Source organism: Collinsella sp. LCP19S3_F2, assembly GCF_052121015.1.
Lineage (GTDB): Bacteria > Actinomycetota > Coriobacteriia > Coriobacteriales > Coriobacteriaceae > Collinsella.
Genome location: NZ_JBQKFA010000001.1, coordinates 113,773 through 171,251 on the forward strand (window position 1 = coordinate 113,773; position 57,479 = coordinate 171,251).

Annotated in this window: 49 protein-coding genes and 1 tRNA gene (2 of these 50 only partly in view); 37 read left to right on the forward strand and 13 right to left on the reverse strand. The window is 59.6% G+C overall.

Annotated features, from left to right (window positions below; all coding sequences use genetic code 11):
- From tmk to nagA, 20 genes are all read left to right on the forward strand, one after another.
- Nucleotides 1-439, forward strand: the 3' portion of a protein-coding gene (gene tmk / locus ACTQX9_RS00535) for a dTMP kinase (RefSeq protein WP_427747986.1). The gene continues 245 nt to the left of window position 1, outside the view; 439 of the gene's 684 nt are visible here — the last part of the coding sequence; the start codon falls outside the window, past its left edge; it ends in the stop codon at nt 437-439.
- A gap of 1 nt (nt 440) precedes the next feature.
- Nucleotides 441-1,568, forward strand: a complete 1,128-nt coding sequence (locus ACTQX9_RS00540; protein ID WP_427718943.1) for an ATP-binding protein — start codon at nt 441-443, stop codon at nt 1,566-1,568.
- On the forward strand, nt 1,559-3,253 hold the full coding sequence (locus ACTQX9_RS00545; protein WP_441540209.1) for a PSP1 domain-containing protein: 1,695 nt from the start codon (nt 1,559-1,561) through the stop codon (nt 3,251-3,253). The genes ACTQX9_RS00540 and ACTQX9_RS00545 overlap by 10 nt, the downstream gene beginning before the upstream one ends.
- A 150-nt stretch (nt 3,254-3,403) precedes the next feature.
- Nucleotides 3,404-4,162 carry a ComF family protein gene (locus tag ACTQX9_RS00550; RefSeq protein ID WP_441540210.1) on the forward strand — a complete coding sequence of 253 codons (759 nt, stop codon included), beginning with the start codon at nt 3,404-3,406 and terminating at the stop codon, nt 4,160-4,162.
- Nucleotides 4,163-4,766: 604 nt separating this feature from the next.
- Nucleotides 4,767-5,759 (forward strand): substrate-binding periplasmic protein, encoded by a 993-nt coding sequence (locus tag ACTQX9_RS00555; protein ID WP_441540306.1) that lies wholly within the window; start codon nt 4,767-4,769, stop codon nt 5,757-5,759.
- A gap of 317 nt (nt 5,760-6,076) precedes the next feature.
- On the forward strand, nt 6,077-6,661 hold the full coding sequence (gene hpf / locus ACTQX9_RS00560) for a ribosome hibernation-promoting factor, HPF/YfiA family (RefSeq protein WP_055285508.1): 585 nt from the start codon (nt 6,077-6,079) through the stop codon (nt 6,659-6,661).
- A gap of 80 nt (nt 6,662-6,741) precedes the next feature.
- Complete coding sequence (locus ACTQX9_RS00565; RefSeq protein WP_441540211.1) at nt 6,742-7,695, forward strand: DegV family protein; 954 nt, start codon at nt 6,742-6,744, stop codon at nt 7,693-7,695.
- 98 nt (nt 7,696-7,793) lie between these two features.
- Nucleotides 7,794-8,873, forward strand: a complete 1,080-nt coding sequence (locus ACTQX9_RS00570) for an NAD(P)-binding domain-containing protein (protein WP_441540212.1) — start codon at nt 7,794-7,796, stop codon at nt 8,871-8,873.
- 5 nt (nt 8,874-8,878) lie between these two features.
- Nucleotides 8,879-9,307 carry a hypothetical protein gene (locus ACTQX9_RS00575; RefSeq protein WP_441540213.1) on the forward strand — a complete coding sequence of 143 codons (429 nt, stop codon included), beginning with the start codon at nt 8,879-8,881 and terminating at the stop codon, nt 9,305-9,307.
- Between the two features lie 15 nt (nt 9,308-9,322).
- The gene (locus ACTQX9_RS00580; RefSeq protein ID WP_427718960.1) at nt 9,323-10,021 is read left to right on the forward strand and encodes a hypothetical protein; all 699 of its coding nucleotides are present in this window, start codon (nt 9,323-9,325) and stop codon (nt 10,019-10,021) included.
- 6 nt (nt 10,022-10,027) lie between these two features.
- Nucleotides 10,028-11,113: an isocitrate/isopropylmalate dehydrogenase family protein gene (locus tag ACTQX9_RS00585; protein WP_441540214.1), complete on the forward strand. Its 1,086-nt coding sequence runs from the start codon at nt 10,028-10,030 to the stop codon at nt 11,111-11,113.
- 126 nt (nt 11,114-11,239) lie between these two features.
- Nucleotides 11,240-12,325, forward strand: a complete 1,086-nt coding sequence (locus ACTQX9_RS00590; protein WP_441540215.1) for a hypothetical protein — start codon at nt 11,240-11,242, stop codon at nt 12,323-12,325.
- Between the two features lie 645 nt (nt 12,326-12,970).
- Nucleotides 12,971-13,414 (forward strand): PTS fructose transporter subunit IIA, encoded by a 444-nt coding sequence (locus ACTQX9_RS00595; protein WP_117743271.1) that lies wholly within the window; start codon nt 12,971-12,973, stop codon nt 13,412-13,414.
- The gene (gene yajC, locus ACTQX9_RS00600; RefSeq protein ID WP_022094612.1) at nt 13,414-13,695 is read left to right on the forward strand and encodes a preprotein translocase subunit YajC; all 282 of its coding nucleotides are present in this window, start codon (nt 13,414-13,416) and stop codon (nt 13,693-13,695) included. Before ACTQX9_RS00595 ends, yajC begins: the two co-directional genes overlap by 1 nt.
- 36 nt (nt 13,696-13,731) lie before the next feature.
- Nucleotides 13,732-14,214, forward strand: a complete 483-nt coding sequence (agaV, locus tag ACTQX9_RS00605; protein WP_154514998.1) for a PTS N-acetylgalactosamine transporter subunit IIB — start codon at nt 13,732-13,734, stop codon at nt 14,212-14,214.
- Between the two features lie 90 nt (nt 14,215-14,304).
- The gene (locus tag ACTQX9_RS00610; protein ID WP_441540216.1) at nt 14,305-15,105 is read left to right on the forward strand and encodes a PTS mannose/fructose/sorbose/N-acetylgalactosamine transporter subunit IIC; all 801 of its coding nucleotides are present in this window, start codon (nt 14,305-14,307) and stop codon (nt 15,103-15,105) included.
- Entirely contained in the window at nt 15,095-16,177 is a 1,083-nt protein-coding gene (locus ACTQX9_RS00615; protein ID WP_441016782.1) for a PTS system mannose/fructose/sorbose family transporter subunit IID, read from the forward strand. Before ACTQX9_RS00610 ends, ACTQX9_RS00615 begins: the two co-directional genes overlap by 11 nt.
- Nucleotides 16,178-16,361: 184 nt before the next feature.
- Entirely contained in the window at nt 16,362-17,093 is a 732-nt protein-coding gene (locus ACTQX9_RS00620) for a GntR family transcriptional regulator (protein WP_154514994.1), read from the forward strand.
- 114 nt (nt 17,094-17,207) lie between these two features.
- Entirely contained in the window at nt 17,208-18,374 is a 1,167-nt protein-coding gene (gene agaS, locus ACTQX9_RS00625) for an SIS domain-containing protein (RefSeq protein WP_441540217.1), read from the forward strand.
- A gap of 117 nt (nt 18,375-18,491) precedes the next feature.
- Entirely contained in the window at nt 18,492-19,661 is a 1,170-nt protein-coding gene (gene nagA / locus ACTQX9_RS00630; protein WP_441540218.1) for an N-acetylglucosamine-6-phosphate deacetylase, read from the forward strand.
- 75 nt (nt 19,662-19,736) lie between these two features.
- On the opposite strand, the gene ACTQX9_RS00635 is transcribed toward nagA, so the two are convergent.
- Nucleotides 19,737-20,321, reverse strand: coding sequence for a flavodoxin domain-containing protein (locus ACTQX9_RS00635; protein WP_229770598.1), 585 nt, complete (start codon nt 20,319-20,321; stop codon nt 19,737-19,739).
- A gap of 155 nt (nt 20,322-20,476) precedes the next feature.
- Here ACTQX9_RS00635 and ACTQX9_RS00640 point away from each other — a divergent pair, with 155 nt between their 5' ends.
- The 3 genes from ACTQX9_RS00640 to ACTQX9_RS00650 all read left to right on the forward strand — a co-directional run bounded on the left by ACTQX9_RS00640 (nt 20,477) and on the right by ACTQX9_RS00650 (nt 23,030).
- A complete protein-coding gene (locus ACTQX9_RS00640) occupies nt 20,477-21,358 on the forward strand; it encodes an aldose 1-epimerase family protein (protein WP_441540219.1) in 882 nt (293 codons plus the stop codon).
- Nucleotides 21,359-21,416: 58 nt separating this feature from the next.
- Nucleotides 21,417-22,352: a hexose kinase gene (locus ACTQX9_RS00645; protein ID WP_441540220.1), complete on the forward strand. Its 936-nt coding sequence runs from the start codon at nt 21,417-21,419 to the stop codon at nt 22,350-22,352.
- A 204-nt stretch (nt 22,353-22,556) separates the two neighbouring features.
- Nucleotides 22,557-23,030 (forward strand): YhcH/YjgK/YiaL family protein, encoded by a 474-nt coding sequence (locus ACTQX9_RS00650; protein WP_117654927.1) that lies wholly within the window; start codon nt 22,557-22,559, stop codon nt 23,028-23,030.
- 211 nt (nt 23,031-23,241) lie between these two features.
- Here the strand turns inward: ACTQX9_RS00650 and ACTQX9_RS00655 are convergent.
- Together ACTQX9_RS00655 and ACTQX9_RS00660 are read right to left on the reverse strand one after the other, a co-directional pair.
- A tRNA-Thr gene (locus ACTQX9_RS00655) sits at nt 23,242-23,317 on the reverse strand.
- Between the two features lie 206 nt (nt 23,318-23,523).
- Nucleotides 23,524-24,576, reverse strand: a complete 1,053-nt coding sequence (locus tag ACTQX9_RS00660) for an aldose epimerase family protein (protein WP_441540221.1) — start codon at nt 24,574-24,576, stop codon at nt 23,524-23,526.
- A 206-nt stretch (nt 24,577-24,782) separates the two neighbouring features.
- On the opposite strand from ACTQX9_RS00660, the gene ACTQX9_RS00665 reads away from it, so the two are divergent.
- Complete coding sequence (locus ACTQX9_RS00665) at nt 24,783-25,547, forward strand: DeoR/GlpR family DNA-binding transcription regulator (RefSeq protein WP_441540222.1); 765 nt, start codon at nt 24,783-24,785, stop codon at nt 25,545-25,547.
- Nucleotides 25,548-26,060: 513 nt separating this feature from the next.
- Here the strand turns inward: ACTQX9_RS00665 and lacG (ACTQX9_RS00670) are convergent.
- Nucleotides 26,061-27,482, reverse strand: coding sequence for a 6-phospho-beta-galactosidase (gene lacG, locus ACTQX9_RS00670; RefSeq protein WP_441540223.1), 1,422 nt, complete (start codon nt 27,480-27,482; stop codon nt 26,061-26,063).
- A gap of 75 nt (nt 27,483-27,557) precedes the next feature.
- Nucleotides 27,558-29,336, reverse strand: coding sequence for a PTS lactose transporter subunit IIBC (locus ACTQX9_RS00675; RefSeq protein WP_441540224.1), 1,779 nt, complete (start codon nt 29,334-29,336; stop codon nt 27,558-27,560).
- A 283-nt stretch (nt 29,337-29,619) separates the two neighbouring features.
- On the opposite strand from ACTQX9_RS00675, the gene ACTQX9_RS00680 reads away from it, so the two are divergent.
- Nucleotides 29,620-30,621, forward strand: coding sequence for a LacI family DNA-binding transcriptional regulator (locus ACTQX9_RS00680; RefSeq protein WP_427718983.1), 1,002 nt, complete (start codon nt 29,620-29,622; stop codon nt 30,619-30,621).
- Nucleotides 30,622-30,978: 357 nt separating this feature from the next.
- Here the strand turns inward: ACTQX9_RS00680 and lacG (ACTQX9_RS00685) are convergent, their stop codons facing one another.
- Together lacG (ACTQX9_RS00685) and ACTQX9_RS00690 are read right to left on the reverse strand one after the other, a co-directional pair.
- Nucleotides 30,979-32,418: a 6-phospho-beta-galactosidase gene (gene lacG / locus ACTQX9_RS00685; RefSeq protein WP_441540225.1), complete on the reverse strand. Its 1,440-nt coding sequence runs from the start codon at nt 32,416-32,418 to the stop codon at nt 30,979-30,981.
- 66 nt (nt 32,419-32,484) lie between these two features.
- Nucleotides 32,485-34,260, reverse strand: a complete 1,776-nt coding sequence (locus ACTQX9_RS00690) for a lactose/cellobiose PTS transporter subunit IIB (protein ID WP_441540226.1) — start codon at nt 34,258-34,260, stop codon at nt 32,485-32,487.
- Between the two features lie 357 nt (nt 34,261-34,617).
- Here ACTQX9_RS00690 and ACTQX9_RS00695 point away from each other — a divergent pair, with 357 nt between their 5' ends.
- The 7 genes from ACTQX9_RS00695 to ACTQX9_RS00725 all read left to right on the forward strand — a co-directional run bounded on the left by ACTQX9_RS00695 (nt 34,618) and on the right by ACTQX9_RS00725 (nt 41,181).
- The gene (locus tag ACTQX9_RS00695; RefSeq protein ID WP_427718989.1) at nt 34,618-35,622 is read left to right on the forward strand and encodes a LacI family DNA-binding transcriptional regulator; all 1,005 of its coding nucleotides are present in this window, start codon (nt 34,618-34,620) and stop codon (nt 35,620-35,622) included.
- A 214-nt stretch (nt 35,623-35,836) separates the two neighbouring features.
- A complete protein-coding gene (locus ACTQX9_RS00700) occupies nt 35,837-36,175 on the forward strand; it encodes a PTS lactose/cellobiose transporter subunit IIA (RefSeq protein ID WP_055252615.1) in 339 nt (112 codons plus the stop codon).
- Nucleotides 36,176-36,591: 416 nt separating this feature from the next.
- Nucleotides 36,592-37,602 carry a hypothetical protein gene (locus tag ACTQX9_RS00705; protein ID WP_441540227.1) on the forward strand — a complete coding sequence of 337 codons (1,011 nt, stop codon included), beginning with the start codon at nt 36,592-36,594 and terminating at the stop codon, nt 37,600-37,602.
- Nucleotides 37,603-37,912: 310 nt separating this feature from the next.
- Nucleotides 37,913-38,341 (forward strand): galactose-6-phosphate isomerase subunit LacA, encoded by a 429-nt coding sequence (gene lacA / locus ACTQX9_RS00710; protein ID WP_006234830.1) that lies wholly within the window; start codon nt 37,913-37,915, stop codon nt 38,339-38,341.
- 63 nt (nt 38,342-38,404) lie between these two features.
- Nucleotides 38,405-38,929, forward strand: coding sequence for a galactose-6-phosphate isomerase subunit LacB (lacB, locus tag ACTQX9_RS00715; protein ID WP_196032983.1), 525 nt, complete (start codon nt 38,405-38,407; stop codon nt 38,927-38,929).
- 378 nt (nt 38,930-39,307) lie between these two features.
- Nucleotides 39,308-40,189, forward strand: coding sequence for an aldose 1-epimerase family protein (locus tag ACTQX9_RS00720; protein ID WP_427748000.1), 882 nt, complete (start codon nt 39,308-39,310; stop codon nt 40,187-40,189).
- Nucleotides 40,190-40,245: 56 nt separating this feature from the next.
- Nucleotides 40,246-41,181, forward strand: coding sequence for a hexose kinase (locus ACTQX9_RS00725; RefSeq protein ID WP_441054109.1), 936 nt, complete (start codon nt 40,246-40,248; stop codon nt 41,179-41,181).
- A 269-nt stretch (nt 41,182-41,450) separates the two neighbouring features.
- Here the strand turns inward: ACTQX9_RS00725 and ACTQX9_RS00730 are convergent, their stop codons facing one another.
- Both ACTQX9_RS00730 and ACTQX9_RS00735 read right to left on the reverse strand, forming a co-directional pair.
- Nucleotides 41,451-43,079 carry a UDP-glucose--hexose-1-phosphate uridylyltransferase gene (locus ACTQX9_RS00730; protein WP_441054967.1) on the reverse strand — a complete coding sequence of 543 codons (1,629 nt, stop codon included), beginning with the start codon at nt 43,077-43,079 and terminating at the stop codon, nt 41,451-41,453.
- Entirely contained in the window at nt 43,070-44,275 is a 1,206-nt protein-coding gene (locus ACTQX9_RS00735; RefSeq protein WP_441054965.1) for a galactokinase, read from the reverse strand. The genes ACTQX9_RS00730 and ACTQX9_RS00735 overlap by 10 nt, the downstream gene beginning before the upstream one ends.
- A 383-nt stretch (nt 44,276-44,658) precedes the next feature.
- Here ACTQX9_RS00735 and ACTQX9_RS00740 point away from each other — a divergent pair, with 383 nt between their 5' ends.
- The gene (locus tag ACTQX9_RS00740; protein ID WP_441054969.1) at nt 44,659-45,645 is read left to right on the forward strand and encodes a LacI family DNA-binding transcriptional regulator; all 987 of its coding nucleotides are present in this window, start codon (nt 44,659-44,661) and stop codon (nt 45,643-45,645) included.
- A gap of 129 nt (nt 45,646-45,774) precedes the next feature.
- Nucleotides 45,775-46,935 carry an FprA family A-type flavoprotein gene (locus ACTQX9_RS00745; RefSeq protein WP_441540228.1) on the forward strand — a complete coding sequence of 387 codons (1,161 nt, stop codon included), beginning with the start codon at nt 45,775-45,777 and terminating at the stop codon, nt 46,933-46,935.
- A 64-nt stretch (nt 46,936-46,999) separates the two neighbouring features.
- Here ACTQX9_RS00745 and ACTQX9_RS00750 read toward each other — a convergent pair whose 3' ends face one another.
- A complete protein-coding gene (locus ACTQX9_RS00750) occupies nt 47,000-47,803 on the reverse strand; it encodes a DeoR/GlpR family DNA-binding transcription regulator (protein WP_441054961.1) in 804 nt (267 codons plus the stop codon).
- A 334-nt stretch (nt 47,804-48,137) separates the two neighbouring features.
- On the opposite strand from ACTQX9_RS00750, the gene ACTQX9_RS00755 reads away from it, so the two are divergent.
- Entirely contained in the window at nt 48,138-48,995 is an 858-nt protein-coding gene (locus ACTQX9_RS00755; protein WP_022095149.1) for a class II fructose-bisphosphate aldolase, read from the forward strand.
- 700 nt (nt 48,996-49,695) lie between these two features.
- Here the strand turns inward: ACTQX9_RS00755 and vsr are convergent.
- On the reverse strand, nt 49,696-50,685 hold the full coding sequence (vsr, locus tag ACTQX9_RS00760) for a DNA mismatch endonuclease Vsr (RefSeq protein WP_441540229.1): 990 nt from the start codon (nt 50,683-50,685) through the stop codon (nt 49,696-49,698).
- A gap of 262 nt (nt 50,686-50,947) precedes the next feature.
- Between vsr and ACTQX9_RS00765 the strand changes: the two genes are divergently transcribed.
- Entirely contained in the window at nt 50,948-51,733 is a 786-nt protein-coding gene (locus ACTQX9_RS00765) for an ABC transporter ATP-binding protein (RefSeq protein ID WP_441540230.1), read from the forward strand.
- On the forward strand, nt 51,723-53,924 hold the full coding sequence (locus ACTQX9_RS00770) for an ABC transporter permease (RefSeq protein WP_441540231.1): 2,202 nt from the start codon (nt 51,723-51,725) through the stop codon (nt 53,922-53,924). Before ACTQX9_RS00765 ends, ACTQX9_RS00770 begins: the two co-directional genes overlap by 11 nt.
- Before the next feature lie 528 nt (nt 53,925-54,452).
- On the opposite strand, the gene ACTQX9_RS00775 is transcribed toward ACTQX9_RS00770, so the two are convergent.
- Nucleotides 54,453-55,484 (reverse strand): 3-deoxy-7-phosphoheptulonate synthase, encoded by a 1,032-nt coding sequence (locus ACTQX9_RS00775; protein ID WP_427748347.1) that lies wholly within the window; start codon nt 55,482-55,484, stop codon nt 54,453-54,455.
- 304 nt (nt 55,485-55,788) lie between these two features.
- A protein-coding gene (locus tag ACTQX9_RS00780; protein ID WP_441031269.1) for an ABC transporter ATP-binding protein crosses the window boundary here: on the reverse strand, nt 55,789-57,479 show its 3' portion. It continues 166 nt past the right edge of the window; only the last 1,691 of its 1,857 coding nucleotides appear in the window; its start codon lies beyond the right edge, outside the window; the stop codon is at nt 55,789-55,791.

Genomic DNA, 57,479 nt, shown 5'->3' on the forward strand with positions numbered 1-57,479 from the left:
GGTGCACGAGGTCATAGCTCCCGCCCTTGCGGCCGGCAAAGTGGTCCTGTGTGACCGCTTCTATGATTCCACGACCTGCTACCAGGCGTTTGCCGACGGTCTCGATCGCCAGATGGTACGCGACGCCAACAACCTTGCTGTCGCGGGGACGCACCCGGCGCTCACGCTCGTCTATCACATCACGCCCGAGCAGGCGGCGCTGCGCATGTCCGCCCGTGGTGCGGTCGACCGCATGGAGGCCAAGGGCATGGCGTTCCAGGAGCGCGTTTACCAGGGATTTAGTGCCATTGCCGCCGAGGAGCCAGATCGCGTGAAGCTCATCGACGCCACCGCTTCCATCGAGGACGTCTTCGCGCAGACGGTCGAGCAGGTTCGCGCGTACGGTCTCGACATTTCCCAGGACGCCGTCACCGCCACGCTTGCCCAGGAGGCCGAGTAACATGGCCCCCGCTCTGGCAAGCCTGCTGGCCAAGCTCGACACCCAAGAGCGCGTACGCGATTTTTTGACCAACGCCGTCGCCAGCGGCCGGGCATCGCACGCCTACCTGTTTTTGGGCGCTCCCGGTGCCGGCAAGCTCGATGCCGCATGGGCGCTCGCCCAAGCCTTCCTGTGCGAGCAGGACGGCTGTGGCTCATGCGATAGCTGTGTGCGTGTCGCCCGCCATACGCACCCCGACGTGCACTATTACACGCCCGAGAGCGCCACGGGCTACCTCATCGCCCAGACCCGCGAGCTGCTCGACGACGTGCCGCTGGCGCCCATCCGTGCCAAGGCCAAGGTCTACATCATCGACCGTGCCGAGCAGCTGCGCGCCAACACCGCCAACGCACTGCTCAAGACGCTCGAGGAGCCGCCCGAGGGCGTTATGTTTATCTTGCTGGGCACCTCGGCAGACGTGATGTTGCCCACCATCGTGAGCCGCTGCCAGTGCGTGCCGTTTCGGCTGGTGTCGCCCGCCGTGGCCACGAAGGCCGTGAGCCGCGCGACGGGCCAGGATCTCGCACGCTGTCGCATGGCGGTCGCCGTGGCGGGGAGCCCCACGCGCGGCATCGAGTTCCTTAAGAGCGCCGAGCGCCAGGATGCTCGCCGCCAGATGATCCGCGCCATCGATTCGCTCATCGCCGCCGACGAGGCCGATGTACTCAGCCGCGCCAAGTCGCTCATCGTCGCCGTTAAGGCTCCGCTCGCCGAGGTCAAGTCCACGCAGGAAAAGGTGCTCGAGCAAAACGCCGATTATCTGTCGCGTGGAGCATTGAAGCAGCTTGAGGACCGCAACAAGCGCGAACTCAATGCGCGCGAGCGTTCGGGTATCATGGAAGCGCTGGCGAGCGCGCGGACGCTCATGCGCGACGTGCTGCTGACGCTTCAGGATGAGGCGGCAGACATTGTGAACGAGGACGTGCGCGACACGATCGGGCGGCTTGCCGCCGCGACGAATGTTGCGGGTGCCACCCGGGCGCTCGAGGCGGTCGCGACCGCCGAGCGCAACATTGCCAGAAACGTTACTCCCCAGCTGGCCATCGAGGTCATGCTGTTCGATATCAGGAAGGCACTGAAATGCCGTTAGTCGTACCCGTTAAGTTTACCTACGCCTCGCGCGACCTGTGGTTTGACCCGCAGGATCTGGATATCCTCGAGGCCGATTATGCCATTTGCTCCACCGAGCGCGGAACCGAGATCGGCCTGGTCACGGCCGATCCCTTCGAGGTGCCGCAAGACGAGATCGGTCAGCCGCTCAAGCCCGTGCTGCGTGTGGCGAGCGATATCGACCTGCAGCTTGCCGACGACCTGGCCATCCAGGGCGATGAGGCCATGGTCGATTTCCGCCGTCTGGTCAAAGATTTCGACCTCGAGATGAAGCCGGTGGGTGTCGAATACCTGTTTGGCGGCGAGAAAGCCGTGTTCTACTTTGCGGCCGAGGAGCGCGTCGATTTTCGTCAGCTCGTCAAGGACCTGTCCTCGACGCTGCACATTCGCGTTGACATGCGCCAGATTGGCGTGCGTGACGAGACTCGCTTGGTGGGCGGCTATGCCCAATGCGGACAGGAGCTCTGCTGCACGCGCTTTGGCGGACAGTTTGAGCCCGTCTCGATTCGCATGGCAAAAGAGCAGGACCTGCCGCTCAATTCGTCTAAGATCAGCGGCGTGTGCGGCCGCCTGATGTGCTGCCTGCGCTATGAGTTCGAGGCGTACAAGGACTTTAAGAGCCGCGCGCCCAAAAAGAAGACGCTCATCGATACGCCGCTCGGCAAGGCGCGTATCCAGGAATATGACACGCCGCGTGAGCAGCTGGTGCTGCGCCTGGAGAACGGTAAAGTCTTTAAGGTCAACCTGGCCGATATGACGTGCTCGGAGGGCTGCAAAAAGAAGGCCGCCGATCAGGGCTGCAGCTGCCGTCCCGACTGCGTGACGCGCGATGTGCTCGAGCGCATCGAGTCGCCCGAGATGCGCCTGGCGCTCATGGAGCTCGATCGCGAGAACGGCGTCGACGTGGGCGATGGCCTGTCGAGTGCCGACCGTCTGGCCGGCACGTCGATGCCCAAGCGCCGTCGTCGCGATGCCGAATCCGATGCTTGTGCCGGTCAGGGCCAGAGCGAGGGTCGTGGCCGCGGAAAGGGCCGCGGCAAGGCCGAGGCTTCCGAGGCCGAGGAGGCGGCCGGCGGCCGTCGTCGCCGCAAGCGCGCGGCGACCGTCGACAACGGCGAGACCGCGGGCAAGAACGCCTCTCGCGAGCGCGAGGCTCAGCAGCCCCAGCAGCAAAACCGCGGCGGCGGCATGAACCCCACGCGCCGTCGTCGCCGCCACCTGTCGAGCGAGGAGCGCGAGGATGCCTTCCGCACCGCAGCCGCTCGCGAGGCCGGTGCCGCTCCCAAGGGTGCCTCGGCCTCCGACGCGCCTGCCGACAAGGCTGGCAGGCCACGTGGTGAGGAGGAGCGCGCGCCGCGTCCGCGCCGTCGCCATTCCTCGGGCACGCAGCAGAAACCCTCGGTTCCTTCTGTGGCCGATCAGGTTTCGGATGGTGAAGTCAAGGTCACGCGCCGTCGCCCCGGCGATGGCGGAGGAGCTGCCGCCAAGGCTTCGCGCGGCGGTGCTCGCGACGAGCGCGAACCGCGTGAGGATCGCAGCGGCGAGGGTTCGGCCGACCAGAGTCAGAAGCGCCGCCGCCGTCGCCGTTCCCGCAAGCCGCGCCAGGATGGTGGCGAAGGCTCGACCCACACCTCGTCCGCACCGCAACCGCCTGCCGGCGAATAGCGCCCGCAAGCGGATTCGACTTGTCTGACCCCAAGTGCAACGGGGTATCATGGCACTGAATCGACAACCCTCCCTTCGCCCAAGCGTAGGGAGGGTTTTGTCATAAATAACTGTCTGAATGGTTTGAGCCGCTTACGGAGTGCCGGCATCTTGCCGTTTGCGGATGAATTGCTACCGTTTGCCGAGCGCGCGGCGCATGAGGCACTCGAGGTTCTTTCGCCCACGCGATGCGCCGGTTGCGAGTGTGCCGGTGCGCTTATTTGTCAGGAGTGCCTGGCGTCGCTCACGCTTGTCGATCCGCGCCACAGCTGCACGAGGTGCGGCGCTCCGTTTGGAGGCCTGCTGTGTACCGAGTGCTCGGTCGAGGGTGCGTCTTCGACGGTGGCTAAGGCCCTCGATCGCTGCCTGGCGTGCGCTGTCTATACGCATCCGTTGCCGCGCATCATCAAGGCATACAAGGATGCGGGCGAGCGCCGTCTGGCACCGTATCTGGCAGAGCTGCTCTACGACACCGCCTTGCATGCCCAGGTAGCAGCCCCCGACCGTTACGGCGGCGTGCTGTCCGGTGCCGACGCGGTGGTATTTGTGCCCGCGACTGCGGCGGCGTATCGGCGGCGTGGATTTGATCACATGGAAGCAATCGCGCGCTCGTTTTGCGATCTTTCGGGCGTGCCATTGGTGGACGCCTTGGTCAAATACGGTCATGGCGACCAGCGCGAACTCGGTCGCGCCGAGCGCCGGGAACATGCCCGGGACATGTACGAGACGGTCGAGGATGTACGTGGCTGTCGTCTGCTGCTCATCGACGATGTCATTACCACGGGCGCGACAATGGCAGCTGCCTCGGCGGAGCTTAAGCGCGCCGGCGCCAAAGCCGTCGATGGCCTCGCTATCGCACGCGTTTGGTAGGGGTGGTTTTGTGGCAGTGAAGATTGCGCGGCGCGTCGAGCCGGCAGGCGAGCAACTGGCAGCCTCTGTGATCCTGACCGGCGCCTCGGCGCTACGCATGATGCGCGCCGAGCGCCGGCATATGGGTCACATCAGTTGGAGGGACTTCCATCCCGATGAAGGGCGCCGTGTGCTGCCCGCCTCGACCTGCGAAATCTGTACTCGCGGTGCGAATGACGACCTAACCTTAAACTTTAGCTTGAACTTAGCTATAATGCGCTACGTTCCCGCCAGGCTGTGGTTGCGGACGGGCAATGCGCCCATCCAAGTCCAAGACAGACGCGGTCAAAGGGATCCACGTAAGCGACCGCGTGCGCGCGGCGCGATCATGGCGCGTCCTAGATGTAAGCCGCACCGTCCGTTCTACTTTCTTTGGGGCAATACCGCCTCGCGGGCGAGCGGGCCAGTCGTGAAGGTGGCTGCGGCCTCCCGAGCAAACGCCCCGGTGCGCAAGTGTGGGGTCAAATACCAGGTCAGCTGGTGGGAACAACCCGATATTCCGTGCAGGGCACGGATCGTATACGACACAGAAGGCAGGGTAGCGGACATGGTGAGGGGCAGCTTGATGCATGCAGCTCGGTTGGGTGCTGGGACCGCGGCGGTCATTGCCGTTTTGGGCCTGAGTGGATGCGCGTTCAATCCACTGTCCACGTTCACGACGCCCACGATCGACCAGATCGAGCGCGAGACCGTTACCCCCACGGTATCGGACGATGCCCTGGTCACGCCGGGAACCCTGACGGTCGCTCTCGATACTTCCGATGCCCCGCAAGCCATGCAGGATGCCGACGGAAACCTCACGGGCTATGCGGTCGATGCCGCTCGTGCCCTCGCATGCCGCATGGGTCTCAAGGTCGCCTTTGTCGATGCATCCTCGGCCGATTCCGCGCTCAGCGATAAAAAGGCCGATATCTTCATTGGCGACGTCAGCTCTACGGACGGCGATATCAGCTCGCTTGGCACCTGTCTGTACGACGCCCCCGCCGTATTCGGCAAGAGCACTGACGGCGAGTCGTTGAGCGTTTCCACCGAAACCCTTAACACCGCTACCCTGGGCGTTCAGACCTTCTCGGCCTCGCAGGAAGCGCTCGCCAAGCAGGGCATCACGGCCAACCAAAAGACCTTCTCCAACATCAACGAGTGCTTCGAGGCACTCGAGTCGGGCGAGGTCGATTACGTGATCTGTGATTCCACGGCCGGTGGTTACCTCGCGCGCCTGATGAGCCAGATCTCCTGTGTTGGCACGCTCGAGACGCCCTCCACGCTTGGCGTCGCAGGCCTTAGCTCTAACGATGAGCTGTGCCGTGCCGTGGGCGATGCCCTCGACGACATCACGGTCGACGGCACGCTCGAGGCGGTCCACTGCGTCTGGTACGGCCAAATGCCCTATGACCTTACCGCCAAGGCTGTTTCGGGGGCCAATGTGCAGGCATCCGAATCCACGTCCAACGAGACCGAGTCCTCCGATGGCGACACCTCCGATAACAACGGCGACAGCCCGTCGTCTAGCCAGGAGGGCGCCATCACCGACGATGACATCAACAAGCTCAATAGCTAGTTATTGGTAGGGGTGGCGCCTGCCATACATTGAACAAGGCGCTTCTTCACGGTTTCAACACGCATGGCCGGGTCTCCCCAATAGGGGAGCCCGGCTTTTCAATTTTGATAAAACCAGCAGCTCAAGGGCAATTTCCAGGAGAAAAACCAACTCCGCCGACGCCCTCATATAGCGCACTTTGCCGCGGAAAAGTGCGAGACTTCGGTATGCGGTATCAAGCAGTCGTTATTCGGGCCTTTGGGAATTCGGGTGATTAAATGCACGGCAATGGGTACATAGCCAGTACAGTAAGTCCCCGAGGCAGATTGGAGCCACGTATGGATATCAAGGTTTCTGGACGCAAGACGACGGTAACCGATGCTCTGCGTGCGCATGTGGACGAGAAGATCGGCGAGGCGCTCAAGGTTTTCGATATCGAGCCCATGACAGTCGACGTCGTGCTTCGTTATGAGAAGAACCCCTCGAACCCCAACCCGGCAATCGTCGAGGTCACGGTTCGTGCCCGCGGCTCTGTGATTCGCGTCGCCGAGCACGGCGCAGATATGTATGCCGCCATCGATCTCTCCGCCGATAAGGTCACCCGCCAGCTGCGCAAGTTCAAGACCAAGGTTGTGGACAACCGCCAGGGCGGTGCCAGCGCCGCGGATGTCGCACCGGTCGAGCGCGTCGAGGATCTGGCCGACCTGCTGCTGCCCGAGGAGGACGACGACCTGCTCGTCCGCGAGAAGGTCATCGATGTCACCCCGATGACTGAGGAGCAGGCGCTGGTGCAGACCGATCTGCTCGGCCACGACTTCTACGTGTTCGAGAACGCGACGACTGGCCTCATCAATGTGGTGTATCACCGTAAGAATGGTGGATATGGCATCATCAAGCCCCGCATCGAAACACTTGACGAGTAAAATACGTTAACTTGCATGAGTTAACGGTTGGCGGCCATCCCATGCGGGTGGCCGCCTTTTTTACGTAAGGAGTCGCTTTGATGGACAAGGCCGCATCCGCCGGTCATTCGGACCGTTGCCGTATCGTCGTCGATACCTGCTGCGACTTTAACCCCGAGGTCGCCGCGAACCTCGATGTCGATATCTTGGGCTTCCCTTTCATTATCGATGGCGAGGAGCGCACGGACGACATCTGGTCGAGCATGAGCCCTAAGGAGTTCTACGACCGCATGCGCGCCGGTGCCCGCGTGTCCACCTCGGCTGTGTCGCTCGGTCGCTATATCGAGTTCTTTACCGAGTGCGCCAAAGAGGGCACGCCCACGGTTTACCTGTGCTTTACCTCGGCGCTGTCGTCGAGCTACAACTCCGCGTGCCAGGCGGCAGATGCCGTGCGCGCCGAGTATCCCAACTTTGAGCTCTACGTGGTCGACAACGCTCTGCCCTGCGCGACCGGCGAGCTCCTGGCGCTTGAGGCCGTGCGCCAGCGTTCGGCGGGACTGACTGCCAAGCAGCTGGTCGATTGGGCAAACGAGGCCAAGACCTACGTGCACGGCTACTTTACGCTCGAGAGCTTCGATGCGCTGGCTGCCGGCGGCCGCATTCCGCCCGCGGCGGCGCAGCTCACGGCAAAGCTCGACGTCAAGCCCGAGCTCTCCTACGACCTTGCCGGCTCGCTGTCGCTGATCGGCGTCAACCGCGGCCGCAAGAAGGCGCTCAAGTCCATCCTCAAGTCGTTCCGCGAGAACTACGTGCCCGATCGCACCATGCCCATCGCCATCATGACGGCCGATGCCGAAAAGGACGGTGACTGGCTCGAAGCCGCCATCCGCAAGGAGGAGGGCTGCTCCGACGTCACGATCATTCGCAGCTCCGTGGGCCCCACCATCGGCTCGCACGTGGGCCCCGGCATGGTGGCCTGCGCGTTTTGGGGCAAGAACCGCACCGACAAGGCGTCGCTTTCCGACCGCATCGCCCGCCGCGTGCGCGGCCAGTAGACAAGCGCTGCGTCCGTAATCGCCCTCGACTCACAGCCCAAACGCTGGCAACGAGTATTCAACCTGGTAATAACACCCAACCCAAAAGGAAAGGTTTCATGGCAAACAAGCTCTCTGTCGCATTTATCGGCACCGGAATCATGGGTGCCCCTATCGCCGGCCACATTCTGGACGCTGGCTATCCCGTCACGGTCAACAACCGCACCAAGTCCAAGGCTGCAGCGCTTGTTGAGCGCGGTGCCGTCTGGGCCGATACGCCGGCAGATGCCGCGGCGAACGCCGACGTCGTCTTTACCATGGTGGGCTATCCCTCCGAGGTCGAGGAGCTCTACCTGGCGGGCGATGGTCTGCTCGCGTGCGCTAAGCCCGGTGCGGTCCTGATCGACCTCACCACGAGCTCGCCCGAGCTGGCGCGCGACATTGCCGAGGCCGCCCAGGTTTCCGGCCGCATGGCGTTTGACTGCCCCGTCACCGGCGGCGAGTCGGGTGCTATCGCCGGCACGCTTACGGCTATCGCGGGCGCTACCGAGAACGACATTGCCCCGGTCCGCGATATCCTTTCCACCTTTGCGGCAACCATCTGCTGCTTCGATGGCGCCGGCAAGGGCCAGGCTGCCAAGCTCGCCAACCAGGTGTCGCTGGGCGCCTGCATGGTCGGCATGGCCGATGCGCTGGCGTTTGCCGAGCTGAGCGGCCTTGATATGGAGAAGACCCGTCAGATGATCCTGGGCGGCACCGGCAAGTCCGGTGCCATGGAGAGCCTGGCGCCCAAGGCGCTCGACGGCGACTACAAGCCCGGTTTTATGGTGGAGCACTTCATCAAGGACCTGCGCTTGGCGCTCGCCTATGCCGACGACCGAGAGCTTGCGCTGCCCGGCGCCGACGTGGCCTTTACGCTCTATGACATGCTCGACGCCATCGGTGGTGCCAAGCTGGGTACCCAGGCCATCAATGTCCTCTATAAGGAGGAGGCCGACGCCATTGCCGCCGGTCTGGACTGGTCGCAGTATCGTCCCGAGGAGCATGGTGCTCACGAGGAAGGCTGTGGTTGCGGCGAGCATGGCGACGACCACGAGTGCGGTTGTGGCCACCACCATGGCGAGGACCACGAGTGCTGCGGCGGCCACGGCCATGACGACGGCCACGAGTGCTGCTGCGGCCACCATCACGAGGAGTAGCGCCCATGAGCTGGACGTTCGTGGTGCTTGCACTAGTGCTCTTTCTCTTTGCGATCTACATTGGCTTTTTGTGCGGCCAGTGGGCGTGCGAAAAGCGCGTCATCACCAAGCGCGACTACTGGATTGCCAACTTTGCAGGGGCGGCGGCAGTCGTCCTGCTGACCTGGGTGTTCTCGCCGTTCCCGCTGGTGCAGTTTGCGCCGATCGGCTGGCTTGGCGGCTTTATCGCCGGCCTTAAGATGAGCTTTGGCGAGTCCGTTGGTCCGTGGCGCAAGCACGATGAGGTCTTTAACGTCAACCAGGCTCATCGCGCCGCCGCCGACGCAGGAGACGCCGAGGAGCGCCGCCGCGCGCGTCGCAATGGCGCGGCTGACCGACAGCTCATCTCGGTCACCGATGACAGCAAGGGTGCTGGCAGGCACACTAAGAAATAGTAAGAAGAGGTAACTATGGCAGAAAACAAAGACGAACAGCTCACCGACGAGGAGCTGGCACAGCTTCAGCTGGCAGAGGAGAACGAGAACACCGTCGACCGCTTGGTCCAGGAGCTCGGCTGCCCCACGCGCCGTATCCGCCAGTTTGCCGCCCGCGTGCTGCACCTGCTTGCCGAGCGCGATCCGCAGCGCGTCGTGCCCTGCGTGCCCGCGCTGATCGAGGCGCTCGACCGCCCCGAGGCTCAGACTCGCTGGGAGGCCCTCGATGCCCTGGCGGCGCTCGCCACCACCTGCCCCGACCAGCTGGGCGATGCCTTTGAGGGCGCCGAGACCGCACTGTTTGACGAGATTTCCTCCACGCTGCGCTATGCCGCCTTCCGCCTGCTGTGCGTGTGGGGTGCCACGAGCGTCGAGCGTTCGCGCGAGGCTTGGCCCATCCTGGACGAGGCCATCCAGTGCTACCACGGTGACCTCGAGTATCGCGATATGCTCGGCTGCCTGTACGAGTTTGGCAAAGGCGAGATCGATGCCGAGATCGCCGAGAAGCTTGCGCTGCGCCTTAAGTTCGATGCCGAGAACGGCAAGGGCAGCTATCTCAAGGCCCGTTCGAGCGAGATTTGCGAAATGCTTGTTAAACGTTTTGGCCTGGATCTCTCCAAAAAGAAGAAGCGTGCTAGCGTTAAAAAATCTGACGACGCCGAAGACGAGGAGTAACAGATTATGGCGCACGATGTAGTCCTGATTCCCGGTGACGGGATCGGTCCCGAGATTACGCAGGCCATGCGCCGCGTGGTCGAGGCCGCCGGTGTCCAGATCAATTGGAACGTCCAGGAGGCCGGTGCCGGCGTCATGGACGAGTTTGGCACGCCGCTGCCCCATCATGTGCTCGATGCCGTCGCCCAGACCAAAGTTGCCATCAAGGGCCCCATCACCACGCCGGTCGGTACGGGGTTCCGCAGCGTCAACGTTGCCCTGCGTAAGTACTTCGATCTGTACGCCTGCGTGCGTCCCTGCCTGTCGCAACCGGGCGATGGCTCGCGCTTCCGCGATGTCGACCTGGTTATCGTGCGCGAGAACACCGAGGACCTCTACGCTGGTATTGAGTTCGACGAAGGCGCTGCCGAGGTCGAGGAGCTTTCACAGCTTGTCGAGCGCTCGGGTCAGAAAACCTTCGCCGCGGATTCCGCCATCTCGATCAAGCCCATCTCCATCGCCAAGAGCCGCCGTATTGTGGAGTACGCCTTTGAGTATGCTCGCCGCTGCGGCCGCAAAAAGGTGATGGCCGTGCATAAGGCCAACATCATGAAGGCGACTGACGGCCTGTTCCTGCGCGTGGCTCGCGAGGTGGCTGCCAACTATCCCGATATCGAGTTCAACGACAAGATCGTCGACGCCACCTGCATGGGTCTGGTTCAGAACCCCAACGACTTCGATGTTCTGGTCCTGCCCAATTTGTATGGCGACATTGTCAGCGACTTGTGCGCCGGTCTTGTGGGCGGCCTTGGCATGGCCCCCGGCTCCAATATCGGAGCCGACTGCGCCATCTTTGAGGCCACGCATGGCTCCGCGCCCGATATCGCTGGCCAGGATATCGCTAACCCCACGGCCGAGATTCTGTCTGCGGCTATGATGCTCGATCACCTGGGCGAGAACGATGCTGCCAATCGCATTCGCGCCGCCGTATCTGCCACGCTCGACGAGGGCGAGCAGGTTACCGGTGACGTGCGTCGTGCCCAGACCGGCTCCATTGAGGGCGCCGTGGGCACGCAGGCCTTTGCCGATGCCGTTATCGCGCATCTTGCCTAAGGGGATACGGCTTCAAACGCCTAAGCGGTACTTATACGTTTGCGGATAACCTGAGAATGAATACGCCCGGCGCTCTGTCGGGCGTATTCTATTGAGGACTATGTTTCTTAACAAGGAGTAACTGATATGGGTCTGATTCAAAAGAAGGACGAGAAGGACGAGATCGACGGCATCCAGATCATCGAGCGCGGCGAAGGCCCCGACGGTGACGAGGACGAGAAGATCGATCTGGTCGCAGGTACGTCTGCCGAGCACATTGCTGCCGGCACGACCGCCGAGGAGGAGGACGCCCGCCTGGAGGCTCAGATTGCCGCGGATGCCGCCGACGAGAACCTCATGCCTGAGGAGCAGGACGAGGACGATGACTCCGACGTGGACGACAGCGCATCCAAGCACAAGAAGACGATGATTGCCGCCTTTGTGGTCGCCATCGTGATCGCTGCTGTGGTCGGCTTCTTTATCGGCAACGGTGGTTTTGGCGGCAAGGGCGTCGGCTCGGCGACCCTCACCGAGGACCAGCTCGATTCGACCGTGGCAAGCTACAGCTACAACGGCAAGAAGAGCGACATCACCGCGCGCGAGGCCATCGAGAGCCAGTACAGCCTTGATACCGTCAAGGATAGCGATGGCAACTACACCGCTCCCTCTGCCGACGTTATCCTGTCCTACGTGCGCAACCAGATTCTGCTGGACGCTGCCGAGGATGAGGGCATCACCGTCTCTTCTAAGGAGATGAAGGAGTACGCCGAGGATTCTATCGGCACTTCGGACTACAAGACCATGGCCACGCAGTATGGCGTGTCCAAGGACCAGGCCAAGCAGATCGTCCGCCAGTCCGCAACGCTGCAGAAGCTCTACAAGAAGAAGGTGGGCGATAGCTCCGCAAGCATGCCGATCGCTCCGACCGAGCCTTCTGACGGCAACGAGGACACCGCGAGCAAGGACTACGCCGACTACATCATCAACCTTGCCGGTGACGAGTGGGATAGCAAGAAGGGCACCTGGAAGGACGCCGATAGCACCTACGCTAAGGCTTTTGCCGACGATGCCTTTACGGCCGATAGCGCTACCTATAAGCAGGCCATGACCGCCTATTACACCGCCTACCAGCAGTACTCTTCGCAGGCTTCGAGCGCCAGCTCCAAGTGGACCGAGTACGCCAACGGCCTCTACGCCAAGGCCAATATCAGCATCTACGGCCTGTTTGCGTAAAGATTGCCTGAGCCTTCGAGTACGAAGCCGAAATATCTGCTGAAGCCCCCTAGAGCGGAAATCGTTCTAGGGGGCTTTTGCGTTGGAGGGCTATCTATTGAGACGGAAAGGGCAGACTGAATGATCACGCACGTGCTTCATCGGGTCTCCCTAATTCATCTGGGAAAACAACTGTAAACGATTGCAAGTAACCGGCGAACGGTCGAAAACGACCGTTCGCCGATAATCTCAAAACTGGTTCAGACTGGTATTAAGTCAAAAAGACCAATTCACATATCTTCACAATGACCTGCAATTTTTCTACACGCTATTTTTAGCCTCCCTGCGTTGTTTAGACACGGGAAAAGATCCGATCTTTTGCCAAAGCATTTCGAAACGGTTTCAAAACCGCAGGTAGATGTGTTAACGACCGGTAAACGGTCGAAATATCACCGTGAGCGGTGCAAAAACGTTTTACTGTATGAATCAGCGAAAGCGACCTCTTCTGGGGTGATATAGTGACAACAACACGTCACGTGGTTACTACCAGTTGAGAAACCACTGGTCTTCAAAGAACGCTTTCCAAGAAGCTTTAAGGGCGAGCGCCCGCTGGCTTCCGAAAATCATCGGACTCAGATCGTACACACCTTCGGAAGGGAAATTTGAATGGTTGGCTTTATTCTTACCGGTCATGGACAGTTCGCACCCGGTCTCGCAAGCGCTATCGCTATGGTTGCCGGTGACCAGCCCGCTTTTACCGTCGTTCCTTTTGAGGGCGATCAGGCTGCTTCCTACGGTGAGGATCTCCGCGCCGCTATTACCGCCATGCGCGAGGAGTGCGATGGCGTGCTCGTCTTTACCGACCTGCTTGGCGGCACCCCGTTTAACCAGTCGATGATGATTGCCCAGGATGTCGACAACGTCGAGGTTCTGACTGGCACCAACCTCCCCATGGTTATTGAGCTTCTGTTCCTCCGCGGCAATGCCACGCTCGCCGAGCTTGGCGAGCAGGCAGTGACCGTTGGCCAGACGGGCATCACCGCCCAGACGGTCGCATCCGTTGCCGGCTCCGACGAAGAGGATATCTTCGGCGACGAGGACGGCATCTAATGGCCGATTTCGGAGCCAACGTCCTGAGCTCCTCGGTCGCTCTTTTAGGCCTGCTTGTCATCATGGGCTTGATTTACACCATCTGGTCGCAAATCAACATGAAGAAGAAGCAGAAGTACTTCAAGGAGCTGCACACCGAGCTCAAGCCGGGTCAGGAGGTTCTTTTCGCCGGCGGTATCTACGGAACCGTCAAGGGCATCGAAGGCGAGAAGGTCCAGATCAAGGTCCGATCCGGAGCCGTCGTAGATGTTTCGCGTTACGCGATTCAGGAGATCAAGTAACTGTCGTCAGCAAATAGCGAAAGGAAGCTGATCAGCATGGCAGAACCCAACATTCTTCTTACCCGCATCGATAACCGACTGATTCATGGTCAGGTTGCCACCCAGTGGAACTCCACTCTGGGCTCCAACCTCATCCTCGTCGCCAACGACGACGTGTCAACCAATACCATGCGTCAGAACCTCATGAAGATGGCCGCTCCCGCCGGCGTCGCTACGCGTTTCTTCTCCCTGCAGAAGACCATCGACGTCATCGGCAAGGCGAGCCCGCGCCAGAAGATCTTCATCGTGGCCGAAACACCGGAAGACGTGCTTACGCTCGTCAAGGGCGGTGTGCCTATAAAGAAGGTAAACATCGGCAACATGCACATGTCGGAAGGAAAGCGCCAAGTCGCCACCTCCGTCGCAGTTAACGACGAGGATGTCGCTGCGTTTAAAGAGCTGCAGGAATTGGGGGTGGAGCTGGAGATCAGGCGCGTTCCGAGCACGCCTGTTGAGGACACGAGCAAGCTCTTCTCGTAATCCTCGTGATCCACATTGTCAGGAGTGAAACCCTGACGTTCTGTACGTGATATCAAAAGTGCGTACATGCATTTTGAAAGGAGGAGCAAGATGGAATACTCGATTATCCAGGTCGCTCTGGTCTTCATCGTCACGTTCGTCGCGGCAATCGACCAGTTCAACTTCCTCGAGTCTCTCTATCAGCCCATCGTCACCGGCGCCGTCATCGGTCTTATCCTTGGCGACCTCAACACCGGTCTTCTCGTGGGTGGTACCTATCAGCTCATGACGATCGGCAACATGCCGATCGGAGGCGCTCAGCCGCCTAACGCCGTCATCGGCGGCATCATGGCAGCCGTTCTCGCAATCGCCACGGGCCTCGAGCCCAACGCGGCAGTCGGCCTTGCCATTCCGTTCGCTCTGCTTGGTCAGCTCGGCGTTACCCTGGTCTTCACGCTTATGTCGCCGCTCATGTCCTCCGCGGACAACATGGCTCACAACGCTGACACCAAGGGTATCGAGCGTCTGAACTACTTCGCCATGGCTCTGCTCGGCCTGATCTTCGCTATCGTCGTCACCCTGTTCTTCATCGCTGGCGCTACCATCGGTCAGACCATCGCTTCCGCCATCCCGGCTTGGCTGCAGACCGGTCTCTCCGCTGCAGGCGGCATGATGCGCTTCGTCGGCTTCGCCGTCCTGCTCAAGGTTATGATGAACCGCGATATGTGGGGCTTCTTCCTCATGGGCTTTGGCCTCGCGATCATCACCGTTGCCAACGATTCTCTGGCAACTCCTGCCCTGCTCATCCTCGCTCTCATCGGCTTCGGCATCGCTTTCTGGGACTTCCAGCAGCAGACCGAGCTGAAGGGTGCAGCTGTTTCTGACGGAGGTGACTTCGAAGATGGCATCTAATGAGTATGTGATCCCGGAGCACTACGAGGATCTCACTCCTGCTCCGCAGCTCGACCAGAAGACCCTCAACAAGATGGCTTGGCGCTCCTGCTTCCTGCAGGCCTCGTTCAACTACGAGCGTATGCAGGCCGCTGGCTGGCTCTACTCCATCATCCCCGGTCTGGAGAAGATCCACACCAACAAGAACGACCTCGCGGCTTCCATGAGCCACAACCTGGAGTTCTTCAACACTCACCCGTTCCTCGTCACCTTTGTTATGGGCATCGTGCTTTCGCTCGAGCAGAACAAAGTTGACATCCCCACGATTCGCGCCGTCCGCGTCGCCGCAATGGGCCCGCTCGGTGGTATCGGTGACGCCCTGTTCTGGCTGACGCTCGTGCCTATCACGGCTGGCATCACCTCCAACATGGCCATCAACGGCAACGCCGCTGCGCCGATCATCTTCCTGGTGATCTTCAACGCCGTCCAGTTCGCACTGCGCTTCTGGCTCATGAACTGGTCCTACAAGCTTGGCACCAGCGCTATTGACGCTCTGACCGCCAACATGCAGGCCTTCACGCGCGCCGCTTCCATCATGGGCGTCTTCGTCGTCGGTTGCCTGGTCGTCACCATGGGTGGCACCCAGATCAACCTCCAGATTCCCAACGGCACCACCCGTGGCCTCTCCGCTACTACCGTGATCGTCTCCGAGAAGGATGCCGAGAACTTCACCGGTATGGAGGGCATCGATACCGAGACCGCTGAGGCCGGTACCATCGCCATGACCGATAAGGACGGCAACGCCCTCACCGCTTCCGATGCCGACGGCAACGCTGTCGAGTGCGGCGTCACCGATCTGGGCAACGGCATGGAGTCCGTGACCTACGGCACCGTTACCGAGGATCCGGTCAACTTCTCTGTTGCCGACACCCTCAACACCATCGTCCCGAAGCTCGTCCCGCTTATGCTTACGCTGCTGCTTTACTACATGTTCGCTAAGCACAGCTGGACCCCGACCAAGGGCATTCTGCTGCTCTTCGTCCTGGGCATCCTGGGCGCTGGCCCGCTTGGTCTCTGGCCGAGCATCTGGTAAGGCTCTAGCTTGAGGGGTGTGTCCCTACGCGGCTCACACCCCGACCCCTTAAGCCATGTGTATGTTAAAAGCCGCGTGCTCGAAAGAGCGCGCGGCTTTTGTTTTCTTGATGATTCGGATGTGGCAGACAGATAATGTTAACCACCCAAGGTAGTAGCCGAGTTTGAGAAAATGGGAGGATAGGATGGCGATCGGGGCGCGTAAGCAACCGCTGTACGATCAGCTGGTCGATATTCTGACCGAAAAGATTGACCATGAATATCGTGCCGGTGACATGATTCCTTCCGAGCGCGAACTTTCGGAGCGCTATGGTCTCTCGCGCACCACGGTACGCCTGGCTCTGCAGGAACTGGAGCGTTTAGGACTGGTGGTTCGGCAGCACGGTCGCGGTACCTTTGTGACCGACCGTTCGGCAAAGGCAACCAATCTTATGCAGTCCTACAGCTTTACCGAACAGATGCGCGCGATGGGTCGTGACCCCGAGACCACGATTCTCGAGTTTTGCGAGATGGAGGCCGATAAGAATCTAGCCGAGCATATGGGATTGCATATCGGTGATCGCGTTTTTAAGCTCAAGCGCCTTCGTTCTGCCGACAACATGCCCATGATGGTCGAACGCAGCTATCTGCCGGTTCGTCAATTTCTGTCCCTAAAGCGACCACTGCTGGAGAGTAAGCCGCTTTACGATGTGATTGAGCAGGACTTTCAGCAAAAGATTCGCGTGGCCGAAGAGGAGTTCTATGCGAGCATAGCCCGTCCCACCGATGCCCACCTTTTGGCAATTGTCGAGGGGTCGCCTGTGCTCGATTTGGTCAGGACTACGTATAACGAGTCAAACGAGGTTGTGGAGTATACGCTCTCGGTTGCTCGTGCCGATCAGTTTAAATACAAGGTTTACCACCAGCGTAGCAACTAGTGTTCGCATCGTTTCCATATGGTGATTCCTTGCATTTAACTGGTTACTACCAGATAACCAACCGAAGTGTATAATTGCACGTCAGAGGATTACTTCTAGAGAGAGGTATTAGAAATGTTCGAGAAGAGTGTCGAGGAGCTCACCGAGCTCGGCGCCCAGATCACCACGGCCGAGATTGCTCAGCAGCCCGAGCTTTGGCGTGATACGCTCAACATCTATCGTGAGAACAAGGAGGCCATCGAGGCCTTTCTGGCCGAGGCTCGCGCTATGGGCGAGGGCCGTCTGTCCGTTGTCTTCACCGGTGCCGGTACGTCTGACTACGTTGGCGATACCTGCGCCCCGTACCTGCGTCACGCTGGCAACACTGATCTCTACGACTTTAAGCCCATTGCCACGACCGACATCGTGAGCGCCCCGCGCGACTTCCTGCGTGCCGAGGATCCCACGCTCGTGGTTTCCTTTGCCCGCTCTGGCAACAGCCCCGAGAGCCTTGCCGCCGTTGCCGTTGCCAAGGAGCTTGTCCACAACGTCAAATTCCTCAACATCACCTGCGCTCCCGAGGGCAAGCTCGCCGTCGAGTCTGCCGATGATCCCAACGCGCTGACGCTGCTCATTCCGCGCGCCAACGACAAGGGCTTCGCCATGACCGGTTCTTATTCCTGCATGACCCTGCTCGCCACCCTTATTTTCGACACTGCCTCTGACGAGCAGAAGGCCGAGTGGGTCGATACTATCGCCAAGATGGGCGAGGAGGTCATCTCCCGTGAGCCCGAGGTCGCCGATTACCTCGCTGGAGACTTCAACCGCGTGACCTACTTGGGTTCTGGCTCCTTCGGTGGCCTTGCCCAGGAGAGCCAGCTCAAGATCCTCGAGCTCGCTCACGGCCTGGTTGCCACTTCCTATGACACTTCCATGGGCTATCGTCACGGACCCAAGTCCTTCGTCGACGACAAGACCCTCGTGTTCGTGTTCGTCAACAACGACGCCTACACCCGTCAGTACGACATCGACATCCTCAATGAGATTGGTGGCGACGAGATCGCTCAGCACACCGTTGCCGTTCAGCAGGAAGGTGCCACCGTCTACGAGGGTGAGTCCTTCACCTTTAAGGGCTACGAGGCGCTTCCCGAGGGCTACCTTGCTCTGCCGTTCGTGATGTTTGCCCAGGCTATCAGCCTGCTTAACTCCGTGCGCGTGGGCAACACGCCCGACACGCCGAGCCCCACCGGCACGGTCAACCGCGTGGTCAAGGGCGTGACGATTCACCCCTTCACCGCTTAATCGCGTCCCCCTGTAAGGGCGCCCGTCCGCTCATAACGGCGGGCGGGCGCTTTTTGTTTTACGTGAGCTGGGTATAAACATCACCACAGTTAACTGCTTTAGAAGTAAGGAGTACATATGAGCACGTACGCAATTAAGGCTGACAAGTTCTTCTTGCCGGCAGGCCCGCAACAAGGCGGCTATCTTATGATCGAGGACGGCGTCTTTGGCGCTTGGCAGGCCGACGAGCCCTCCTGCGAGATCAAGGACTACACGGGATCGTGGATCGCGCCGGGCATGGTCGACACCCACATCCATGGCTTCTATAACCATTCGACTACCGATAACGATCCCGAGGGCATCGATATCAGCTCGACCGAGCTCGCCCGTCGCGGTACCACCAGCTGGCTGCCCACGACGTTCACCGATGGCGTCGAGCAGATCAAGGACGCCTGCGCCGCCATCGCTCAGGCGGACGAGGGCCGTGGCCCCGACTTCTGCGGTGCTCGCATTCAGGGCATCTACCTGGAGGGCCCTTTCTTTACCATGAAGCACGTGGGCGCGCAGAACCCCGCTTATCTTATCGATCCCTCCGAGGAGGTCTTCGATCAGTGGCAGGAGGCTGCGGGCGGTCGCATCGTTAAGAGCGCCATGGCGGCCGAGCACAACGGTGCCGCTGCTTATGCGGCTGCTCTGAACGCCAAGGGTGTGGTGACCAGCATCGGTCACTCCGACGCCACCTACGATGAGTGCATCGCCGCCATCAACGCCGGTGCCAGCTGCTTTACGCATACCTATAACGGCCAGCGCGGACTGCATCACCGTGAGCCCGGTGTTGTGGGTGCTGCCATGTCCACGCCCGAGACCTACGCCGAGATCATCTGTGACGGCAAGCACGTAAACCCTGGCGCTATCAAGGCGCTGCTGCAGGCAAAGGGCTGGCAGCATACGGTGCTCATCACCGACTGCCTGGGTTGCGGCGGCATGCCCGAGGGCAGCTACACCAGTGGCGGCATGGACGTCATCATGAAGGACAACCTGTGCTGGCTCGCCGACGGCAAGAGCATTGCCGGCTCGGTGCTCACGCTTGCCCAGGGCGTCAAGAACATCGTCGACTGGGGCATCGCCAGTGCCGATATCGCCATTCGCATGGCAACCGAGGTGCCGGCACGCTCCGTACACATCGAGGATAAGTGCGGCAGCATCATGCCGGGTCGCGACGCCGACTTTGTCGTGTTCGACCATGAGCTCACCCTCGTCGAGACGTATGTTGGCGGTCAGAGCGTCGGTAACGCCTTTACCGAGTAACGATAGAAAAAGACGGCGGGCCCGAATCTGCTCGGACCCGCCGCATGGGTTAAACGCTCAAAAGTACCTTCACAGTTACAGCTTGTTAGCGATCTTCTTTACCGTGCGCTTAACGCCGGCCACCAGGCCTCCTGCAGGATGCTCCTTCTCGTATGCGAGGCGCTTCTCGCGCTTGGCGTACTCTTCGACGATGATGTCGCCATACTCGTCTTCGATCTTGTCGAAGAAGTCGACGGCGCCCTTAATTTCCTCAGCGGTCGGGTGTCCCTTTTGGACACCGCCGGTGAGTTTGAACGGCCCCCACGTATCAAAGCCGGGACAGCCGTAGACACCCATAAAGATGGCCTGCCTCATGCGGCAGATGCCATCGATATCCTTGCCGTACCACTTGTTTTTGCCGCCGTAGGTCATAAGGCCAAACACCTTGTCCTGCGGCTGCAGCACGTTAGTGAGCACGCGTGCCATATCCTTGTCGATCTCGGAGTAATAGATGCCCGTGGCGACACCGATCAGATGATATTCGTGCAGGTTGGGATACTCGTTTTTGCCGAGCGCCTTGACGTCGAGGGTATCGATCTCGGGGTGTGCCTCGACGATGGCGTCCACGAGCTTTTTCGTATTGCCGTGATGGCGCGAGGCGTAGAGGATGATGGTTCGCATAAGAAGGCCTTCCAGCTGTAATTGCATCAATGTCTGTATGGTACCCCGTTGCATGGCTGGGATACCGGACACATCGTTGAGCGTGCGGGTTTGTCCTTTGGTCAGGGCCGAGATGGATACTTGCGAGCAAAAGCAGTTGTTCGAAAGGATGGGCAATGGTATACGCTCTCTCCAACGATTCGATTTCTATTAAGGTGTCCACGGCTGGTGGTTCGTTTACCTCGATTGAGGCCGGAGGCCGCGAGTATCTGTGGCAGGGCGATCCCGCCGTGTGGTCCGGCCAGGCACCGATTTGCTTCCCGATTTGCGGAGGCCTGCGCGATGGCAGCGCCATGACGTTTGCCGGGCATCATGTAAAGCTCGCTCGCCACGGGTTTGCGCGCAAACAGGAGTGGAAGCTGCTGAGCCAAAGCGCAAACGAGCTGGCTATGTGCCTGGCTTCGGAGGATAACGCCGCGCTGCTGAGAGATTATCCCTACCCGTTTAAGCTTGTCGCTCGTTATACGCTCGAGGACGCTGCCGTGCGCGTTTCCTATGAGGTGACCAACGAGGACACCGAGGACATGCCGTTCTTTATCGGTGGACACCCCGGCTTTAGGTGCCCGCTCGACGAGGGCGAGGCCTATACGGACTACGAGTTGCGCTTCGAGAAAGACGAGGCTGCGGAGCTTTGCACCGCCGTACCCTCGACTGGCTTGATTGATGTAGCTAACCGTTCAAAGAACCCCATGGTGGGAAAGACACTGCCCCTGTCGCATGAGCTCTTCGATTTTGCGGAGACCATCTTTGACGTGCTCGAGAGTCGTCAGGTCACGCTTTCCAAGAAGGGCGAGGACAAGGGCGTTCGCTTGAGTTTTGAGGGTTTCCCGTACCTCATCGTGTGGAGTAAGCCCGAGGGCGATTTTGTGGCAGTTGAGCCCTGGGGCGGCCTGTCGACCTGCTCCGATGAGGACGACGTACTTGAGCATAAGCGCGGCTGCCTTGTCGCCAAGCCCAAGGAGACCGTCGTTCGCTCGTTCACGATTGAGATTCTGTAATCCCGTTTTGTCGACTCGTATCGCGAGGCACAAGGAGCCTGCGAGATAAGGAGCTAAAATGATCCTCACCGTTACGATGAACCCGTCTGTCGATACGCGCTATCAGCTCGATGAGCTCATTATCGACGACGTCAACCGTGTGACGCCCGAAAAGACCGCCGGCGGCAAGGGTCTCAACGTGGCCCGTGTGCTGGGCCAGCTGGGCGACGACGTTGTGGCAACCGGTCTGCTCGGTGGCCATATGGGCGCCTATATGGCAGAGCTCATGGATGCCAACGGTATTAACAACGACTTTGTGCCCATCAAGGGCGAGACTCGCATTTGCCTCAACATCCTCCACGCCGGCAACCAGACCGAGCTGCTCGAGAGCGGCCCGACGATTGCCCCTGAGGAGCTGGATGCCTTTACCGCCAAGTTTACCGAGCTGGCTGGCAAGGCCGACGTCGTCACTATTTCGGGTTCGCTGCCCCGCGGCGTCGAGGCAGACTACTATGCCAAGATCACGGGCATTGCCGAGAACGCCGGCGCCAAGGTGCTGCTCGATACCTCGGGCGCTTCGCTCGAGGCTGCCCTCAAGTCCGAGGTCAAGCCCGAGCTGGTCAAGCCTAACCTAACCGAGATCAACGGCTTGTTGGGCACGAGCTTTACCACCGACGATGTGGACGAGCTCCGGGCCGCACTTGCCTCTGATGACCGCTTCTCCGATATCCCCTGGGTCGTCGTGTCCATGGGCGCTGCCGGCTCCGTGGGCTTCCACAACGGACGTGCGTTCCGTGCCAAGACCCCCGATATTCCTGCCGTTAACGCTACGGGTTCCGGCGACTCCACTATCGCCGGTTTCGCACATGCCATCGCTGCCGGCGCGGACGACGAGACGGTGCTGCGTACCGCCAACACCTGCGGTAAGCTCAATGCCATGGATCCCATGACCGGTCATCTGGTCATGGACCGTTGGGACGAGGTTTACAACGGCGTTATCGTGGCCGAGCTGTAAGAACTTGGGCGTCGGCTCCGGCATCGGTTGTTTGCTTGTGGTTAGAGCCAACGACAAGTGCGGTAGCATTATGCCGGGGCGCGACGCCGATACTGTCGTGTTCATTCCCGACCTTACCCTGGTCGAGACGTATGCGGGTGGCAACAGCTTTGGTAACGCGTTTGCCGAGTAGCCGCCAAAGAAACGATCCGAGAGGGGATTTAGATGATTTACGGTGCATTGGGCGATATCGAGGAGTACCGCGGAATGCTCAAGGGCCTCGACGTGCTGATCGACTGGCTCGAGGAGAACGACCCGGCGCAGCTCGAGGTCGGCAGCCATCCGATTTTGGGCGACAAGGTCTTTGCGAACGTCATGGCTCCCACGACGCGTCCCGAGGCCGAGGCTCACTATGAGACGCATCAGCGCTATCACGACCTGCAGATCGACGTCGAGGGTCGCGAGGCCTTTAAGGTCGCTACGGGTAGCCTGACGCTGGTCCAGGAGTTTGACGAGAAGGACGACTACGATCTGGTCGATTCCGACGCCTCGATCGCCGGCGATCTTGCCGACGACAAGTTTGCGCTGTTCGTTGCCGGCGAGCCTCACATGCCCACGCTCGAGTTCCCGGGCGATGGCGCGCAGCCGGTCAAGAAGATCTGCTTTAAGCTGCTTGCCGACGCCTACTGGGAGGAGTAGCGAACTGCCCGACTGAGCTGTTCGTCTGATGGCGTGTTTTCCCTAAGGGAAGCACGCTACGACCCCGTTAATCGTGTTTCCCCTAGGGGGGTCACGATTAACGGGGTTTCTGTTTTGAATAGGGGAGCTGACGCTGTTGCGATGCGTGGATTGGCACGCGCACTCAAAATCGAAAACAAAAAAGCCGCCCGAAGGCGGCTGTCTTGTGCAATGGAGCCAGCGACCGGGCTCGAACCGGTGACCCCCGCTTTACGAGAGCGGTGCTCTACCAACTGAGCTACGCTGGCGACCATGTGGTGACGCAGCTGAGGCGTCAACGGCTGTCTATGATACGGGACATCGCAAATCCGCGCAAGTGCTCTGACAGCTTTTCTCACGTTAAATGCACTAATCATTCAAGCCGGGATGTGCCTGGTTGCCTACAACTAGGTAGAAAAACGCCCGTCGGCGGTGTGCCGGCGGGCATTGCTGTTCGATATGTTGCGTTATGGGCTTAGTGCCTCATAAAGTGGTATTCGATCACATTGCTGTAGGGATGACCCGGGCCCACAATGCCCTGCGGGAACAGCGGCTGGTGCGGCGTGTCGGGGTACATCTCGGCCTCGAGGGCAAAGCCGGCGCCCCAGCCGTAGTTGGCATCGTCCTTGGCGTGCTCATCGCCTAGCCAGTTGCCGGTGTAGAGCTGCACGCCCGGGGCGGTGGTGTAGTAGTCCAGCTCACGGCCGGTCCACATCTCCTCGACGTGCAGGGCACGGCGCAGATTGCGGCCGTACTGATAGCCGCCAATGCACAGGCAGTGATCGTAGCCGCGTGCCTGCTTAATCTGCGGATGGTCGGCCTCCATGCCAGGCGCGACGGGGCGTAACTCGCGAAAATCAAACGGTGTTCCCTCGACCGGAGCAATCTCGCCAGTAGGAATGTTCTGGTCGTCGATGGGCAGGTAGTGGGCGGCGTTAGCAACAAAGAAGTGCTCGCAGTCCATGCCGGCATTATGACCGGCAAGGTTAAAGTACGTGTGGTTGGTCATGGACACGTACGTGGCGCGGTCGCTCTCGCAGCTATATTCGATACGGAAGCGGCCGGTGTGTGTCACGGTAAACACGGCCGTAAAGGTGCGGTTGCCGGGCAGGCCCAACTCGCCATCCTCAAGTGAGGTGGTCATGCGCACGGCGTTGTGAGCCTCGTCGAGCTCAACATCCCACACGCGCTTGTGCAGGCCGTGTTCAAGATCGCTGTGCAGGTTGTTGGCGCCCTCGTTGGCGGGCATATGCCAGTCCGTACCGTCGATGGTGATCGTTGCACCCGCGGTGCGGTTTGCCACGGGGCCGATGGTCGCGCCAAAGCAGGCGGGGTTGTCAAAGTAATCCTCGAGCTTATCGAAGCCCAGCACCACATCGCGCACGTTGCCGGGAATGTCGGGCACATCGATACCCAGCACGGTGGCGCCATAGTCCATAATGCGAACGCAGATCTCGGGCCCGTTGAGGGTGTAACGATGAACGGGGGTACCGCACGGCGCGGTGCCGAAAAGCTCAGAAGTGATCATTTGGTTCCTAACATCGAGGTATTTCCGACAAACTGTAGCGCGAACAGGCGAGATTATCACTACATCCCACTAAAGCAGGGGGTATTTTTCTCAAAAAAGTGATGATTGGAGCTGTGCGGGCGTTCATTTTTGACGCGCACGAGTCTGATACAATTTGTTCGTTACTGTTTGAATGATATGCGCGCAAAGAACGGCGAGGATTCATCGTGATTAAAGCGGAGCGACAGGATAAGGTTCGTCAGCTGCTCGAGGAGCAGGGCACGGTCTCGGTCAAGGAGATTTCGGATGCACTGGGCGTCTCGGATATGACGATCCGTCGTGATCTTGAGGAGCTTGCGAGCCTGGGCGAGATCGAGCGCGTGCACGGCGGCGCCCGCAGTGCGCAGGGTCGTCCCCACGCTATGTTGCGCCACGAGTACTCGCACAGCGAAAAGCGCACCAAGCATGCCGAGGAAAAGTTGCAGATTGCGCGCCGCGCCGTGGAGCTTATCGAGGAAGGTTCGACCATCTTTTTGGGCACGGGCACCACGGTTGAGCAGATGGCATCGATGCTGCCGGCGTTTGGCCTGCGCATTGTGACCAATTCGCTTTCGGTGTTTAACCTGCTCGAGGCGCGCGAAGACTGCGACCTGTGCCTCGTGGGCGGCATGTATCGTCGCCGCACCGCCGCTTTTGTGGGACCAACGGCCGAGGATACCCTGCGTGCGTTGGGTATCGACGCGGCGTTTATCGGTGCCAACGGCATTTTGGACGGCGACGTGTCCACATCTAACATGGAAGAGGGTCGTATCCAGCAGCTCGCCTTTAGCAAGGCCGACTCGCGCTATCTGATCGCCGACTCCAGCAAGATCGGCAAGCGCGACTTCTACACCTTCTGCCGTCTGGACAGCCTGGATGCCGTGGTGTGCGAGCCGGGTATCTCGGTCGAGGACCGCGCCGCCATCGAGGAACACACGCAGGTCATCTGCTAGCTAACGCTATTGGATTGCTAACAGGCGATGCGGGAGGACTTTTGCCCCCCTGTCATTGTGGGGAATCGGCGCGTCAGCACTATGCGATATGACGCGCAAATAGGGACTTCGCTATCAAATCGTCTCAACCTGTAACAGGTAGGGGTGAAGTCACCAACCAGATGTTACAGATTGAGATTTTTGGCCCGGCCTATTCCGTTTGTCTCAATCTGTAACAGCTAGGACCTAAAAACTCGACTAGGTGTTACAGATCGAGATTTTGTCTATCCAGCCATCACCTTTGTCTTGATCTGTAACAGTTAGACGGTTAAAAGCGAGTTAGATGTTACAGATTGAGATATTTCTGCTCGAGCGTTCTGTTTGTCTCGATTTGTAACAGCTAGGGCCGAAATATTCGGCTAGATGTTACAAATCGAGACAAACGACCTGCTCGGGCCGCGCCAAAACAAAAGAGGCCGCATACGAACCCGTGGAGGGATTCGTATGCGGCCGACAGGGGATATGCGGCGAAAACTAGGCCATGAGCAGGCCGGTCTCCGCGACGTTCTTGTACCAGTACGCGCTCGCCTTGGGATAGCGCTTCTGGGTCTCAAAGTCGATGTAGAACAGGCCGTAACGCTTGTTGTAGCCGTTGGTCCAGGAGAACTGGTCCTGCAGCGACCACACAAAGTAACCGTCGACGTTCACGCCGCCGTCGATTGCCTTGAGGATCCATGCGAGATGCTGACGCATGTAGTCGATGCGAGGGGCGTCGTCGATAAAGCCGTCCTCGAAGTCGTCCTTATAGCCCATGCCGTTCTCGGTGATGTAGATCTTCTTGTAGTTGGGGTAATCGTTCTTAATGCGCAGCAGCAGATCGTAGAGGCCCTCGGGATAGATAATCCAGTCCCAATCGGTGGTGGGTACGCCTTCGCGCACGCACGACTCGCCCACGCCCTTGAGGAACCAGCGCGAGGAGCCCCTGTCGCCGGTGCCATTGTGGTTGATGTCGTTTTCGCCCTCGGCGGCACGCAGGAACTGGCACTTGTAGGTGTTGACGCCCAGGCAATCGTTGTAGGGGAGCGCCGCGGTCAGCGCGGCGATGTCCTCGTCGCGGACGTCGAGCTCGCCGCCGGCGATATGGGCCAGCTTGGTTGCGGCTTCCATGGTGTCGGCTGCATAGTGGCCGCGGAAGGTGGCGTCGAGCACCCAGCGGTTGTTGATGACGTCGGCCATGCGGGCGGCCTCGCAGTCGGCAGCGCTGTTGGGATCGAGGGGATACTTGGGCTCCAGGTTCTGGACAATGCCGATCTCGCCCTCAAAGCCGCCCTCATGGAAGGCGACGACAGCCTTGGCGTGGGCCACCATCATGTTGTGCATGAGCTGGAAGGCCTTGTCCAGGCGGTACTTCTCGCCGTGCGGCCAGTTGCCGACGATAAAGCTGCCCTCGGCGGTTGCGGGAATCTCGTTAAACGTGAACCAGTGCTTGACCTCGGTGAACTCGGCAAAGCAGAACTTGGCGTACTCGACAAAGGCGTCGATCGTCGTGCGCGTCAGGAAACCCTCGCCGCCGTTCTGGTAAAAGGCCTCGGGCGTATCGAAGTGATCGAGCGTGACATAGGGGATAACGCCAGCTTTGTTGCAGGTGGCAAAGAGCTCGTGATAGAAGGCAACACCCTCGGGGTTAATCTCGCCAGTACCGTTGGGGAAGATGCGGCTCCAAGCGATGGAGACGCGGATACCGTTGATGCCGAAGCGCTGGCACAGGTCGATATCGACCGGGTACTTGTTGTAGAAGTCGCTTGCAGGATCGGGGGAGAAGCGACCCTGAGCAGCCAGGAAATCGTCCCAGGGCACTTTGCCCTTGCCGTGCGTACGGGTCTCGCCCTCAACCTGGTAAGCAGCGGTGGCGCCGCCAAACACAAAGCCGTCGGGGAACTGCATGGGGTTGGTCATGAGGCATCCTTTCTGTGGGGTACGAATAGGGAGAGGTGCCCGAACTGGGGATCCGGGCACCAACAGAGGGAGGAGCTAGTCGAGGTTCTCGCGGAGCCACTTGATGGCGCCAGCGGGGTCGCGGGTAAGGTCGATATATTCCTTGCCGCGCGGGGCGAGCAGCTTAATGCCCAGACGATCGGTGTCGGCCTTCATGTCGTTGTAGTAGCTACGAACCTGCGGGGCAAGCACGATAACGTCGTACTGATCCATGATGGCAGTGTGCTGGCCATAAGCGCCGGCAGAGGAAGCGATGTTCTCTCCGGTCTGCGCAGCACCTTCCTTGATGGCGTTGGCAAGCATGGCAGAGGTGCCGGCACCGGCGCACAGGACGAGGACCTTCAGACCGTCGACATCCTTCTTAGCGGATGCTTTGACGACGGGCTCGGGCTGATCGGCGACAGGCTCGCTGTCGCCGGCAGCGGCGGTCGGCTCGACGGAAGCGGTAGCCTGCTCGACAGCGGGCGCGGAGGTGCTGGCGGCGATGGTGGCAGCACCATCGGACTCAAGACCCAGCTCGGCGGCGCGCTCTGCCTCCTGGTCGCAGAGCAGCTTATCGTATGCCTTCAAGAACGGCAGGTAGATGATGGCGTCCAGCAAGATGATGATCGCGACAAATACCAGGGCGATGAGCTGGAAGTTCGTGGTGATGAAGATGCCGATGGGGGCAGGGGTAGCCCAAGGCACCACGAAGGAGAAGCCGTTCATACCCACGTTATCGATAAAGAACTTGGCAACACTTACGTTGACGCAGCCGGCAGCAACAAAGGGGATGAGCATGTAGGGGTTGAGGATCATGGGCGCGCCAAAGAGCAGCGGCTCGTTGACAGCAAAGGCGACCGGTACGATCGAGGCCTTACCGACGGCTTTGAGCTGCTTGGACTTCATAAAGAGAATCAGCAGAAGCGGCACGATGAACGTGGCGCCGGTGCCTCCGAACTCACCCACGAGCGACATGTTAAAGGTGAGGGAGTGGGCAGGGTGACCACCGGCCAGCAGAACCTGCAGGTTCTCGGCCTGGTTGGCAAGACGGATAGGGTCGATGCCCGGCTGGACAATCGAAGGACCATGGACACCGATGAACCAGAAGAACGCGGTGGCTGCCTGGATAAGGATAAGGCCAGGATAGGTTTCTGCAGCGGTAAAGAGCGGGGAGAGCAGTTTGATGAGCAGCTCGGAGAACGGAACGCCCATGAGGTTGCGCACGACGACATCGATGATGCCGCAGATGATGACGGCGCCGCCAAAGGGGATGATGTCGCGGAAGTTCTGAGCGATGGCGCCCGGAACCTCCTTGGGCAGCTTAATGGTCAGATCGCGCGAGACGCAGAACTTATAGACCCACACGGTAATGAACGCGGCGATATAGGCCGAGAACAGACCGCGCGTACCCATGCTGGTGCAATCGAAGACCGAAAGCTCGGAGCCGTCGAACTTGGTGGTGAACTGCGTAACAGCGAGCAGCAGCATGCTGCACTGGGCGGCCACCATGGTGGAGCCGTCGTTGAGCACCTTGCCGGCGGGCATGCGACGGTTCATGGAAGCCGTGAAGTTCTTGGCGGTGGTGCCGGCAACCATGATGCCCATAACGCCCATGGTGAAGTTGTACAGCTTGTTGCACCAGTCGATGAGCGGCTGGGGCAGCGTGATGCCAACTACGCCAGGAAGGGTGGCGATCAACAGGAAGATCGAAGAGGTGAGGACAATGGGCATGCACCCAAGGAATCCGTCCTTGATGGCCTGGAGGTAGATGTTCCTCGAGATCTTCTCAAAGAACGGTTGATGCTTTTCGAGCATCTTTACGATGGCGTCCATAGAGCTCCTTTGCTACTTGATGCGCGATGCATGTGGATGGAACTGGTCGTCGATGGATGGTCAGGACTGCCCGGAAACCTTCCTGCTTAAGGAAGGCATTGTGAAATGACAACGTTGTCATTTCGTTAATGACAACGTAAGACATTTTTGGAAGAGCAACAAGGATTTACAGGTGAACGGTCGATATCGTCCGATAAACGGCTGATTTATCAGTCGGGCAGGTAGTGTATGCTAGAACGCAAAAACAAGCGATGAAAAACCGACTGGAGAAGTAGTGGCAACGATGGACAAGAAAAACGTTTCGATGAACGATGTGGCGATTGCCGCGGGTGTTTCTCTCAAGACGGTTTCGCGCGTGATCAACGAGCCCGATAGCGTGCGCGAGTCGACGCGCGATAGGGTCCATGCTGCCATGGAGGCGCTTGGGTTCCGGGCGAACTTTGCCGCGCGTTCACTCAAGTTGGGCCGTTACGGGTGCATCGGCGTCGTGCTGTTCCACTTGTCGGGCGGCGCCGTGGACATGATTGACGGAATCGCCGATGCCGCCGAAGAGCGAGGCTTTGCGCTCACGATGATCAAAAAGCGGGCGGGGGAGAAGATGACCCTTGCCGAAGCGGCGCGCAGGATGTCGCAGCTTCCCGTCGACGGCATGATCTTCAACCTGCGTCAAATGGTCGATGACTTTGATACCTTTGAGGCGCCGAAAGACCTCAAGACGGTGATTATCACGCCGATGGAACATCCTACCTGCTCTACCGTTAGTGACGATCAAGAGGACGGTGCGCGCATGGCGTGCGAGTACTTCTTAAATCGCGGGCACAAGAACGTGTATTTCGTTTCTGGTAAAAAAGAGTCGCTGTCGAGCCAGTGCCGTATGAAAGGTTGGCGTGCAGCACTCGAGACGCGTGGCATTGAGCCGCCCGAGCCTCTGCAAGGTGATTGGAATGCGGATAGTGGCTATGCCGCGGGCCTTGTGCTTGCCGATAAACCCGATTGCACGGCGGTCCTCGCTGCTAACGACTGCATGGCAAACGGCGTGATGATGGCTCTACGTGACAAAGGGCTCAGTGTGCCCGACGACGTGTCCGTGATCGGCTTCGACGATGAGCTCTACAAGACGATTCCCAACTCGATTCTGACGTCGGTGAAGTTTCGCCACCGCGAGCTGGGCATCCGTGCACTTAACGAGGTCGTCGCAGGTCTGGAAGCCCCGAGCTCCAGAAGCCGTACGCTTGTGTCGGGCGTGCTGATCGAGCGTTCCAGCGTGAAAGACCTGCGGGCGTAGACGTGCTCGGCTCGTTCATCTCAATCTGTAACAGTTAGGACCGAAATACTCGGCTAGATGTTACAGATCGAGATTGAGAGGATTGTCCTGTGCGTTTATCTCAATCTGTAACAACCAGACGTCCAAAACCGGTTTTAGTGTTACAGATTTAGACAATTCGGCCCCGTCTTCCCGGTTTGTCTTGATTTGTAACAGCTAGGGACCAAAAACTCGGCTAGATGTTACAGATCGAGACAAACGGCCCCCCAGCCGAACAAAAACAAAAGGCCGGGGGCGGCGCGCCGTGTGACGTGCCACCCCCGGCTGAGAAATGGGGACAGGTTATGTGAGCGGGGCAATTCCGCTGGTCGCCAGCCGCTAGTCCAGACGACGGGTCTGCGCCACGTGCTTGTACCAGTAGGCGCTTGCCTTGGGCGTGCGCTTCTGGGTTTCAAAGTCAACGTAGAAGAAGCCATAGCGCTTGTTGTAACCATTGGTCCAGGAGAACTGATCCTGCAGACTCCACAGGAAGTAGCCGCCCACGTTGACGCCCACCTCCATGGCCTTGAGCAGCCAGCGCAAGTGCTGCTCGATGTAGTCGATGCGCGGCTGATCGTCCACAAAACCGTCCTTGTAGGGATCCTTGTAGCCCATGCCGTTTTCTGTAATGAAGATCTGCTTGTAGTTGGGGTAGCGCTGCTTAATGTAGACGAGCAGATCGAACAGGCCCTCGGGATAGATGATCCAGTCCCAGTCGGTGGTGGGGATGCCAGGCTTGTTCACGTGCTCGCCAATACCCTTAACGCGCCAGCGGCCGGTGCCCTTCTCGCCCGTACCGTTGTGGTGCAGGTCGTTCTCGCCGTCGTAAGCCTTCAAGAAGCGGCACTGGTAGTTGTTGACGCCCAGGTAGTCGTTGTAGAGCGCGGCCTCGCGCATAATCTCGAGGTCCTCGTCCAGGATCTCGATGGTGCCGCCCGAGACGGCAGCCAGACGGTTGGCGCACTCGAGGGTGTCGGGCGCGTAGTCGCCTCGGAAGGTGGCGTCGAGCAAGAACTGGTTCTGCAACACGTGCTCGTTGTTGGCGGCTTTGATGTCGGCGGGGTCGTTCTCGTTGAGCGGATACTTAAACTCCAACGACTGAATGACGCCGATCTTGCCCTTAAAACCGCCGTTGTGGAAGGCCAGTACGGCCTTGGCGTGGGCGAGCATCATGTTGTGCTCGCACTGGAAAGCCTCGGCCAGATGCGCCTTGACGCCGCCGGGGAAGGTGCCCTCGATGTAGGTGTTGGAGGCATCGGCCCAAATCTCGTTAAAGGTGAACCAGTAGGTCACCTGGTCGGCGTACTCCTTAAAGCAGAAGGTGGCAAAGTCCACAAAGGCATCGATGGTCTCGCGGTTGAGGAAGTCGCCCTTCTCAAAGAGGGCAAGCGGCGTGTCGAAGTGATGCAGCGTGACAAACGGCTCAACGTGGTGCTTGTGGCACTCGGCGAAGAGATCGTGGTAGAACTGCACGCCCTCGGGGTTGATCTCGCCGGTGCCGTTGGGGAAGATGCGGCTCCAGGCAATGGAGAGGCGAATGCCGTTGATGCCGAACTCCTCGCACAGCTCCAGATCGACGGGGTACTGGTTGTAGAAGTCCGAAGCGTGATCGGGGGAAAAGCGCCCCTGGGCCTCCAGGAAGTCGTCCCAGGCAACCTTGCCTTTACCGTGGGTGCGGGTCTCGCCCTCTACCTGGTAGGCAGCAGTGGCGCCGCCAAAGACAAAGTCCTCGGGAAACTGCGCAGGCGGGTTGGTGACGCTAGCAGGGTTAACGGACATGATGATCCAATCGTCTAAATCGAAGGGCCAGCCGGTCTTGGATGGTCGGCTGGCCCTGTGCGATACTTACTTCGAGAGTTGCTCGCTTACGAAGGCGAGAGACTTATCGCCGTTCTGGGAAAGCTCAATGTACTGCTTACCGCGGCAGGCGACGCACTTGTTGCCCACGCGCTCGCAGTCCTTCTGCAGGTCGGCCAGGTAGCTTGCGGCTTGCGGGGCCAGGACGACCAGATCGAAGTCGGGGAGCATGTCCACGTGGTTGCCATAGGCCTCGGCAGCGGTTTCAAGATTGATGCCGCGCTCCTTGGCGGCCTTGGCCAGCGCGTTGGCGAGCAGGCCCGAGGTACCGCCACCCTGGCAGAGCACGAGCACACGCTTGCCGTTGAGGTCGCTGGTGGCCGTTGCCTCGGCAGCGGGTGCTGCGGAGGCGGCGGGAGCGCCGGCTTCCACGGCCTCGGCAGCAGCGCCGGCGGCAACGCTCTTGGCGTCGGCCTTGCCCCGGAAGGCATCGTTGAGCTTGGCGGCCTTCTCGGCGTTCTTGGCGGCGAGCTCCTCCTGGGAAATCTCGGCCTCCTCGGCGCACTTCTGGGCGTCATAGGCACGGAAGAACGGATAGTACAGAACGAAGTCGACGACCAGGATAAGGGCGAGCATCACAAAGGCGAGCGGCTGGAAACCCAGGCCCATGATAGTGCCGATGGGGCCGGGGACGGTCCAAGGCAGGGTGTACATAAAGCCGTTCATGCCCAAGAAGTCGATAAAGATCTTGAGGATCCAGATGTTGGCGATCGGGGCAAAGACAAACGGGACAAAGAAGACGGGGTTGAGCACGATAGGCGCGGCGAACAGCAGCGGCTCGTTGACGGCAAAGCACACGGGGACGATGGCGGCCTTACCGACAGCGCGCATCTCCTGGGACTTGGCCAGGAAGCAGAACATGAAGACCAGGACGAGCGTGGCGCCGGTGCCGCCCATGCAGACGACGAAGTACTGGGCACCCTGGGTTAGGACAGCGGAAGCGTGCTGGCCGGCCTGGAACGCAGCCAGGTTGTCGGTCATGTTGGCAACGAGGGCGGCGGCGATGGCGGGCTCGACGATCGAGGGGCCGTGGACGCCCACGAACCAGAACAGGCTCATGGCGCCGTAAATCACAGCAAGGCCGATGTAGCCGTCGGCAGCGGTGAACAGGGGCTGGAACACCTGGATGACGCCCTGGGCAAAGCAGAAGCCAAAGGCAGCGCGGAAGACGATGTCAAAGACCCAAAAGACGGTGATGCAGACGGAGAAGGGGATGATGTCCTTAAAGGTCTGCGAGATGTTGGGCGGAACCTGCTCGGGCATCTTGACGGTGATGTTGCGCTTGATAAAGAACTTGTAGATGATGCCGGTCACAAACGCAGCGATGAAGGCGGTCAGTAGGCCCTTGGAACCAAGGTAGGTGGTGTTGAAGCCACTGGCGGCATCCGTGGCGATGGTGTCGCTCGAAAGGAGCAAGAAGCCGATGATGGCCGCGCACATGCACGAGATAAAGTTGATCTGGTTATTCTTGGGCAGATCGCGGTTCTGGGCGTCGGCGAAATGCTTGGCCGTGGTAGCGGCGCAGGCGATGGCCAGGATGCCCATGGAGTAGTTGTAGCACTTCCACAGGGCGTTGTTGATGTCATCGGGCCAGTAGAAACCCCAGATGTTGGGGACCGAGGCTACCAGGCAGAAGATGGACGAGAAGATGATGATGGGGATGACGGAGATAAAACCGTCGCGGATCGCCTTGAGGTACTTGTTGCGGGCGATCGCGTTGAAAAAGGGCTGGCCCTTTTCGATGGTGGCGATGAGTTGCTCCATGCAAAGCTCCTAAGAGTCGGTGGGTTAGCAACGATGGTAGCTTTTGACGTTTGGTTGCCAAAATGTTGACGTTGCCATTTTGTGACACAAAATTAGACGTGAACCGATGGCCCTTGTGCCTGCGGACCGTCGATTTCTTGCGCGTAAACGTTTGAGCCGCCCGGTGGCTCTGTGTTTGCACAATGGCAACGTTAACATTTGGGCGATAAAAGCCGTTCGGGGAAGCAAAAATGTCGGTGAACGGTAGGTTTTGGGTGGTGAGCGTATGGTGGGGGAGGCGTTAGATATACTTGAAGACGTTTCATTTGACTGCGTAGGGTGCCACCAATGGCATCGTTGACATAGAAAGATCGACCTATGGCCGCTGTTAAAAAATCGGTTTCCGTTAAGGATGTGGCGCTCCTCGCGGGCGTCTCAGAACAGACGGTCTCGCGCACCGTCCACGATTCACCCAGCGTGCGCCCCGAGACCAAGGAGCGCGTGCGTGCCGCCATGCGCGAGCTGGGGTATCGCCCCAATTTTGCCGGTCGATCGCTGCGCCGCGGCAAGTTTAAGACCGTCGGCGTCGCCATGTTCAACATTACCGGTACCGGCAACCTCGACCGTATGGAGGGCTTTGCCGCCGCCGCCGATAAGCACGGCTACGCCATTACCCTCACTAAAGTAGATGGACATCCCTATACTCTCGAGAGCGCATCGTCGCGCATGAGCGCACTGCCGGTGGATGGCATGGTTGTGATCATGAATCGCATGCCGGCGGACTTTGGCACCTTTGAGCCGCTGCCTGGTATGCAGACGGTGCTCGTTACCATGCTGGAGCACCCGCTGTGCTCGACGGTCGATAACGATCAGTTCGATTGTTCGCGCCAGGTTGTCGAGTACTTGTTGGGGCAGGGGCACAAGACCGTGCACTTTATCTCGTGTCCCGAACGCTCGCTTTCGGGCATGCAGCGCGAGGAGGGCTGGCGCGAGACATTGCGCGCGCATGGTATTGAGCTGCCGCGACTCATCCGTGGCGACTGGACGGCGCGGAGTGGATATGCCGCAGGCCAGGCTCTGGCGGACGATCCGACCTGTACTGCCATCTATGCCTCCAATGACGCCATGGCCTACGGCTGCATTCGCGGACTCGAGTCGCGCGGAAGGCGTGTGCCCGAGGACGTGAGCGTGGTGGGGGTTGATGATAGTCTGGGCGACATCGTGCCCGATCGTCGCCTGACCACCGTGCGCTTTGACAACAAGCGTGTCGGCATGTGGGCAGTCGACAAGATCGCCGGCGCCGAGGGAGTTGCGTCTGGCGTGGAGCACATGCTGATCCCCGGCGTGCTCGTAGAGGGCGATACGGTGCACGATTTGCGTTAGGGCGCGGTCCTGTTTGGGTTTCCGTTAATCATGTTTGATATTGTTCGAAATGGTTTGGAAACCGTTCACGGGCAAAAATTGACCGTTCATAGCTTGAAATTACGTTTTGCGCTGTTCTTTTTTGTTTGAATGTTATTGTTTCTGTCATACACAACGCAGCGCGTATGCCCGGACGCGGTGCTCTCCGTTGGTTCATATGTGAAAGGAACGCAATATGGCAACCAAAGAAGAAATCTCGATGGTTGGATTCGAGATTGTCGCATACGCGGGTGACGCCCAGACTGATCTGCTTGCAGCGCTCGATGCTGCTCGCGAGGGTGATTTTGAGAAGGCCGAACAGCTGCACAAGGATGCCAGCGATGCGCTTATCGGCGCCCACGACACGCAGACCAAGCTGCTTTCGCAGGAGGCCGGCGGCGGCGAGATGGAGATGACCTTCATCATGGCTCACGCTCAGGACACTCTCATGACCACTATGATCCTGGAGAAGCAGGCCCGCTTTACCATCGATGCCTACAAGCGCATTGCCGAGCTCGAGGCCAAGCTCGCCTAACGAGCCCGCACAACCAAGTCCCCTTCCAAAAGCCCTGCCGCTATCCGCGGCAGGGCTTTTCTGTATCCCATCTATCTCGGTTGCGGCGAAAAAGGGGTCGATAGACCAAAATGACCCGCTTTTCCCGTCCCCGGAGGATCAGTTAGCAGTACTCGCCACGAAACTGGACCATCTACTACGTTTAACCCGGTGCCCCCGAACACACCTGCGTTTCATGAAAAACTGCAGGCGTTCTACCTGTGGTTTTGTTTTTACGCCACGGGGCATGGTCGGGGATGGGCAGTTAAACGTAGTAGATGGGCCCATTTCATGGCGGGCAGGTCATGCAGCAGTCTGTTGCGCCTCTTGCCGTTCGGTTTTTCGCTGGGTGGGTATACTTCCATCCGCAATACAGGCCGGAATGAGGAGGTATCCAAATGCCGGACAACGGATCGATTCAAAAGAGAGACGCGAGCGAGATGGCTCATGGGCGTCCTGTCCAGATAACCGAGCAAACAACGGTGACCGAGCTGCAGCCCAGCCTATCCGATGTCGTGTGCGCAAACAAAAAACTGCAGATTGGCCTCATCGTTGCGCTCGTGGCACTGGCGCTGCTGTCGGGGTTTGTGGCTCGTCCGCATTTTGCCGATACCAAGACTTGGGACTCTACCATCGAGGTCATCGATCAAAAGAAGGGCAATGTATTGGCGCTCACGACCTCGTGCGTCGCCCTATCTGCGGGTATCACTGCGCTGCCGGGCGATACGGGAACGCCGGTTGCCGAGCAGCTCGCACAGCTTTCGGGTAATCTTGGTATCGTGCTTGCCGTGCTATACCTAGAGAAATATTTACTCACGATTTTGTGGTCGGTTGGCCTGGGCATCCTGATCCCGTTTGCGCTGGTGCTCTTTGCAGCGTCGCTTGGCATTCACGGACGCTGGAGCACGAGCACGGTCATTCGTCGCGTGGCAACGCGTGTGCTGGTGGTCGCCATAATTAGCATGGTGTTGGTGCCCGCGAGCGTATGGGTGTCGCAGAAGGTTGATGAAACGTATCGAGTGAGCATCGAGGCGGCCGAGCAAAAGGCGACTGACGCTGCGAGTGCGGCAGATAGCGATAGCTCCAAAGCAAACAAGAAAAAGACCGAGTCCGCAGAGTCCAAGAACGTGCTTGAACAGCTTGCCGACGGTGCCTCGGGTCTCGTCACGACGGTGACCAGCGGCGCCAAGCAGATGACCGATGAGATTGTGCGGCAGGTGACCGATCTGATCGAAGGTGTCATCGTGATGATAGTGACCTCGTGCGTTATCCCATTGCTGGTGCTCGCGGCGTTTTTGTGGCTGGGGCACACACTGCTGGGGATTGATATTTCCGGGCCGACGAATTATTTGACGGGCCGCTTTCTGGGCACTCCGTCCAAGCATGCCAAGAAGGGCGGCCAGTCCTAGTAGCTAAAGCTGCCGTATATACCGGGGAATACCGCCGAAGGGCGGCCGAGACACGTTCTCGGCCGCCCTTTTGTTTGTTGAACACATGGTCGCTACGCCCGCGCCCGGTCCAAACGGTCAGCAATCATCCGTGAACGGTATTTGTTCAAAAAAGAACAAAGATAAACAAATAGTTGTTGCAGTTACTGTTCGAATGTGTTCAAATAAACATGAACAGTGAAGAATCGCACATTCAGATGCCCGGACCTGAACGAGATTCAACACTTCCAAACAGAAACAACGCACCTGCGTATCTCTCAAGGAGGATGTCATGAGGGTTGTAATCGCTTCCGATGCCGACGGCATGTCGATGAAGGAGTCCATCAAGGAGATGCTCATCGCCGATGGTCACGAGGTCGTCGACTATTCCGAGACCCCTGCCGCGGACTTTGTCGATTCCGCTACCGCCGTTGCCAAGGACCTGCTGGAGCACAAGGATTCCCAGGGCTTCGCATTCGATAAGTACGGTGTCGGCTCCTATATGGCCGCCGTCAAGATCAAGGGCATGGTCGTCGCTAACATTTCCGACGAGCGTTCCGCCTACATGACCCGCGAGCACAACGGCTCACGCATGGTCACCATGGGCCCGGGCGTTGTGGGCACCGAGGTCGCCAAGAAGATCGCCCGCGAGTTCCTGCGTGCACAGTACGCCGGCGGCCGTCACCAGATCCGTGTCGACATGCTCAACAAGATGGCCTAACGAGAGCCACCGAGAACTCGAACTTCTACCTCAACTTGTGAATTCAGACGAAAGGACGTTCTGATGAAGAAGACCATCGCAATCGGTTGCGACCATATCGTTACGGACGAGAAGATCTATCTGGCCGACCGCCTGGAGCAGGCTGGCTACAAGGTGCTCGACTGCGGCACCTACAGCCACACCCGTACGCACTATCCCATCTACGGCAAGGCCGTGGGCGAGGCTGTTGCCAGCGGCAAGGCCGACTTTGGCGTGGCCCTGTGCGGCACCGGCATTGGCATCACCAACGCCGTCAACAAGGTTCCCGGCGCCCGCTGCGCCCTGGTTCGCGACATGACCTCTGCCCTGTATGCCCGTCGTGAGCTCAACGCCAACATCGTGGGCTTTGGTGGCAAGATCACCGGCGAGTTCCTGATGGCCGACATCATGCTTGCCTTCCTGGAGGAGCCTTACGAGAAGACCCCCGAGCACGATGCCCTGATCGCCAAGATCGATGCTTGCAATAAGGCCGACGCCGAGGCTCAGACTGACCCGCACTTCTTTGATGAGTTCCTTGAGAAGTGGGACCGCGGCGAATACCACGACTAATTGGGTTACGCGGTTTTACCAAACCGCGTAACGGGTCGACGCTGCGCGGCGTTCAGGCACCCCATCTCGTCGCTCAAACCGTCGCTCGCGTACATGAAGTACGCGTCGCTCCTCTTTCGCGGCGACCTGGGGCACCTGATCGCCGCTCGCTGACGTTGGGGGTACCTGTGGGGTTACCGCTGTTGTTGCGAAGCGTTCTGGTTCGGCGAGCTGCTCCGATAACACGTTTGCTTGCTTGGCTTGAGTGCTTCGCTCTTGGCGGTACCCGGCATTCTGCAGCTTTTCAATTGACGGCTCGCGTTTCTGTGAGGGGGCGCGGGCCGGTTTTCTATCAGCCCTATTGACTTGGTGGGCTGTCGTAAGAAAGGGAAGGCTCCTATGGAGTTTGTTCTTGATAACGGTTCTATCCGCGTGGCACTGAGCACGGCGGGCGGGTCGTTCACTTCTATTGCGGCCAACGGCCGTGAGTACCTGTGGCAGGGTGATCCGGCAGTCTGGTCGGGCCAGGCCCCCATTTGCTTCCCGATCTGCGGTGGCCTTCGTGACGGCCACGCAATGACCATGGGCGGCCGCGAGGTAAAGCTCGCCCGCCACGGCTTTGCGCGCAAGCAGGAGTGGAAGCTCGAGGAACAGAGCGACAACATGGTTGCGCTGAGCTTAAGCTCTGCCGACCATGCCGAGTTGCTCGAGCAGTACCCGTATCCGTTTAAGATCGTTGCTCGTTACACGATCGATTCGGAAAAGGTTGCCGTGTCGTACGAGGTGACCAATGAGGGCACCGAGGACATGCCGTTCTTTGTGGGCGGTCACCCCGGCTTTAAGTGCCCGCTCGACGAGGGCGAGTCCTATGACGACTACGAGCTTCGTTTTGAGCAGCGTGAGGCCACCGACCTCTGCACTGCCGTTCCCTCGACGGGCCTGATTGATGTTGAGCATCGCAGCAAGAACCCGATGGTTGGCCATGACCTGCCGCTGACCCACGAACTCTTTGACTTCGCGGAGACCATCTTTGACGTGCTCGAGAGCCGCGTGGTTACGCTGACCAAGAAGACCGAGGACAAGGGCGTGCGCCTGACGTTCCCCGATATGCCGTACCTGATTGTGTGGAGCAAGCCCGAGGGTGACTTTGTGGCCGTGGAACCGTGGGGCGGCCTGTCCACCTGCTCCGACGAGGACGATATTCTGGAGCACAAGCGCGGCTGCCTGGTGGCCAAGCCGGGGGAGACCGTCACCCGCGGCTTTGAGATCGAGATCCTTTAACGAGCTATCGTATGTTTGGGGTCGCGCGTGTCGTGCCCCGGAAACAGGAGTTCAATATGATTCTGACTGTTACCATGAACCCGTCGATTGATACGCGCTATCAGATCGATAAGCTGGTCATCGACGATGTTAACCGCGTGACGCCCGAAAAGACCGCTGGCGGCAAGGGCCTCAACGTGAGCCGTGTGCTGCTGCAGCTGGGCGACGACGTGCTCGCGACTGGCCTGCTTGGCGGTCACATGGGTGCCTATATGGCCGAGCTCATGGATGCCGACGGCGTCAAGAACGACTTTGTGCCCATTGCCGGCGAGACGCGCATTTGCCTGAATATTCTGCACGAGGGTAATCAGACCGAGCTGCTGGAGAGCGGCCCGCAGATCGCCCCGGCCGAGCTCGAGGCCTTTACGGCCAAGTTCGCCGAGCTTGCAGCGAAGGCGGACGTTGTGACGCTTTCGGGCTCGCTGCCGCGCGGCGTCGATGCCGGCTACTATGCCGAGCTCGTCAAGATCGCCGAGGAGGCGGGCGCCAAGGTGCTACTCGACACCTCGGGTGCATCGCTGGAGGCCGCGCTGGAGTCCGAAGCTAAGCCCGAGCTCGTAAAGCCCAACCTGACCGAGATTAACGGCCTGCTGGGTACGTCCTTTACGACCGATGATGTCGATGCCCTGCGCGAGGCGCTAGCCGCCGATGACCGTTTTGCCGGTATCCCCTGGGTCGTCGTTTCGATGGGCGCTGCCGGTTCGGTGGGCTTCCATGAGGGCCGCGCGTTCCGCGCCAAGACGCCCGCGATTGCGGCTGTGAACGCGACGGGTTCCGGTGACTCGACCATCGCCGGTTTTGCGCATGCCATTGCTGCTGGTGCCGACGACGTCACGGTGCTCAAGACCGCCAATACCTGCGGCAAGCTCAACGCCATGGATCCCAAGACCGGCCACCTGGTCATGGACCGCTGGGACGAGGTCTACAACAGCGTAGAGGTAACCGAACTTTAGAGTTACGGCGTACCGAACAAAACGAGAGTGGATAATCTCCCATTTTGGGCTCGCAAGCGGGCTTAGAGTGGGAGATTTTCCACTCTCATGAGAGGCAGCTAATTTGGGACGGGGCTATTTTGACTACTTCTAGATGCAAAGTAGTCAAAATAGCCCCGTCCCAAATTAGCTGCCCTTGCACCAAAAACGGCGCCCGCCGGCGATGTTGCCGGCGGGCGCCGTTGTCTTGAAGACGAAATGATCCGTTTTCCTCCGTTCCCAAGGGATCATTACAGCGAGTCGATAAAGCGCTGCTGGGCGGCGCGACCGGCCTCGTCCCATTTAAAGACGCCGGCGTTGTCGAGCACGTGGCCAAACACCATGCCGACCTCCTCGTGCAGGATATCGATGGCGCTATCCGCCGTAAGCTCGTCGGCGCGACGGGCAAAGACGTCCTCGGCCCATGCGGCGTGGCTGCGGCAAAGGTCGTCGCCCTCGAGCGCGCTGGCAAGATCGTAGCTGGCATCGACCTTGGCCGCCAGCAGGTGCTCGCGGACAGCGCCAAGCTCGGGAACCAGGCGCGGCGGCAAAATGGCCAGGCCCATGACCTCGATCAGGCCGATGTTCTCTTTCTTGATGTGGTGGTACTCGGCATGCGGGTGAAATACGCCCAGCGGATGCTCGTCGGTTGTGATGTTGCAGCGAAGCGCTAGGTAGGCCTCGTAGATCGCGCCGCCGGCATTGCCGCGAGAGTCGACGCGGCGGATGACGGGCGTCACGGTGTTGTGGGCCACGCCGTCGGCCGTGTGTGCGATGACGCCCACAGACTCATCGGTCCACTCGCGCCAGGCGAGGATAATCTTCTCGGCGGCGTCGAGCAGCTGGGCGCGGTCGTGCGAGCGCAGTCTCAGCACCGAAAGCGGCCACTGCAACACGGTGCCGCTGACCTGGTCAAAGCCGGGCACGTTAAACTGCGAGACCTCGGCGGCATGCATCATGGGGAACTCGTGCGCGCCGCCCTGGAAGTGGTCGTGCGACAGAATCGAGCCGCCCACGATGGGCAGGTCGGCGTTGGAGCCAATAAAGTAGTGCGGGAACAGGTCCACAAAATCGAGCAGGCAGGTCAGTCCCTTACGGTCGACGTGCATCGGGCGATGCTCGGAGCTCATAGCAATGCAGTGCTCGTTAAAGTACGCGTACGGGCTGTACTGGAAGCCCCAGCGCTCGCCGTTGAGCTGGATGGGTATGACGCGCAGGTTCTGGCGAGCGGGATGGGCGCCGCCGTCGGCTGCGGCGGAGCGTCCAGGGTAGCCCTCGTTCTCGATGCACAGTTGACAGGCGGGATACTTCTCGCCCGTGTTCTTTGCGGCGCCGGCCGCGGCAATGTCGCGCGGGTCCTTCTCGGGCTTCGACAGGTTAATGGTGATTTCCAGGTCGCCCCAGTTGGTGGGGGTACTCCATTTGATATTGCGCGCGATGGCGGCGCGGCGCACGTAACCGGCGTCACAGCACAGACCATAGAACCAGTCGGTCGCGGCGCGGGGCTCGTTGACGCCCATGCGTCCGTTGAACTCCTCGTTTACAACCGAAGGCCTCGGCATGAGCGCGCCCATGATGCGCATGGCGATGCGGTCGCGGCCCGACGCCGTGTCCTCGGCAGCGCCGTTGGCAACGGCGTCCTCGGAAAGCGCGGCAAGCGTGCCCTCCAGGTCAAAATTGGGGAGCATATCGGGGTGCAAGAGCGAGAGCTTCTCGTTCTGCATCGCCCAAGCCATGTCGAGCGCGGGACCCGTGGCGCCGATGCACTCGAGAATGGTGTTGTAGGCCCAGATGCGGTCATCCTGTCCGATCATGGATCGATGGATGGCATACTCAATCAGGCCCTGCGCGGCCTCGCGCACATCAGTCATTACAGCCATGCCGCGTAAGCCCCCTTGTCAGAAATTGCGTAGTGGCGGGCAGAGCCCTCGCCCAGCCAGCCGTTCATCTTGGTGATGAAGGTGTCGACCAGGTCGAGCGGCACGAAGGCCTGGATGGTGCCACCAAAGCCGCCACCGTGGATGCGGACGGCGCCGCGGCCGTCGAGCACATGCTCGGCCAGCGCCAAGGCATACATGGAAGGTTGCTCGGAGCCCAGTTTGGCGACGACATTCTGCAGGTACATGGCGGAGCTGGCACCGGACTCGCGCGTCAGGACCAGGAACTGGTCGATGTCGCCGGCGCTAAGGGCTGCCCAGCGCTTATCGACCAGGCCGTTCTCGTACCAGTAGTGAACGGCGCGCAGGCAGGCACGGTCGCCCAGCTTGGCGCGTAGCTCAGGGAGCTTGGCGTCAAAATCCGCCACGTTTACCTCGCACAGGCGTGTCTTGCCAAGCTCGGCGGCGATGTCCTGCATCTCGCGCGGAACGGCGGCGTAGTCGTCGGTAGCTGCCACATGGTCGGCGCCAACCTTAACGAGCACGAGCGCATAGCCGTGATCCTCAAAGTTGAGTTCGAGCTTCTGGGTTTTAGGCTGAGCCTGGTCCTCAAAGTCCATGTAGGCGAGGCCGCCCAAGCAAACGGCGGCCTGGTCCATAAGACCGCAGGGCTTGCCATAGTAGTTGTTCTCGGTGCGCTGGCTCATCTGGGCGAGCGCGACGGGCTCGATGGCGGGTGCGCCCCAGAGCGTCTCCATGGCACGACCGTACGCCGCCTCGACGGCGGCAGAGCTGGAAAGGCCGCCGCCCGAGGGGACGGAGCAGGTGAAGGCGAAGTCGAAGCCCTGGGGCTCAACGCCCAGAGCAGCGATTTCGTGGGCCATGCCGCGGACGAGGCTCGCGGACGTGCCCTTCTCGGGCTCCTGAACATCTAGCGTATCGAGCGTGATCTCAAAGGTAGGATAGCCCTCGTCGGCGACGCGGATCTTGTTGGAGTCGGTCGCCACGGCGATACCGTCAACGGCGACATCGAGCGAGCCGGCGATAACATGGCCGCCCTCGTGATCGGTGTGATTGCCGCTGATCTCGGAACGCCCGGGTGCGTGCACGTAGAGCACCTGGCGGTCGCCGATGGGTCCAAACTCCTCCTCAAACAGCCTGGTGAGCATGGTGAGTGTCTTTTCGTCGGGGGTGGTCATGGGAGTCCTTTCCTTGGCGCGCACGGGTGAGTTTTGCGTCGCTATGAGTACGTTAACAACTTGAAGCGGCATGAACCAAGTGTTCACGATGCCGCACGTTACGGGCTATGTTAACGTACTCATAACACATCGCTTGTCACTTTTTGAGAATCCGGTAGCCGGTAGAATTACAGCCGTGAACGGTACCGCCGTATGGACTTATAAAGCAGAAGAGATGCAGATAGAAAAAGTAGAGTACGTTAACATGCGTCCGACGATAGCGGGCTTCGGCGCGGGGTGTGTTTCTGCCTGGGTCGGCATGCACGCTATTCAGATTTCGCAAAGGTGAAGGTGGTTCTGTGGCAAGGCACTCGTCCAACGATACAGGTACGCGTCCGGTCTCCATGGCCGACGTCGCCCGCGCTGCCGGTGTTTCGCAGCAGACGGTTTCGCGCGTCGCCAACGGCTTGCCCAACGTTAACGAGCAGACGCGCCAGCGCGTGCAGGCCGCTATGCAAGAGCTCGGTTTTCGTCCGAGTTATGCCGGCCGCTCGCTGCGCGACGGCCGTTACCATTCGGTCGGTCTGTGCGTCAACGATATCACCAAGTTTGGCAACCTCTCAATGATCGACGGCATCGCCAGCGCTGCTCGCGAGCATAATTGCGCCATCACGCTGGTCGAGATGTCCAAGACCGAGGAGTTTTCGCTTGCCGAGGCCACGCGTCGTATGGCTGCGCTGCCGGTGGACGGCATCATCATCGGCATGAGCCGCATGGCGCCCGATTTTGAGACGTTTGATCCGCTGCCGGGCATTGGCACGGTTATTGTTACCATGTACGCGCATCCGCGCGTGACCACGGTCGATTCCGACCATTACGGCTGCTCGCTCTTGCTTATGGATCATCTGTTTGAGCTGGGGCACGAGCAAATTCGCTATATTGGCGGCCCGTCGTTCTCGGTCGACGAGCAATTTCGTCGCGCCGGCTGGCAGGATGCGCTCGAGCATAAGCACATTAAGCCGCAGGCGCCGCTCGAGGGCGACTGGTCTGCCAACAGCGGCTACGATGCCGGCAGGTACCTGGCCGAGCACGATCGCACCATGACGGCGATCTATGCGGCAAACGACCAGATGGCAAATGGCGCGATTGCCGCGCTGCGTGATAGCGGCCTGCGCGTGCCCGAGGACGTAAGCGTGGTGGGCGTCGACGATTCGCTCGACGACTTTGTCGCGCATAACGAGCTCACGACCGTTCGGTTCGATTTACATCAGCGTGGACGCGAGGTGTTTGAGCACGCGGTTCCCGAGGCGGGTACGGCGGGCAAAACCGTTGCTATCCGTATTCCCGGCCAGCTCATTATTCGACATAGCACGGCGATGCCATGCTCATAGTTTACGCAGGTAAACGGCGATTTATCGTATTTCAATAACAATCGGTAAGGATGCCGGCAGATAACAGTTGGAATGCTGCCAAGTGCTATGATAGACAAGTTATTTTGTCTATCTAGGAGGCTTTGCCTGATGGAGATCACCAAGGATATCCGCTACATTGGCGTCGACGATCACGACATTGACCTGTTCGAGGGCCAGTACGATGTGTCCGAGAACGGTATGGCATACAACAGCTACGTTATCTTGGGCGATAAAATCGCTGTTGCCGATTCGGTCGACGGTGGTTTTGTCGGCGAGTGGCTCGGCAACCTCGAGGCCGCGCTCGATGGCCGTACGCCCGACTACCTGGTCATCCATCATATGGAGCCTGATCACTCCGCCGGTATCGCCGCCTTTATGGAGCGCTATCCCCAGGCGCAGATTGTGGCCAGCATGGGTGCTTTCCGCATGATGGTCAACTACTTTGGCACCGACTTCCCCGAGCGCAAAATGGTTGTCAAAGAGGGCGATGTGCTCGACCTGGGCGGCCACAGCCTGACCTTTATCGGCGCCCCCAATGTTCACTGGCCCGAGGTGCTCTTCTCCTATGAGGCCACCGACAAGGTGCTCTTTAGCGCCGACGGCTTTGGCAAGTTTGGCGCCAACGACATCGAGGATCCCGAGGGCTGGGCCTGCGAGGCTCGCCGCTACTACTTTGGCATCGTGGGAAAGTTTGGCAAGTTCGTGCAGGCCGTGCTCAAAAAGGCTGCTGATCTGGATATCCAGATCATCTGCCCGCTCCACGGTCCTGTCCTTACCGAGAATCTGGGCTATTACCTCGACACCTACAACACCTGGTCGAGCTATCAGCCCGAGGACGAGGGCATCACGATTGCCTATGCGAGTGTCTACGGCCATCTGAAGGCCGCTGTCGAGGAGCTCGCCGCAGCGCTCGAGGCTCGCGGCCAGAAGGTTTCCGTCTTTGACCTGGCTCGCGACGACATGGCCGAGGCCGTTGAGGATGCGTTCCGCTATGACCGCCTGGTGCTCGCCTCTATCACCTATCAGGGCGAGATCTTCCCGTTCATGAGCACCTTTATCCACACGCTTGCCGAGCATGCCTACCAGAACCGCACCGTGGCGCTCGTCGAGGCCGGTTCCTGGGCGCCCGCCGCTGCCAAGGTTATGACCAAGGAGCTCGAGGGCATGAAGGACATCACCCTGGCGGAGAACAAGGTGACCGTGCTGGGATCGCTCAACGACACATCGCGCGCCCAGATCGAGGCCCTCGCCGACGAGCTTTCCAAGTAGCGATATTTCGCTTTTAACGGGCAAAACCACCACAAAGGGACAGGCCCTTTGTGGTGGTTTTTGTTTAAGCGCCGGCGATGATGAGGGCTGGACGTGCGCTGTCGGCGGCCTCGGCGATTGAGGTGGCGACGGCGGCGTCGGGGTCGCTGTCCATCACGATGATGTCGACGTCGGCAAGCTCGGCAAAACGGTACATGCCGCGTCCGTTGACCTTACTGGCATCCATGAGGGCGACGCTTTGACGGGTGGCACCGACCATAGCCGCTTTGGTCTCGGCCATCTGCGGAAAGTCGGTCGTAAAGCCGCAGCCGGGAACAAAAGCGCCAGGACACATGACGGCAAGGTCGGCGTGGACCATTTGGAGCGCCTGCATGGTAAGTGGGCCGTACAGATAGCGATGGCCTTTGCGCAGTGCCCCGCCCAGCATGACGACATCGACCGAGGGCATGCTCTCGTCAATATAATCGGCGATGGTAATGTCGGCCGTGATAACGGTGATGCCGTCGCGCTGATCGAGGAGCCGGACGAATTCGAGCGCCGTGGTGCCCGAGTCGACGAGCAGCGTGTCGCCGTCATTAACGAGCTCGATGGCGCTTTGCGCGATGGCCTGCTTGGCGGCGACGTTGACATTGATGCGGCGATCTTGCGTGGAGACGGTCAGGCGTTTGTGGAGCGATACGGCACCACCATGTGTGCGACGCAGCTTGCCTGCTTCGGCGAGCGCGTCTAGGTCGGCGCGGGCGGTGACGGAGGACACACCAAAGGTCTGGGCGATTTCTGCTACCTGCACCGAGGCGTTATGCTCGAGTATTTCCATAATGGCGGTACGGCGCTCGTCAGCAAAAGCACGGTTGGTAGCTTGGGCCATGTTTGCTCCATTCTCGGCTATATTTGCAGGAATTGTGTTGACTCTATTTTCGTTCATTTTCTTTTTGAGTAAGAAAACACCTTTCGATTACTTATCTTTTCTATAAAAGAAAGACGCTAAACGCTCAAAATTCAATATCGAACACGCCCACTCGGTTCCGATTCCTTCCGTTTACTTTTCAAAAACGACTGTATTGGCCTGCATGGACTCAATATCTCGCACGTGCAAAGCCGCTGAATTTCATACAATGAGCGCAGTAAAACGTAAGGTAAAACGCCTTGTGAACAACTACGCCCGATGTCCAGATGCGGGCGAGGGAGAGGAGCAAACGCTCATGGCACTTGTTACCACCGAAAAGATGCTCAAGGACGCTCAGGCCGGTCACTACGCCGTCGGCGCGTTCAACGTCGAGAACCTCGAGTTTGTTATGGCCGTTCTGGCCGCTGCCGAGGAGACCAAGTCCCCCGTCATCATGCAGACCACCCCGGGCACCATCAAGACCGCTGGTCTGGACTACTTCTACGGCATGGTGAAGGCCGCTGCCGAGCGCGCTTCCGTGCCCGTCGCTCTGCACCTCGATCACGGCGATGGCTATGACCGCTGCATGCAGGCTTTCCGCACGGGCTACACCTCCGTCATGATCGACGGCTCGCACGAGTCCTTTGAGGACAACATTGCCCTGACCAAGTCCGTCGCCGACGCTGGCCGCGCCATGGGCGTGCCCGTCGAGGCCGAGCTCGGCAAGGTTGGCGGCAAGGAGGACGACGGTCCCGCGGTTGAGGGCGAGAGCCCCTACACCGATCCTGCCGAGGCCAAGGAGTTCGTCGAGCGCACCGGCTGCACCTCGCTGGCCATTGGCGTTGGCACCAGCCACGGCGTGTACACGAGCGATCCGCACATCGAGCAGTCCGTGGTCAAGGCCATCCGCGACGCCGTCGACGTGCCGCTGGTTCTGCACGGCACTTCCGGTGTGCCCGATGAGCAGGTTGCCGAGGCTGTGAAGAACGGCATCTGCAAGGTTAACTACGCTACCGAGCTGCGTCAGGCCTACACCAAGGGCTTCATGGCCTACATGGCCGAGAACCCCGCCTGCTTCGATCCCAAGAAGCCGGCCAAGGAGGGCATGCGTGAGATCACCGAGCTGGTTAAGATCCGCATGACCAACCTCAACTCTGTGGGCAAAGCAGAGTAACAACAAGGGTACTCTGATCCCACCGGGCCGTCCGGAAACGGAAAAGGGCCTATCTCTCAGAACGTCCTCGGACATGTCGGAAGCCCCGCTGCGCGCTACGCGCTGCGGGGCTTCCTCCGTCCTGCGGAATGTTCTGAGAGATAGGCCCTTTTCCGTTTCCGGACGGCCCTGCTCGATCGCCCTTGTGGCGTTGGGGCGGAAATTGGTGGGGCGTTAGGGCTTCTTTGTTGGTGGGGGTTAGTATGCCCGGGCTTGGTTTGGGAATGACTTGTTTAGGGATGCTTGGAGCTTATCGAAGGATATTCGCAAGTTGAGATTCTGATCGGTTGAGCGTTTGGCTTTTGTGGTGGGGGAGTCGAGGAGGCCGTTTCTCTGTGTCGGGGGGAAGGAGAAAAGGTCTGCATGTTTTAGGGATGGCTGCTGCGCTGCGTCATTGGAAGAATGCATGCTTATGCGGCCTCCTCGATGTCCACCAAAAGGTTGCGCACGGGGTGTGCTGCTAGGTCCCGTTCGTTGGCAGTATTATGCCGCGGCTGCTGCAAAGAAGCACTAAAGAAAGGCTTAATCAGGTTTGTTATAACAGTGAAACTGCAGGTCAAAGGTAACGAATAACACTCTTGAAAGGTTTTGAGCTTAAGGGCTTTCTAAGGTTTGCGGCTCGGATGTGGCGCGGACGTGCGGAGCGTGTGGCTGATCGCTGTTAGCGCTGCGGTGCGGCGGCGCGTACCTGTTCGATGACCTTTTCCATGGTGGCGTCGATGCGGTCTTTCTTGAGCTCACATTCCCAGACGGTGATGGGCGTCCAGCCCATTTGAGTAAGCGCGTCGATGGCGGCTCGGTCGCGCTCGACGTTGCGGCGAAACTTTGCCTCCCAAAACTCAACATTGCGCTTGGGCTGGCTCGGATTGCACTTAGGGCAGCGATGCCAAAAGCAGCCGTTGACGAAAATGGCGATCTTGCGCCCGGGAAAGGCGATGTCGGGCTTGCCGGGTACCTTCCATTCCAGACGGTATCCCGTAAGGCCCGCTGCCCGCAGGCGCTGGCGAACGAGCAGCTCGGGTTTGGTGTTGGCGCGCTTGTTGCCCTTCATGGACTTTTTTATAGCGGCGCGACGGCGCACCAGTTCGCGCTCGTCAGCGGAGAGGTCCGAGGTATCGATGCCGTCGAGCAGACCTGGTTTGGGACGCTTTTTGCTGCGGCGCTTAGGTGCGCGCTTGGGCTTGGTGGCGGGTTTGTCGGCCGTGTTGGGCGTGGCGTCATCGGCGGCGCCGTTGGCCTCAAGCCGATCTTCCTTCAACTCAATCAGAGCATCGATAAGCCCTTTGTCGGCGGGCATCCATTCCACCGTAGCAAGCGAGGTGCGCGGAATCCAGCGGATATCGAGCTGGCGGTCGTGCTTCTGGGGCTCATCGGATTCATCGGCGAGCGAGCAGTAGTAGCACTCCATGGAGAGATGAAAATCGGGGTAGTCATACTCAACGGTATAGAAATCGCGCAGGTTGGTGACTTTGACCTGCAGCTCTTCCATGAGCTCGCGGCGTACGGCGTCCTCGGGCGTCTCGCCGCGCATGAGCTTGCCACCGGGGAACTCCCAAAGTCCCCGCATGTCGCCGTAGCCGCGCTGCACGGCAAGCAGCTCATCGGATCCTTCCTTGCGAATGATCCCAGCGGCAACATGAACAGTCTTCAACAGGAGTCCTCTCTCAACATCGACACGTGGCAGGGTAGCTCATTTGGGTAGTCTTTTTGGGACGGGGCTTTTTTAGCTACCCTATGTCAAATGCGGCCTCATGCTTCGAAGGCTGCGGATAGGGTAGCTAAAAAAGCCCCGTCCCAAAAAGACTACCCCTACCTTACGCAACGGTAAGGCAAGCGTAAGCGATATCGATGGTAGCCGACTCGGCTTCTTGCGACTATAGATGCCGTAGACTAATCGCAAGAAAGGACTCGGTATGCAAACCACGCACATGGCGACCCCGGTACTGGAAGTCGTGCATCTCGAAAAGGTATACGGAGCGCTGGGCAACGTGACCCGCGCGCTCAACGACGTCAGCTTTACCGTCAACCGCGGCGAATTCGTTGGCATCATGGGCGCTTCGGGCTCGGGCAAGTCGACGTTGCTCAACTGCGTGTCGACCATCGATAGTGCCACAAGTGGCACGATCCGCATCAACGGCCAGGACGTGACGCACATGAAGCAGGCTAAGCTTTCGCAGTTCCGCCGCGAGGAGCTTGGCTTTATCTTTCAGGACTCCAACCTGCTCGATACGCTCACGGCACGCGAGAACATCGCCCTGCCGCTCACCATCGCCCGCACAAACTCGGCAGAGATCTCGACCCGCGTGCAGGATGTTGCAGCGCGCCTGTCCATCAGTCAGGTGCTCGACAAGTATCCCTACCAGATGTCCGGCGGTCAGCAGCAGCGCGTTGCCGCGGCTCGCGCGCTCGTCACCGACCCCACCATGATCATGGCCGACGAGCCCACCGGCGCTCTCGATTCCAAGAGCGCTCGCCTGCTGCTCGAGAGCCTGGAGGCCCTTAACCGCCGCCTGCGCGCCACCGTGCTCATGGTCACGCACGACAGCTTTGCCGCCAGCTACACGAGCCGTGTGCTGTTTATTCGCGACGGCAAGATCTTCACCGAGCTGCGCCGCGGAGACACCGACCGCCGCGAGTTCTTCGACCGCATTATGGAGGTCGTTGCCATGATGGGCGGTGAGGGCTCCGATGCTCTGTAAACTCGCTTGGGGCAACGTCCGCCGCGCCGGCCGCGACTACCTCGTCTACCTTTTGACGCTCACCCTGGGCGTCACGGTCTTCTATGCCTTTAACACCATCTCGATGCAGGTCGACATCGCCGGAATCGATGAAGAGGGCTTGGCGCAGGTTATGGGCAGCATGCTCGGCTACCTGACGTACTTTTTGGCCGGTGTCATGGCCTTTTTGATGGTGTATGCCAATAACTTCATCATGAAACGGCGCAAGAAGGAGTTTGGCCTGTACCAGGTGCTCGGTATGGGGCGCGGGCGCGTCGCCACGATCATGGCGCTCGAGACGGTGATAGTATCGGTTGTGGCCTTTGTCGCCGGCATTGTGCTGGGTGTGGGACTCTCCCAGCTCATGACGTTCTTTACGGCCTCGCTCTTTAAGACACAGATCGCCAATTTCCACTTCTTTTTCTCGGTGCATGCGTTCAACCTGACCCTTGCCTGCATGCTCGTAATGTTTGTGCTCACGCTGCTGCTGAACCTTCGCGCCGTGCGTCGTACCAAACTCATCGAGCTTATGGGTGCCGAGCGTCGCAACGAGAGCATCAAGACACGCAACCCCTGGATCGCGATTGCCATCTTTGCCGTGGGCGTGGTGCTTGTGGGCGTGGCCTATTACCGTCTGCTACGTGATGGGTTCCCGCTAACCGCGACGGACAGCAAGCTGCAAGAGGCCATGAACCAGTTTGGCATTACGACCGCTATGGTTACCGTGGGTACCTTTGCCCTGTTTTGGGGACTCTCGGGCATGCTTATCAAGCTGCTGCAGAGCCTGCGCGGCGTGTATTGGCGCGGCCTCAACATGTTTATCGTGCGCCAGCTTGCGGCCAAGGTCAACACGGTGTGCTTTTCGATGGGCGTCATCGCGATGATTCTGTTCCTTGCCATTACTTCTGTGACTTGCGGCATGTCGATTGCCAGCGTGATGAACGAGAATCTGGAGCGCTATACGCCGGCCGATATGTCGCAGACGTATGTCTATTACACGCCCGATACGCTCGGCTACTACAAGGAGTATGTCAATCCGTCTGAGGCCGATCGCATGGTGCTGGCCGATACAACGGTCGATTTGTACCCCGCATGGCACGGTAAGGACAAGTCGGCGGACAACAACGACGAGACCGGCAAGAAGGTCAATATCGCCGATGTTGCCGGTGAGCATGTGCAGATCGATTCGTATCTGAGTTACCCGCTTGGCGGTTCGAGTCCTTCGGTGTCTGCGGGTGAGATGTGCAAGACCATGGGCGAAAAGCTTCCCAAGGCGTTCGGGGGTAGCAAGGCCGATGCGATGGGTCTGTTTGTGACGCCGGCGAGCCAGTACAACAAACTGTGCCAGATGATGGGCGAGGAGCCGGTGAGCATTGGCCGCGACCAGTACTTGCTTACGTGTGATATGGGCGGTGAGCTGGTCGACCTGTACACCAAGTATATGGCTGGCGGCCATGCCCTTACCTTGGGCGGGCATACGCTCAAGCCCGCAACCGATAAGTCGGACGAGGACACGGCGGCCATCGCCAACTCGGCGATGGGCAGTAATCCGGGTACCGTCGTCGTTGCCGACGAGCTGTTGTCCCAACTTAATCTGCAGCCGTATTCCAGTAGCCTGCTCGTTAACTACAAACAGGGGATGGATACGACCGAGGCAGACGAGAGCATTGAATACACTGTGCTCGACAATCTGCTCGTTGACGGCAAGGAGCCGGGATCGTGGGGAATCTTCATCACACGCTCCGAGATGTACACGCAAGCAGCGCAAATGAACGGTCTTATTAGCTACCTAGCCATCTACATCGGCTTTGTATTGGTTGTTGCATGCGCGGCGATTCTGTCGATCCAGCAACTCTCCAACGTGGCCGACGGCAGCCGCAGCTATCGTGTGCTGGCACAGATCGGCTGCGACGACCGCCAGATTCGCCATTCGGTGATGGCGCAGCAAGCGGTATTCTTCCTGTTCCCGCAGGCAGTGGGCCTGGCGCACTCCTTTGTGGCACTTAAGGTGATCATCGAGCTGGTGAGCATATTCGGAAATATGAGCATCGGCGGCACCGTGGGCCTCACTTGCGCGATCTTCCTGGCAGCGTACGGTGGCTACTTCCTGGTGACGTACCTCATGAGCACCGGAATGGTGCGAGCTGCCATAGCCACCCGCTACAGCGAATAACAAGCGGGCAAAATCGTCGCAAAATCAGAGGCGTATGACCGCCGCGAAGGGACAAGGGGCCCTTTCGCGGCGGTTTTTTCCAACCTGGTGCGTCTCAGATACAAGTGAGTAGACTTTTTTGAACCTGCCGAGCACATCGCGACAAATGCTCAATAAAACCGCAGGTCAGAGCTGTGGCGTTTTGGGGCGTGCTTGGCCTCCTGCAAAAAGCCTACTCACTTGGTTTTTCTGCTAGAAGACCGCCGCGAGGGAAGGCAACTCCCCCGGGTAGTCGTTGGGGACGTTCTTAAACGACTAGTCAAACAAGAGCGTCCCCAACGACTACCCCAAAAGGAGCGTCCCCAAGTGCCAGCTTTGGCAACGATGCAGGTCGAAAAACGTCAGCGAAAACCCGTACACGCGAGCAATGTGCCTTGAAGCGAGGCGGCATTGACCTTTTGGTCATGCCGTCGAAGCTGAAAGGCAGATTGCTCGCGTGTACGGGTTTGCAGCGTCGGCCGGTTACGGCGTTTGGTAAAACGCCGTAACCTACACCCGCTCTGCGATCTCGTGGATGAGGTAGTCGGTCTTTTCCCAGCCCAGGCACGGGTCGGTGATGGACTTGCCAAAGACGCCGCCGTCGACAGACTGGTTGCCGTCCTCCAGGTAGGATTCGATCATAAAGCCCTTGACCAGCTTGGAGATGGACTCGTTGCGGCGGCAGCTGTCGAGCACCTCCTTGCAGATACGGTGCTGCTCCAGCGGGCGCTTGCCCGAGTTGTCGTGGTTGCAGTCGATGACCGCCGCCGGGTTGGCGTAGCCGGCATGCTCGGTATAGCGCTCGGCCAGACGCTCCAGATGCTCGTAGTGGTAATTGGGGTAGGTACGACCGTCGAGACCAATGTAGCCACGCATGACGGCGTGCGCGAGCGGATTGCCGTCGCACTCGACCTCCCAGTTGCGGAAGATGAAGCTTTGATGTGCCTGGGCGGCGTAGATGGAGTTGAGCATGACGGTGGTGGAACCGGCGGTGGGGTTCTTCATGCCCACAGGCACCGAAATGCCGCTCGACACCAGACGATGCTCCTGGTTCTCGACCGAGCGCGCGCCCACGGCGACGTAGCTCAGCAGGTCGACGAGGTACTGGTAGTTGGACGGGTAGAGCATCTCATCGGCGGTAAAGAAACCGGTCTCCTCGATGACGCGCAGGTGCATATGGCGGATGGCCTTGACGCCCTCGAGCAGGTCGTCGGGAGCCTCGGGGTCGGGGTTGTGCAGCAGGCCCTTGTAGCCAGTACCCTTGGTGCGCGGCTTGTTGGTATAGACGCGCGGAATGATGATGAGTTTGTCCTTGACCTCTTCGGCGACCTTGGCCAGTCGGCTCATGTACTCAAGCACCGAGTCCTCGCGGTCGGCAGAGCACGGGCCGATGATGAGCACCTTGCGCGCGTCCTCGCCGGTAAAGACCTTGGCGACCTCGGCGTCGAATGCCTGTTTTTTGGCGGTAAGATCGGCGGAAAGCGGCATTTCCTCGCGGATTTCCATGGGGATCGGCAACCTGCGCTTGAATTCCATGGCCATACGGGGCCTCCTCAATCAAATAAGACAAAGTGTGCATTGTCGAATGCTCGGCATTATCCGCTGTCGCACGCTAAAGTGCAAGCCCTCGTCACCCCAAAACCTGCCAAAAAGGGACAGGTTTATTTTGGCAGGTTTTATCTGGGCAAACGTTGGCTGGCCCTGGAATGGAATGATGCCACGCGGCTTGGAAGAGGCCGTCGATTTGGTCCCAGGGGAGGCGGTTTGAGGGTCGCAGAACAAAAAACGGGGCACAGGTTGTCCTGCGCCCCCGTTTTCGGGTGTTATCCGTTCCCTGCGGCAGAATTTACGCCGCTTCGTCGAACTGCGAGTTGTACAGGTCGGCGTAGAAGCCGCCTTGGGCGAGCAGCTCGTCGTGCGTGCCCTTCTCGACGATGTCGCCGTCGCGAATTACCAAGATCACGTCGGCGTTGCGGATCGTGGACAGGCGGTGTGCGATAACAAAGCTGGTGCGGCCCTGCATCAGCGCATCCGTGGCGCGCTGAATAAGCTCCTCGGTGCGGGTATCGACGTTGGATGTCGCCTCGTCCAAAATCAGCGCCGGGCGGTCGGCCAAAATGGCGCGGGCAATGGTCACGAGCTGGCGTTGGCCCTGCGAAAGGTTGGTGCCTTCCTCGTTGATCATAAAGTTGTAACCGCCGGCGAGCGTATGGATAAAGTGGTCGCAGCGTGCAGCGCGTGCAGCGGCCTCGACCTCGGCATCGCTTGCATCGGGGCGTCCGTAACGGATGTTCTCGCGGATGGTGCCGTTAAACAGCCACGTATCCTGCAACACCATGGCAAACTCGCCGCGCAGTGCCGCGCGGTCCCAATCGCGTACGTCGACGCCATCGACGCGCAGCGAGCCGCCGTCCACGTCGTAGAAGCGCTGAAGCAGCTTAATGAGCGTGGTCTTGCCCGCGCCGGTGGGACCGACGATGGCGATGGTCTGGCCGGGCTGTGCCTCGCAGCTAAAGTTGTGGATGATGGTCTTGTCGGGCGTGTAGCCAAACTTGACGTGGTCAAACTCCACATGGCCAGGGCGCTTTTCGGGAATCTGCGCGTCGGCCTTCTGCTCCTCCTCGGGCGCGGCCAGGAACTCAAAGACGCGCTCGGTGGCAGCGGCCATAGACTGCATCGTGTTGCTCACGTTGCCCAGCTGCTGCACGGGTTGCGTAAAGTTGCGAACGTACTGGATAAAGCTCTGGATGTCGCCGGGCGTGGCATTGCCGGTCAGCGCGAGCTGTGCGCCCACCACGACGACGCCCACGTAGCCCATGTTGCCCACCAAGCTCATAAGCGGCATCATCAGGCCCGACAGGAACTGCGAGCGCCAGCCACTAATAAAGAGGCGGTCGTTTTGACGGTCAAACTCTTCGATTGAGGCCTCGGCGCGGTCGAACACCTGAATGACGTTCTGGCCGGCAAAGTCCTCCTCGATAATGCCGTTGACGGTGCCCAGGACCTGCTGCTGCTCGCGGAAGTACGGCTGCGAGAAATGAATCATCACGGTCAGGATAATCGCGGCGGCCGGCAGTGTGAGCACGGTGACGCCGGTAAGCGGCAGGCTGATCGACAGCATCATGACGAGCACGCCGACAATCTGCGTCACCGACGTGATGAGCTGCGTCACGCTCTGGTTGAGCGACTGACCCAGCGTATCGACGTCGTTGGTGATGCGGCTGAGCACATCGCCCTTGCTGTGTCCGTTAAAGTAGCTCATCGGCACGACGGCAATCTTGGCGGCGATCTCCTTGCGCATGCGGTAGCAAATCTTTTGCGTGACGCCGGTCATGAGCCAGCCCTGGATGAGGCTGCAAACAGAGCTTGCCAGATACAGGCAGAGCAAAAAGCCGAGCGTCTTGGCGATCCAGGCAAAGTCGACATCGCCGGTACCGTTGACCTTGGCGACCAGGCCTTCGAACAGCTTGGTCGTAACCTGGCCGAGCACCTTGGGTCCCACAATGTTAAAGACGACCGAGCACACGGCAAAGGCGA

Excerpts from the sequence above, each read along its gene's own strand:
- ACTQX9_RS00540 (WP_427718943.1), top strand. The coding sequence starts at position 441 with ATGGCCCCCGCTCTGGCAAGCCTGCTGGCCAAGCTCGACACCCAAGAG.
- ACTQX9_RS00545 (WP_441540209.1), top strand. The coding sequence starts at position 1,559 with ATGCCGTTAGTCGTACCCGTTAAGTTTACCTACGCCTCGCGCGACCTG.
- ACTQX9_RS00555 (WP_441540306.1), top strand. The coding sequence starts at position 4,767 with ATGCATGCAGCTCGGTTGGGTGCTGGGACCGCGGCGGTCATTGCCGTT.
- hpf (WP_055285508.1), top strand. The coding sequence starts at position 6,077 with ATGGATATCAAGGTTTCTGGACGCAAGACGACGGTAACCGATGCTCTG.
- ACTQX9_RS00565 (WP_441540211.1), top strand. The coding sequence starts at position 6,742 with ATGGACAAGGCCGCATCCGCCGGTCATTCGGACCGTTGCCGTATCGTC.
- ACTQX9_RS00570 (WP_441540212.1), top strand. The coding sequence starts at position 7,794 with ATGGCAAACAAGCTCTCTGTCGCATTTATCGGCACCGGAATCATGGGT.
- ACTQX9_RS00575 (WP_441540213.1), top strand. The coding sequence starts at position 8,879 with ATGAGCTGGACGTTCGTGGTGCTTGCACTAGTGCTCTTTCTCTTTGCG.
- ACTQX9_RS00580 (WP_427718960.1), top strand. The coding sequence starts at position 9,323 with ATGGCAGAAAACAAAGACGAACAGCTCACCGACGAGGAGCTGGCACAG.
- ACTQX9_RS00585 (WP_441540214.1), top strand. The coding sequence starts at position 10,028 with ATGGCGCACGATGTAGTCCTGATTCCCGGTGACGGGATCGGTCCCGAG.
- ACTQX9_RS00590 (WP_441540215.1), top strand. The coding sequence starts at position 11,240 with ATGGGTCTGATTCAAAAGAAGGACGAGAAGGACGAGATCGACGGCATC.
- ACTQX9_RS00595 (WP_117743271.1), top strand. The coding sequence starts at position 12,971 with ATGGTTGGCTTTATTCTTACCGGTCATGGACAGTTCGCACCCGGTCTC.
- yajC (WP_022094612.1), top strand. The coding sequence starts at position 13,414 with ATGGCCGATTTCGGAGCCAACGTCCTGAGCTCCTCGGTCGCTCTTTTA.
- agaV (WP_154514998.1), top strand. The coding sequence starts at position 13,732 with ATGGCAGAACCCAACATTCTTCTTACCCGCATCGATAACCGACTGATT.
- ACTQX9_RS00610 (WP_441540216.1), top strand. The coding sequence starts at position 14,305 with ATGGAATACTCGATTATCCAGGTCGCTCTGGTCTTCATCGTCACGTTC.
- ACTQX9_RS00615 (WP_441016782.1), top strand. The coding sequence starts at position 15,095 with ATGGCATCTAATGAGTATGTGATCCCGGAGCACTACGAGGATCTCACT.
- ACTQX9_RS00620 (WP_154514994.1), top strand. The coding sequence starts at position 16,362 with ATGGCGATCGGGGCGCGTAAGCAACCGCTGTACGATCAGCTGGTCGAT.
- agaS (WP_441540217.1), top strand. The coding sequence starts at position 17,208 with ATGTTCGAGAAGAGTGTCGAGGAGCTCACCGAGCTCGGCGCCCAGATC.
- nagA (WP_441540218.1), top strand. The coding sequence starts at position 18,492 with ATGAGCACGTACGCAATTAAGGCTGACAAGTTCTTCTTGCCGGCAGGC.
- ACTQX9_RS00635 (WP_229770598.1), bottom strand. The coding sequence starts at position 20,321 with ATGCGAACCATCATCCTCTACGCCTCGCGCCATCACGGCAATACGAAA.
- ACTQX9_RS00640 (WP_441540219.1), top strand. The coding sequence starts at position 20,477 with ATGGTATACGCTCTCTCCAACGATTCGATTTCTATTAAGGTGTCCACG.
- ACTQX9_RS00645 (WP_441540220.1), top strand. The coding sequence starts at position 21,417 with ATGATCCTCACCGTTACGATGAACCCGTCTGTCGATACGCGCTATCAG.
- ACTQX9_RS00650 (WP_117654927.1), top strand. The coding sequence starts at position 22,557 with ATGATTTACGGTGCATTGGGCGATATCGAGGAGTACCGCGGAATGCTC.
- ACTQX9_RS00660 (WP_441540221.1), bottom strand. The coding sequence starts at position 24,576 with ATGATCACTTCTGAGCTTTTCGGCACCGCGCCGTGCGGTACCCCCGTT.
- lacG (WP_441540223.1), bottom strand. The coding sequence starts at position 27,482 with ATGACCAACCCCATGCAGTTCCCCGACGGCTTTGTGTTTGGCGGCGCC.
- ACTQX9_RS00675 (WP_441540224.1), bottom strand. The coding sequence starts at position 29,336 with ATGGACGCCATCGTAAAGATGCTCGAAAAGCATCAACCGTTCTTTGAG.
- ACTQX9_RS00680 (WP_427718983.1), top strand. The coding sequence starts at position 29,620 with ATGGACAAGAAAAACGTTTCGATGAACGATGTGGCGATTGCCGCGGGT.
- lacG (WP_441540225.1), bottom strand. The coding sequence starts at position 32,418 with ATGTCCGTTAACCCTGCTAGCGTCACCAACCCGCCTGCGCAGTTTCCC.
- ACTQX9_RS00690 (WP_441540226.1), bottom strand. The coding sequence starts at position 34,260 with ATGGAGCAACTCATCGCCACCATCGAAAAGGGCCAGCCCTTTTTCAAC.
- ACTQX9_RS00695 (WP_427718989.1), top strand. The coding sequence starts at position 34,618 with ATGGCCGCTGTTAAAAAATCGGTTTCCGTTAAGGATGTGGCGCTCCTC.
- ACTQX9_RS00700 (WP_055252615.1), top strand. The coding sequence starts at position 35,837 with ATGGCAACCAAAGAAGAAATCTCGATGGTTGGATTCGAGATTGTCGCA.
- ACTQX9_RS00705 (WP_441540227.1), top strand. The coding sequence starts at position 36,592 with ATGCCGGACAACGGATCGATTCAAAAGAGAGACGCGAGCGAGATGGCT.
- lacA (WP_006234830.1), top strand. The coding sequence starts at position 37,913 with ATGAGGGTTGTAATCGCTTCCGATGCCGACGGCATGTCGATGAAGGAG.
- lacB (WP_196032983.1), top strand. The coding sequence starts at position 38,405 with ATGAAGAAGACCATCGCAATCGGTTGCGACCATATCGTTACGGACGAG.
- ACTQX9_RS00720 (WP_427748000.1), top strand. The coding sequence starts at position 39,308 with ATGGAGTTTGTTCTTGATAACGGTTCTATCCGCGTGGCACTGAGCACG.
- ACTQX9_RS00725 (WP_441054109.1), top strand. The coding sequence starts at position 40,246 with ATGATTCTGACTGTTACCATGAACCCGTCGATTGATACGCGCTATCAG.
- ACTQX9_RS00730 (WP_441054967.1), bottom strand. The coding sequence starts at position 43,079 with ATGGCTGTAATGACTGATGTGCGCGAGGCCGCGCAGGGCCTGATTGAG.
- ACTQX9_RS00735 (WP_441054965.1), bottom strand. The coding sequence starts at position 44,275 with ATGACCACCCCCGACGAAAAGACACTCACCATGCTCACCAGGCTGTTT.
- ACTQX9_RS00740 (WP_441054969.1), top strand. The coding sequence starts at position 44,659 with ATGGCCGACGTCGCCCGCGCTGCCGGTGTTTCGCAGCAGACGGTTTCG.
- ACTQX9_RS00745 (WP_441540228.1), top strand. The coding sequence starts at position 45,775 with ATGGAGATCACCAAGGATATCCGCTACATTGGCGTCGACGATCACGAC.
- ACTQX9_RS00750 (WP_441054961.1), bottom strand. The coding sequence starts at position 47,803 with ATGGCCCAAGCTACCAACCGTGCTTTTGCTGACGAGCGCCGTACCGCC.
- ACTQX9_RS00755 (WP_022095149.1), top strand. The coding sequence starts at position 48,138 with ATGGCACTTGTTACCACCGAAAAGATGCTCAAGGACGCTCAGGCCGGT.
- ACTQX9_RS00765 (WP_441540230.1), top strand. The coding sequence starts at position 50,948 with ATGCAAACCACGCACATGGCGACCCCGGTACTGGAAGTCGTGCATCTC.
- ACTQX9_RS00770 (WP_441540231.1), top strand. The coding sequence starts at position 51,723 with ATGCTCTGTAAACTCGCTTGGGGCAACGTCCGCCGCGCCGGCCGCGAC.
- ACTQX9_RS00775 (WP_427748347.1), bottom strand. The coding sequence starts at position 55,484 with ATGGCCATGGAATTCAAGCGCAGGTTGCCGATCCCCATGGAAATCCGC.